At 47.1% G+C, this 57,671-nt stretch carries 45 protein-coding genes, 1 tRNA gene and 1 pseudogene (1 of these 47 running past the window's edge); 13 read left to right on the plus strand and 34 right to left on the minus strand.

The window, feature by feature from the left end:
- Positions 1–258 precede the first annotated feature (258 nt).
- Together ACXAH1_RS16365 and ACXAH1_RS16370 are read right to left on the minus strand one after the other, a co-directional pair.
- The gene (locus ACXAH1_RS16365; protein WP_475198113.1) at positions 259–720 is read right to left on the minus strand and encodes a hypothetical protein; all 462 of its coding nucleotides are present in this window, start codon (positions 718–720) and stop codon (positions 259–261) included.
- Positions 721–1,216: 496 nt separating this feature from the next.
- Complete coding sequence (locus tag ACXAH1_RS16370) at positions 1,217–1,753, minus strand: hypothetical protein (protein ID WP_475198114.1); 537 nt, start codon at positions 1,751–1,753, stop codon at positions 1,217–1,219.
- A gap of 159 nt (positions 1,754–1,912) precedes the next feature.
- On the opposite strand from ACXAH1_RS16370, the pseudogene ACXAH1_RS16375 reads away from it, so the two are divergent.
- A pseudogene (locus tag ACXAH1_RS16375) lies at positions 1,913–2,085 on the plus strand (IS4 family transposase); the annotation flags it as partial.
- Between the two features lie 118 nt (positions 2,086–2,203).
- Here ACXAH1_RS16375 and ACXAH1_RS16380 read toward each other — a convergent pair.
- From ACXAH1_RS16380 to ACXAH1_RS16425, 10 genes are all read right to left on the minus strand, one after another.
- On the minus strand, positions 2,204–2,581 hold the full coding sequence (locus ACXAH1_RS16380) for a hypothetical protein (RefSeq protein ID WP_138551003.1): 378 nt from the start codon (positions 2,579–2,581) through the stop codon (positions 2,204–2,206).
- 504 nt (positions 2,582–3,085) lie between these two features.
- Positions 3,086–3,817, minus strand: a complete 732-nt coding sequence (locus ACXAH1_RS16385) for a carbon-nitrogen hydrolase family protein (RefSeq protein WP_475198117.1) — start codon at positions 3,815–3,817, stop codon at positions 3,086–3,088.
- Between the two features lie 865 nt (positions 3,818–4,682).
- The gene (locus ACXAH1_RS16390) at positions 4,683–5,042 is read right to left on the minus strand and encodes a hypothetical protein (protein WP_475198119.1); all 360 of its coding nucleotides are present in this window, start codon (positions 5,040–5,042) and stop codon (positions 4,683–4,685) included.
- A 310-nt stretch (positions 5,043–5,352) separates the two neighbouring features.
- Complete coding sequence (locus ACXAH1_RS16395; protein ID WP_475198120.1) at positions 5,353–5,895, minus strand: NMCC_0638 family (lipo)protein; 543 nt, start codon at positions 5,893–5,895, stop codon at positions 5,353–5,355.
- Positions 5,896–6,652: 757 nt separating this feature from the next.
- On the minus strand, positions 6,653–7,924 hold the full coding sequence (locus ACXAH1_RS16400; RefSeq protein WP_475198121.1) for a sensor histidine kinase: 1,272 nt from the start codon (positions 7,922–7,924) through the stop codon (positions 6,653–6,655).
- Positions 7,925–7,930: 6 nt separating this feature from the next.
- Positions 7,931–8,626, minus strand: coding sequence for a response regulator transcription factor (locus ACXAH1_RS16405; RefSeq protein ID WP_475198123.1), 696 nt, complete (start codon positions 8,624–8,626; stop codon positions 7,931–7,933).
- A gap of 73 nt (positions 8,627–8,699) precedes the next feature.
- On the minus strand, positions 8,700–9,119 hold the full coding sequence (locus ACXAH1_RS16410; RefSeq protein ID WP_475198125.1) for a hypothetical protein: 420 nt from the start codon (positions 9,117–9,119) through the stop codon (positions 8,700–8,702).
- A gap of 38 nt (positions 9,120–9,157) precedes the next feature.
- A complete protein-coding gene (locus ACXAH1_RS16415) occupies positions 9,158–9,628 on the minus strand; it encodes a GNAT family N-acetyltransferase (RefSeq protein WP_475198127.1) in 471 nt (156 codons plus the stop codon).
- A 322-nt stretch (positions 9,629–9,950) separates the two neighbouring features.
- A complete protein-coding gene (locus ACXAH1_RS16420; protein ID WP_054013635.1) occupies positions 9,951–10,361 on the minus strand; it encodes a winged helix-turn-helix domain-containing protein in 411 nt (136 codons plus the stop codon).
- A 369-nt stretch (positions 10,362–10,730) separates the two neighbouring features.
- Positions 10,731–11,852 (minus strand): DJ-1/PfpI family protein, encoded by a 1,122-nt coding sequence (locus tag ACXAH1_RS16425; RefSeq protein WP_475198129.1) that lies wholly within the window; start codon positions 11,850–11,852, stop codon positions 10,731–10,733.
- 76 nt (positions 11,853–11,928) lie between these two features.
- On the opposite strand from ACXAH1_RS16425, the gene ACXAH1_RS16430 reads away from it, so the two are divergent.
- Positions 11,929–12,387 (plus strand): DUF3293 domain-containing protein, encoded by a 459-nt coding sequence (locus tag ACXAH1_RS16430; protein WP_475198133.1) that lies wholly within the window; start codon positions 11,929–11,931, stop codon positions 12,385–12,387.
- Positions 12,388–12,389: 2 nt separating this feature from the next.
- Here the strand turns inward: ACXAH1_RS16430 and ACXAH1_RS16435 are convergent, their stop codons facing one another.
- Together ACXAH1_RS16435 and ACXAH1_RS16440 are read right to left on the minus strand one after the other, a co-directional pair.
- Positions 12,390–15,203 (minus strand): EAL domain-containing protein, encoded by a 2,814-nt coding sequence (locus ACXAH1_RS16435; protein ID WP_475198135.1) that lies wholly within the window; start codon positions 15,201–15,203, stop codon positions 12,390–12,392.
- On the minus strand, positions 15,200–16,132 hold the full coding sequence (locus ACXAH1_RS16440) for a cytochrome-c peroxidase (RefSeq protein ID WP_475198285.1): 933 nt from the start codon (positions 16,130–16,132) through the stop codon (positions 15,200–15,202). Before ACXAH1_RS16440 ends, ACXAH1_RS16435 begins: the two co-directional genes overlap by 4 nt.
- A gap of 238 nt (positions 16,133–16,370) precedes the next feature.
- Here ACXAH1_RS16440 and ACXAH1_RS16445 point away from each other — a divergent pair, with 238 nt between their 5' ends.
- Positions 16,371–18,764 (plus strand): ATP-binding protein, encoded by a 2,394-nt coding sequence (locus tag ACXAH1_RS16445; RefSeq protein ID WP_475198137.1) that lies wholly within the window; start codon positions 16,371–16,373, stop codon positions 18,762–18,764.
- Here the strand turns inward: ACXAH1_RS16445 and ACXAH1_RS16450 are convergent.
- The 3 genes from ACXAH1_RS16450 to ACXAH1_RS16460 form a co-directional block, all read right to left on the minus strand.
- Positions 18,744–19,058: a cupin domain-containing protein gene (locus tag ACXAH1_RS16450; RefSeq protein WP_475198138.1), complete on the minus strand. Its 315-nt coding sequence runs from the start codon at positions 19,056–19,058 to the stop codon at positions 18,744–18,746. The two genes, ACXAH1_RS16445 and ACXAH1_RS16450, sit on opposite strands and share 21 nt — an antisense overlap.
- 118 nt (positions 19,059–19,176) lie before the next feature.
- A tRNA-Ala gene (locus ACXAH1_RS16455) sits at positions 19,177–19,252 on the minus strand.
- Between the two features lie 156 nt (positions 19,253–19,408).
- Positions 19,409–19,933: an NADPH-dependent FMN reductase gene (locus ACXAH1_RS16460; protein ID WP_475198140.1), complete on the minus strand. Its 525-nt coding sequence runs from the start codon at positions 19,931–19,933 to the stop codon at positions 19,409–19,411.
- Between the two features lie 114 nt (positions 19,934–20,047).
- On the opposite strand from ACXAH1_RS16460, the gene ACXAH1_RS16465 reads away from it, so the two are divergent.
- The 5 genes from ACXAH1_RS16465 (at position 20,048) to ACXAH1_RS16485 (ending at position 25,390) form a co-directional block, all read left to right on the plus strand.
- Entirely contained in the window at positions 20,048–20,953 is a 906-nt protein-coding gene (locus ACXAH1_RS16465) for a LysR family transcriptional regulator (protein ID WP_475198143.1), read from the plus strand.
- A 212-nt stretch (positions 20,954–21,165) separates the two neighbouring features.
- Positions 21,166–22,686 carry a YHYH protein gene (locus ACXAH1_RS16470; protein ID WP_475198145.1) on the plus strand — a complete coding sequence of 507 codons (1,521 nt, stop codon included), beginning with the start codon at positions 21,166–21,168 and terminating at the stop codon, positions 22,684–22,686.
- A gap of 15 nt (positions 22,687–22,701) precedes the next feature.
- Entirely contained in the window at positions 22,702–23,205 is a 504-nt protein-coding gene (locus ACXAH1_RS16475) for a hypothetical protein (protein ID WP_475198146.1), read from the plus strand.
- Between the two features lie 62 nt (positions 23,206–23,267).
- Complete coding sequence (locus ACXAH1_RS16480; protein WP_475198148.1) at positions 23,268–24,710, plus strand: ATP-binding protein; 1,443 nt, start codon at positions 23,268–23,270, stop codon at positions 24,708–24,710.
- Positions 24,707–25,390: a response regulator gene (locus ACXAH1_RS16485; protein WP_475198149.1), complete on the plus strand. Its 684-nt coding sequence runs from the start codon at positions 24,707–24,709 to the stop codon at positions 25,388–25,390. Before ACXAH1_RS16480 ends, ACXAH1_RS16485 begins: the two co-directional genes overlap by 4 nt.
- Here ACXAH1_RS16485 and ACXAH1_RS16490 read toward each other — a convergent pair.
- From ACXAH1_RS16490 to ACXAH1_RS16505, 4 genes are all read right to left on the minus strand, one after another.
- Complete coding sequence (locus ACXAH1_RS16490) at positions 25,387–26,409, minus strand: tetratricopeptide repeat protein (protein ID WP_475198150.1); 1,023 nt, start codon at positions 26,407–26,409, stop codon at positions 25,387–25,389. The two genes, ACXAH1_RS16485 and ACXAH1_RS16490, sit on opposite strands and share 4 nt — an antisense overlap.
- A gap of 65 nt (positions 26,410–26,474) precedes the next feature.
- Entirely contained in the window at positions 26,475–27,689 is a 1,215-nt protein-coding gene (locus tag ACXAH1_RS16495; RefSeq protein ID WP_475198152.1) for a hypothetical protein, read from the minus strand.
- A gap of 59 nt (positions 27,690–27,748) precedes the next feature.
- Positions 27,749–29,380 (minus strand): trypsin-like serine protease, encoded by a 1,632-nt coding sequence (locus ACXAH1_RS16500; RefSeq protein ID WP_475198153.1) that lies wholly within the window; start codon positions 29,378–29,380, stop codon positions 27,749–27,751.
- Positions 29,381–29,725: 345 nt separating this feature from the next.
- A complete protein-coding gene (locus ACXAH1_RS16505) occupies positions 29,726–30,487 on the minus strand; it encodes a substrate-binding periplasmic protein (protein ID WP_475198154.1) in 762 nt (253 codons plus the stop codon).
- A gap of 545 nt (positions 30,488–31,032) precedes the next feature.
- Between ACXAH1_RS16505 and ACXAH1_RS16510 the strand changes: the two genes are divergently transcribed.
- Together ACXAH1_RS16510 and ACXAH1_RS16515 are read left to right on the plus strand one after the other, a co-directional pair.
- Complete coding sequence (locus ACXAH1_RS16510; protein ID WP_253110204.1) at positions 31,033–31,428, plus strand: hypothetical protein; 396 nt, start codon at positions 31,033–31,035, stop codon at positions 31,426–31,428.
- A gap of 356 nt (positions 31,429–31,784) precedes the next feature.
- Positions 31,785–34,358 (plus strand): reprolysin-like metallopeptidase, encoded by a 2,574-nt coding sequence (locus tag ACXAH1_RS16515; RefSeq protein ID WP_475198156.1) that lies wholly within the window; start codon positions 31,785–31,787, stop codon positions 34,356–34,358.
- A gap of 61 nt (positions 34,359–34,419) precedes the next feature.
- Here ACXAH1_RS16515 and ACXAH1_RS16520 read toward each other — a convergent pair whose 3' ends face one another.
- The 4 genes from ACXAH1_RS16520 to ACXAH1_RS16535 all read right to left on the minus strand — a co-directional run bounded on the left by ACXAH1_RS16520 (position 34,420) and on the right by ACXAH1_RS16535 (position 37,940).
- The gene (locus tag ACXAH1_RS16520; RefSeq protein WP_253110198.1) at positions 34,420–35,442 is read right to left on the minus strand and encodes a glycosyltransferase; all 1,023 of its coding nucleotides are present in this window, start codon (positions 35,440–35,442) and stop codon (positions 34,420–34,422) included.
- Positions 35,443–35,446: 4 nt separating this feature from the next.
- On the minus strand, positions 35,447–36,565 hold the full coding sequence (gene glf / locus ACXAH1_RS16525) for a UDP-galactopyranose mutase (RefSeq protein ID WP_475198157.1): 1,119 nt from the start codon (positions 36,563–36,565) through the stop codon (positions 35,447–35,449).
- A gap of 276 nt (positions 36,566–36,841) precedes the next feature.
- A complete protein-coding gene (locus ACXAH1_RS16530; RefSeq protein ID WP_475198159.1) occupies positions 36,842–37,264 on the minus strand; it encodes a ribosomal maturation YjgA family protein in 423 nt (140 codons plus the stop codon).
- 34 nt (positions 37,265–37,298) lie between these two features.
- Positions 37,299–37,940, minus strand: a complete 642-nt coding sequence (locus ACXAH1_RS16535) for a glutathione S-transferase family protein (RefSeq protein WP_475198162.1) — start codon at positions 37,938–37,940, stop codon at positions 37,299–37,301.
- Positions 37,941–38,266: 326 nt separating this feature from the next.
- On the opposite strand from ACXAH1_RS16535, the gene ACXAH1_RS16540 reads away from it, so the two are divergent.
- Positions 38,267–39,451, plus strand: a complete 1,185-nt coding sequence (locus ACXAH1_RS16540) for a cellulase family glycosylhydrolase (RefSeq protein WP_475198164.1) — start codon at positions 38,267–38,269, stop codon at positions 39,449–39,451.
- Positions 39,452–39,503: 52 nt separating this feature from the next.
- On the opposite strand, the gene ACXAH1_RS16545 is transcribed toward ACXAH1_RS16540, so the two are convergent.
- The 5 genes from ACXAH1_RS16545 to ACXAH1_RS16565 form a co-directional block, all read right to left on the minus strand.
- Positions 39,504–39,875, minus strand: a complete 372-nt coding sequence (locus tag ACXAH1_RS16545; RefSeq protein ID WP_475198166.1) for a nuclear transport factor 2 family protein — start codon at positions 39,873–39,875, stop codon at positions 39,504–39,506.
- A 47-nt stretch (positions 39,876–39,922) separates the two neighbouring features.
- Positions 39,923–40,294, minus strand: coding sequence for a hypothetical protein (locus tag ACXAH1_RS16550; RefSeq protein ID WP_475198168.1), 372 nt, complete (start codon positions 40,292–40,294; stop codon positions 39,923–39,925).
- Positions 40,295–40,478: 184 nt separating this feature from the next.
- Entirely contained in the window at positions 40,479–42,743 is a 2,265-nt protein-coding gene (locus ACXAH1_RS16555; protein ID WP_475198169.1) for a S9 family peptidase, read from the minus strand.
- 166 nt (positions 42,744–42,909) lie between these two features.
- The gene (locus tag ACXAH1_RS16560) at positions 42,910–45,537 is read right to left on the minus strand and encodes a TonB-dependent receptor plug domain-containing protein (protein ID WP_475198171.1); all 2,628 of its coding nucleotides are present in this window, start codon (positions 45,535–45,537) and stop codon (positions 42,910–42,912) included.
- A 313-nt stretch (positions 45,538–45,850) separates the two neighbouring features.
- Positions 45,851–47,020, minus strand: coding sequence for an outer membrane protein assembly factor BamB family protein (locus ACXAH1_RS16565; protein WP_475198173.1), 1,170 nt, complete (start codon positions 47,018–47,020; stop codon positions 45,851–45,853).
- A 374-nt stretch (positions 47,021–47,394) separates the two neighbouring features.
- On the opposite strand from ACXAH1_RS16565, the gene ACXAH1_RS16570 reads away from it, so the two are divergent.
- Complete coding sequence (locus ACXAH1_RS16570; protein WP_475198175.1) at positions 47,395–51,819, plus strand: AMP-binding protein; 4,425 nt, start codon at positions 47,395–47,397, stop codon at positions 51,817–51,819.
- 138 nt (positions 51,820–51,957) lie between these two features.
- On the opposite strand, the gene ACXAH1_RS16575 is transcribed toward ACXAH1_RS16570, so the two are convergent.
- The 4 genes from ACXAH1_RS16575 to ACXAH1_RS16590 all read right to left on the minus strand — a co-directional run bounded on the left by ACXAH1_RS16575 (position 51,958) and on the right by ACXAH1_RS16590 (position 56,981).
- Positions 51,958–53,187, minus strand: coding sequence for an MDR family MFS transporter (locus ACXAH1_RS16575; protein ID WP_475198177.1), 1,230 nt, complete (start codon positions 53,185–53,187; stop codon positions 51,958–51,960).
- 217 nt (positions 53,188–53,404) lie between these two features.
- On the minus strand, positions 53,405–54,844 hold the full coding sequence (locus ACXAH1_RS16580; protein ID WP_475198179.1) for a S41 family peptidase: 1,440 nt from the start codon (positions 54,842–54,844) through the stop codon (positions 53,405–53,407).
- A gap of 262 nt (positions 54,845–55,106) precedes the next feature.
- Positions 55,107–56,483, minus strand: coding sequence for a winged helix-turn-helix domain-containing protein (locus tag ACXAH1_RS16585; RefSeq protein WP_475198181.1), 1,377 nt, complete (start codon positions 56,481–56,483; stop codon positions 55,107–55,109).
- 81 nt (positions 56,484–56,564) lie between these two features.
- Positions 56,565–56,981, minus strand: a complete 417-nt coding sequence (locus tag ACXAH1_RS16590) for a VOC family protein (protein WP_475198182.1) — start codon at positions 56,979–56,981, stop codon at positions 56,565–56,567.
- 414 nt (positions 56,982–57,395) lie between these two features.
- Here ACXAH1_RS16590 and ACXAH1_RS16595 point away from each other — a divergent pair, with 414 nt between their 5' ends.
- A protein-coding gene (locus tag ACXAH1_RS16595) for a metallopeptidase domain-containing protein (protein WP_475198184.1) crosses the window boundary here: on the plus strand, positions 57,396–57,671 show its 5' portion. It continues 1,188 nt past the right edge of the window; the window shows 276 of its 1,464 coding nt (coding positions 1–276); its start codon is at positions 57,396–57,398; its stop codon lies off the right edge, out of view.

Consider the following 57,671-nt stretch of genomic DNA (forward strand, 5'->3'; position numbering starts at 1 on the left):
GTGAACTTGCTTTTTCTCATCGTAAAACTTCCTTCTTCTGTTAATGGGAATTCTACTCAAGAACTGTTGCAGTTTATGGGGGAGTTACAGCAGGGCTACCACTATAAGACAGTAATTTAGAGAAGTAACTGACGCCTTCTTTGTTACAATGAGGGCAATTAAAATTCATAACACCTCTGAATTGATGAAGATCGAGCAACATACGAGCTTAGCTCAACAACCCTACTGCTCATTATAAAACAAGAAAAGCCTTGCGATTCATGGCAAACTCCTTTGTTCAGCTCTCTTTTCAAGAAGTTTATTAATACGCTTCGACGTCTGCTTGCAGCCACTGCCTTTTTCGCCACTACTGTATCGCTTGTCGTGCGTAATAAGCGAAATTCGACATGTTACCTCTCTGGAATTTCTATAATTCCTATATCTAAATTGACTTTTTTCTACATCATTTATGTCCAAATATACCTCATTAGAAGGGTAAAATAGAATAACGATGTTGTTTCTCACCACAGCCTTATAAAATTTTTGTTGTGAATTCGCGACAAGATAGAAAAAAGTAAAAAGGCAGAAAGAATAAAAAATGGTTAACTTCAGCGTTCGCTCTTTATATACAAAGTGCTGAATCAATACATAACCTGCAGTAATAACCCCGGTCAGTAAAAAATATCTATATACACCTAAGGCTCCCGAAACAGGAGCTTCAAAAATAGTAAGTGTTTCCATAACGACTATACTTCCAAGATGCGCTAGCCTTCCTTCGTTTCACTGGCGTGGTACACCGAGCCAAGATCAGAGGCAAATGAGCATAAGCCTGTTGTTTTGTTTCCCTTTTGGTTAAAGTGTACATTGTATGCAATTAACCATCGATATCACTTAAATCTTTGCATTGTAATCATTTAGCTCTTTATACGTTGCCTTATTAAAAAGCCTTTTTAAGCACAAAACTGCAAAGAACAAAGCCAAAAAGAAGTACAAGATACCCGCTAACTCAAAAGAATCAAAATCTATGCAAACACCATTAGAATAGCACCCATTTCGCGGTAAGCTTTCATATACCAGAAAGGTAAAAAATAGTGATAAAACAAAATAGATTAAGTTCAAAATCACAGACGCCTCCATTGCATATAACGCCTCGCTTAACCGGCGAAAAATAGCAGGAAAAAATTAGCAACGAAGGAGCGTAAGCCTGCTGTTTTGCGTCTTTTGGTTTAGGCACTGGTTATCTAGCTAGTTTAATTGACTCGAATGCCTTAACAACTTGATTCAAAAAACGACCATTAAACTTGATTAGATCTTGAGTATGCAAGCTAATAATCTTTGAATTGAACACATAACAATACATTACACCATGAGCTTGCTTTGAATCAATTTCACCACTCCACTTAATTTTGGCAACGGGAACTCCGGATATTTCTATGTACTCAATTTCACTTTTTTCAAAGTTGTTTCGCTTGCGAGCTACACCTGACAGGAATTGCTCGAGATATTGAGCTGAACCTTTTTTAAGCTCATCATCAGTCATTTTCGGAAATGGTTTGCCTGGATTCCAAGTCGTGATTTGCAATAGAGTCGCGTTATTACCGCCTTCATGTAAGTTTCGAAATGCAATTGTTTTTGCACCTTGTCCCATACTTCGCTCAATAGGCCCCTCAAACCCTTCTGGAATATTGATAGACGCATCAGCAAAGGAAAACTCATTTGCATGCGTTGCAAACGATAAGAAAATTATAATGATATAAATAAGAATACGATTCACACGACACTCCTTGCTAGATAACGCCCTAATCTGAAGAATCCCCAGATAATTGTATTTTGAGTCAATATGATGGACACGCACGGTATTGATTGATCTAATTTGTTTCGCCAAAACCAAATAGATAACAGCACTATAGGTGATTCCTTCATCCTACACGATATGCTCAGAAAAAACTGCCCCCAAATTCATGCCCGGCGTCTTGTTCATTGGTTCTGGCAGCTGAAGCTTTACTCGATAGCAACTACTTTTCTCTTACCGAGCAGGGCCGAAATATGAAAGGCCCTGCCGCTGCAAAGCACAATATCAAACGTATGGACCGACTGCTTGGCAACATCTTCTTTTAGCAGTTTTAGGTGGCTGTCTTTGTAACTTATATTTGTAACTTACTCTTGGATTTGGCGGCATAAGGTAATAGAGGGGTGAGGGCCTTTGCAAGGCCCAAAAGTCAGATTAAAATGGCGTGCCCGGCTCATTTTCATATGAAGCAGTGGCGGTATTCGTTTTTTCCCAGGTGCCATCTTTATACAATATGAGCGCTGAAGCAGAGGCTGAAGAGAATGCGCGTACCCGTGTATTACAAGCTATACCGCCGGTACAGCTAATACCGCTCCAGCGAATTTCTTTGATGGATTTAGATACATTGCCAATAGAAAATAAGGCCCTGGCTGAGTTATTATTAGTAAAATCGACACCAGAACAGCTGCTCGTACCGTTTCCACTGGTAAAACCGCCATTAGCAACATAAACAGAGCAAGTTAAGTTGGCTGCAAATGCTGAGCCTGTGAAAAGAGTGCCAGCGACAATGGCAAGTGCTTTTAATTTTTTCATGTAAACATTCCTTTTTAACTTTAGATTTTCATGCGCTCACTTTGAGCAACTAAAAATTAACCCTTAGTCGTGTAACAAGTCAAGTTTTCTTGTTTAAACTTCTGATTTGTGTAGTTTTATTCTCAAGCTAACACAACCGAGAGTTTGTTTAGAACTTATAACAAATAAGCCAGAGTGCGTGGATGCGATAAGAAGTGCAATCGGGTGAAGAAAAGGACGAGTGATTATTGAGACACATGGTACGGTGTCTTATTACTTGGCATATAATAACAAGTTTTTATCGACACCCACCATAGGTTCACAGCCTAATTGTGGGCAGCTTCAAGTTGGAAATGCAAGACTGCTGACCTGCCTCTTCCTTGCAGTCGGCATAGCCCATTGTTCTCAATCCTTTGAGCATCACCTAAAGGTAGACGGCATACACCCTGTACGCCAGTTTGGTGCGGGCGTCACCTAAACTCTCACCTAAACTCACCGTGGGAAGGCATCGGGTTGAAGGTTTTGTTATATTTCGTGCACCTCACCAAGCCAAACTCCACTACTATTATCGACTAAGACAAGGGCATCTCCACTCTCTCCAGCCTGAGCCAACAAATTATCTTTGTACCAGATTGCACTTTTGCCTGACGATGCCAAACCACCACTCGGCTGACTGTAATTTGCTATAGCGACTACCATTCCATACTCCGATGCATATGTTGCCCACTTATTAGAGTCTTTGCCATAACCTTCAGGGGTGATCAAAACGCCCGCAATATAAATAGTTGCGCCAGCTTCATAACAGAACTCTACGTGTTCTGGATGTATTGTATCTGCACAAATCGCATTTGCGACGGTATCTTGACCTAAGCTAAACATGTGATGTTTCTGACCACTGCCAAAAAACACCTCTTCGCCTTCGTGAAGGTGTATTTTTTCATACCTGTCTACTGCACCAGTATGGTGAACTAAGATCAAACCGATCTTAGGTTGCCCTTCCGATTGCAAAGGTGCACCAACACCGACAGATATTTGGTATTTTTTAGCAGCTTCAACTAGTGGCTTTAGACGTGGATCGTCGTCTGTAAAAGCGAGCTCTTTTGCTAAGTCTGGCTCGTAACCAGATAGGGATAGTTCTGGAAAAACTAAATAATTAACATCAAGACGACTAGCTTGCTGGATAAATCTGAGGTGATTTTCCATATTCAGGCTAACGTTACCTCTTATTGAACTACTTTGCGCTACGGCTATTCTCATCTTTCACTCCGTATGGCCTGAAAATAACGCTGTTGTCTGAGGAATCACCAGATATTCAAATTTAAAATTAAAATGATGGCACCCTCGGCATTGTTTTATCTCACTTATTTATCCGAAAACGAACCAGATAACAACACCATACGTTGTCAACTATCCTACACGATATGCTCAGAAAAAACTGCCCCAATTTATGTGTCCTACTAAATACCTTCTTTTAGCAGTTTTAGGTGGTTGTCCTTGTAACTTCACTCAACAAGGTTCTTAACAAATAAGTTTTTTTCAGCATTGCAGATTCCATGCTTTGGATAGTTGGAATCTAATGTTTCAAGTTGAGTTTGATATCGAGTATCTAAGTCGGTAATCAATTTAACAACAAACATGCAAGGTTTTCCCAAAGCAGACCCGAGCCAGTGATGCTGGTATTCATGCTTAACTTCGAGTTTGAACACTATGAAGGCCTCTTTCAGATGAGCCAGATTCAGCTTGTGTTCGTTGAGCATCTTCTCAAGCAAATCTAGATAGCGCTCGTTTAGCTCCCAAAACCTGTGTGTTTGCGGATGTATTTCTTGTCGAAGTTAATCAAAAACAACCTCTTTCACATTATGATCTAACGCGAAGAGGTAAAGCTGCCCAACAGCCCAGTAACCAGATTAATCATTATTTCGACTGAAAGAAAACTGAGCAAAGTCATGTGCTATTCCCCTAAGTTTTTACGGCTTCCCATAATCCCCGTGAGCTTCTCACGCCTCTTAAAGCGGCTAGTAAAACTAGCAATATTTGTTCGGGACACACAAAAAGTGACAAGTTTGACAGCCAGTTGCTGCGCCTTGTTATATACCTGCTCATTTTTGCACGCTAGTTTAAATTAAGTTTTAATTCTTAGCTCGTGAATAGCACTTAAGAATAGCTTAACTTGTGCCTGTAAAGGCTTTTTGTCAAAGTATATAGATATATCACCAAAATACGGAGACGGTTCAGGCTCACCATCTAGCGTAGCGATTACACAGTCCGTTCCATCATATTGTCCTTCATATTTGAAAAAGGAAAGAATCAGAGTAAACCCTCTATTCTCTCTTGTAGAATGAATTGTCCACTTATGGACTAAAGCCCAACCTGAATCCCCATCATCTATGCGAACAACCTCCCAGTTTTCTTCGCGGAGACCATAAAGAAGGAGTTTCACATTAGCCGGTAGGTGTCTCTCAATATCCTCTAATTTCTTCACGCAATTTCCAATTTTTTATGAAGTAAAACGCCCAGTCTGAAAATGGTAATACTTAGCTCTGAGGAATTCTCATATATTCATATTTAATAATGATACCTCACTGCTTTGTTTAATCTAACTTATTCCACCTAAAACCATCAAAAAAAACACCTTGCGTAATACCTCTACCCTACACGACACGCCAAAAAACTGCACCCAAATTCATGCTCAGCGCCTTAATAAAGCGGAGAAAAATAGCAGGCTAAGATTAGCGAAGAATGAGCGCTGCCCGCTGTTTTGTGTCCACTGTTTAATTCATTTGTTAGGCATACTAGGCACCTTGGTATGACATTATCGCAACCAAGTTACTAGGCTTAGCTCTATTTACTGTGATTACCCAATGCTCTAGAAAACTGTTACCTTGATATAGAGTATATGAAGTTGTAGTTAGGCTACCTGATTGAGAAACTAACCCTTTTTTATACGTAAATCCACTGCTTTTAGGTGGTAACCAAGCTTCCATGCTAGCTTGAATTGTATTTGGCTCACCTTGGTGTATGAATACAGAACAAAGTTTATTTTTTAGTAATGCAAGCCCGAAATTACCCTCATCATTATTCAAATACCATGCTTTGCCTGCGTTGCCTTTTAGATAATTTTGAGCAATTTCTTCAGGTGCGATTACGAAACCTTCTCTTTTAGCCGATTGCTCTAGAGCCTCTGGGCTATTTCGACTGATCACACATGTTCCCATGAATAGTTGAATTGGCGTTGATTTTCGTAGAGCAAGACCTTTATCTTTTTCTGGTGTTGATTTACACCCGACGGTTGATAGCAGGAGGGTTGCAACAATGTAAGATTTAACTCGATTCATATTCCTTATGCCTAACAATTTATTCTATCCCAACATGTCGGAACATAAACCGACAAAACGGGCTGTATTGCATTACCTCATGGTCCCACGGAATAAACTTAAAGTAAACAACCAGTTGCAACTGCCAAAGCCACAAGCGCGTGAAATTTGAACAGGTTGGGGCGTAATAATGTTATTGGACAACAGCCCAAATGCTGTCTATGCACCCAGCATTACTTTTGTTAAATGGAATACTCATGAAATTACCTTTGCTACTTATGCTGGGCGTTGTTTCCTAAAGCATTGAACTAATCTAGCCTCGGAGTTTTTGTAGACACTCAATCATAAATTCACAAATCTATAGTGGCCAGCATCTATCTTCTGAATGGTTTGGCGACAGACCACCGTTATTATCTCTTATCAATGTGTCCGGATCTATTAAACCACTACATGTGACAGATAGCGCTGGGTAAACACCTCATGACTTCGCTTCCCGGATGACGAAGTGGTCTGTGGGGCTCTTCTGCAATACGACACTGCAGCATAGTGTTTAGGTAGTTCCCGGCTCGCAAGCGTCCGGGATGACGGGGTTGTTTGTGAGGTCAGTCTTAAAAAGGGCTGTGCTGTGTGGTGTTTAGCAGATCCCGGCTCGCAAGCGTCCGGGATGACGGGGTTGCTTGGAAGTAACGTGGCTGCTTGCAAGTGATTGGGTTGTTTGGAAGTGACTGAGTGGTTTGCTAGATACCCAATGTCATCATGTGAGAAAATAATGACTCAGCTATTGGTTGCTCTGGTTATCTCCATCAGGAAACTTCAGACAAAATGCACTGCCTGAATCTGAGCTGGAAACACTCAGCTCAATGTCGAGTTTTTCGCACAGGCGCTTAACCATGGAGAGCCCCATACCCATCCCCTCACTTTCGGGACCTTTTACGCCGGGTTCAAATAGCGTTCTCAACAGGTCAGGGGCAATACCCTCTCCAGTATCCGATACCATAATTGACTGTGCGTGTCCTTCTATAGTGACTACGCCGCTACGGATATGGGTAAATGCATTACCAATCAGGTTATTCAGCAACAGCCGCAATGCACTAGGGGCAATGGGTAACTCCAGCTTTGCTGCGATGTCAACTTCGACCTCTATCTCTTTACCAGCAATTTTTTCTGCCTGGCTTAAGATAACCTGTTCGACCAAAGGTAACACGCGGGTATTCGCATCAGCTAAGGTTTCTTCCCGGGCCAATGCCAGTAAGACTTCCAGGCTTTGGGTAATCTGATGCTGAGCATCAGCAATCCGACCTACCAGCTCTGCTTGCTTGTCGGTTAGTGGTGTTTGTCTGAGTAAAGTCAGCGAGCTTTGAGTAATTGCCACTGGTGTTCTTAACTCATGGGACACATCCCGAGTGAATGCCTGCTCGCGGCTGATAAAGCGCCGAATACGAGACAAGGCATGCTCCAGAGTTCTGGCGAATGCACCAATTTCATCATTGACAAACTGCCCGGAGAAATTCTGCGGCAAGCGCTCTACTGGCGCGTCTTCTACAATTTTAACCAAAGTATCCAGCGGTTTGATCAGGCGCTTTGCCATCATCAGGGAAGTAAAAGCCAATATCAACGCCAGCACAAGAACACCGCCAAACAGCACCAGAATAAACTTCAGCATGCCACCTTTGATCTTACGCACCACCAGCTGCTCACTGACTTCAGCCAGTAAATAGCCTGCGGGTATCTGCTTAAGATGGTAATGGCTGTCGTTTTCACCGCTAAACTCGATCCGATTAGGCTCTTCATCAAGCACTTCCCGGATAATTGCCGGTAAATCATGCTTTTCAGGGTAGTAGCGAATAAAGTCGAGCCTGGGCCTGGCTTCAAGGCCCGCTTCAAGTTGCGCAGCAACGGTCTGCGCCTCATCATCCAGCAAATAAATAAAAAACCTGTCTTCTATACTGTACGCAAACAAAAAGCTTGCCGCCCCAAACAGAGCACTAATGAATAACGCAATACCGACAAAAAAGGCGACAATCCGATTTCGTAACTGAGTGGCTTTCATACAGAATTATCCTTCTATATCCAGAGCAAACCCTATGCCGTGTATTGTTTTGATGATCGGACTGCTAAATGGCTTGTCTATCGCTTTGCGAAGCTGATAAATATGCGAGCGTAATGCATCTGAATCCGTCGGTTCATCTCCCCAGATCCTGTCACACAGCTCACTGCGACTCAGCGCGCGAGGATGATGCTCCATCAGTAAACGCAAAATTTTAAATGGAATAGGCTGAAGCGTTATCTCACACCCGGCACGCTCAATGTGTTGAGTCTGACTATTAAGTGATATCGCTTTTTCATCACGCCCCAAAGAAAGTGTGTGCTCACTATTTAGTAAGTGTCTTTTTGCCAAAGCATTGCAACGCACCCATAGCTCTTCAAGGGCAAAAGGCTTGGTCAGATAGTCGTCTACCCCCAAAGAAAAACCGTTGAGTTTGTCATCAAGTGTATCGCGGGCAGTGAGCATAATGATGGGAATATGGCGATTGGCTTCTGCTCTGAGTTGCTGACAGACAGCCAATCCATCCATTTTGGGTAGCATCACATCTAGGACCACACAATCGTAAAATTGTTCCAATGCAAGTTGCACACCCAGCTCACCGGTGTAAGCAAAGTCGATGACCGCGCCCTGCGACTCAAAATATTCACCTATGTTCAGGCTAAGATCCTGATTGTCTTCAATCAGCAGTACTTTTACTTGTGCCATGCAGGCCACCACTTTCTTCGGAATATAACTAAAAAGCTAACGCGAAATTCGTGAAAGCAATGTGAAAACCAGGTCAGTTTGTGTGCAACCAGCGACGTACATATTGCAAAGACAGATACTCTTGTTTCAGCTTCAGCCAGGAATCACGTGATTGTTGCCAATGCCATTGTTCATCGGCAATTTTTCGCAGCATATTCGCATCCTGTGCCCGACTATAAAAAAGCAGATCCTGCGCCGTCGTCAGCTTGGGGAGCGGGTCGGTTTGCGATGTAAAAGCATGCTCAATATGCGTACGCAGATTAAGGATAAGGGCGAACAGATTTATATTACTGGTCTGCTGGGTCAATAACTCAACCAGACGCTGTTCTTTTAAAGGTGTCGGGCAGTCATTTAATTCCGTAAAGACCCCGCTTAATGTGTCAGTCAGCACTTGTCTGTGGCCCTGCGGTAAAGCACAAAACCAGTGAGTCAGTTGTTGAAGTGGCGGTGCCATAACGTTACCTGAATAGTCCTTTGATTTGATGCAGTTTATCACACCCTGGTTTTATCGTAAAAAGTGTGACAGTGCAGTGTAAAAGACACATCGCCCAGGTCATCTTCAGCGCCCCGTGACCAACCCAGTGCCTGATAAAAGCCATCTGCACGCGTATTGATCTCAGTATACAAACGGATCTCCTCATGTGTGCGACTAAACAACCAGTCACAAGCAAGTGATAACAATGCTTTACCAATACCAAGCCCTTCAAACTGAGGCAAAATAAACAACGCCCAGATAGACCCGTCCTCACTGGCCGCTGATGAAAACCCAACTATCTGGCCATTCAGTTCACACACCCAGCTCTTACCTTGTCCCGTTATGTGTTCCAGGTACATTTGCGGTGTGATTTTACCGGGGTCGGTCAGCTTATTCTCCGTAACCCGTAAACGGATTTCACTCATCCTGGCAATATCTTGTTGCCTGGCTTCGCGGCAGGAATATGATGTACCTGATATCTTAAACACTGGATTGGTTCCTTTCGCATTAACGGCCCTTTTCTAAACCATCGAATAGCTAATGACAAGCTTGTCACCGAAGAATCTAGCCAGATAAATAGTAAACGCCAGAAGAGGAATACCTGTTGCGTACTCAGATGAATAAGAAAGAGAGGAAAAGTAATAACATACTAAGCAGCTTAATGTGGGCAGGAAAATCGATAAAATTAACCCGCCACCAGCACGCATAGTTGATTTCACATTGGTTTAGTTATGAGGCTACTAGCCCAATGCATCTAGTTATTAAGCACGACCAGCGTGAGCGACGCTAGCCCACAAGACGTTTGACTGATCACTGTTCTTTGCATGGCACAGCCTGATGAAACCACTTAGCTATCCAACGGAACGGGTTTGGTCTGGGATCCAGCTCAACCATCAGGTTGAAGCTATAACCCTTGCGATAATGCGTTCTGATCACGTCAACTCCAAGCTTGTGCTTGGAAACACATCGCCGTAACTCGGAAACAGCCCGGTTAATGGCATTGTTGTCGACATACTCTTGTTGCCAGATCTCCCGGCACAATTCATCCCGGCCAATCACTCTATCTCTATGACAGATAAAATATTCTAATAAGTCATAGATAAGAGGCTCCAACCGCACGCTTTCACCACAATATGTTAACAACCTTTTCCTTTTGTGAAGCTCATAGGGCCCAAATACTGCACGGCTAAAGTCAGCATCATAATTATCATTTAACTTCATGATGATAGACACACTTCCTTTGACGTTTTGAGTTATCAAGCAAGGTTAGTGTAGCGCCTGACCAGGCTTTTTAAAATCCAATTTGCGATGAAAGTACATGACTTTTGTTAATAGAAAAAATGATAGGTTATCGTAAGCACACTGCAAGGATTTGTTCACATAGATCAACTAAAACACAAATATAAAACAAAAAAGATACAAATTAAGGTATAAGACTGCGCTGGGCATTTTATTTCCCAGCCTTTATACCGTTATTAGTGACAATGAGCATAAAGTAACCAGACATTCAGCTATTAGTAAATTTCATAGTTGTAGACGTGAGGGCAAACACTGGCGCGTTTACCCTGTTTTTGTAGTCGTTTTATTGGATTATAGTGTTGCGAGCATGGCTTTAATTTTGTCATTGTCCGGATAGGCTTTCTGTGCTTTTAACAAGCTTGACTTTGCCTGAGCAAAATCATTTTGCCGGACATAGGACTGCGCAATCGTAAGTTCAATCATGGGATGATTAAACTGAGACTGGGCAAACGTCATCAATTCAATGGCGTTGTGCAGTTGCAACTGCGTTTTAGCATACTTCGCCTGATAGACCCCTATCATGGCAAGCATTTGCACATCATAGCTCTGTGGCGATTGCTTAAACTCCGCTTCCGCCGCGGCTTTATCTGTGAACATGAGCTCAGCCAGTTTAACACTCTGATCATCTTTATAAGCGGGTTCTTTGATGTCATCGACACCCATTGCTCTGGCCATAGCAGCGGCAGTATCTGCTGTTGAAAACGGGTTTTGACCGGTGATCAAACGGCCATCTATGGTCACCTGATTCAGCATCAGGCCATCCTGTTCAAACTGACCACCCCGCTCTTTTAATTTGTCTTCCAGTAAAAATTCAAACTGAGGTCGCCACTTTTTGCCAAAGGCGTCTTCTTCCAGATTGGTAAAACCGTTGACTCTTTTACCATCTACCAGATATTCACCATTGCTTAACGTGACATCCACCAGTGCAGCGGGTCCGTGGCAAACCGCACCCACCACGCCTTGCTGCTCATAAATTTCCCGTATCAGGCGCTGCAACTCGGCGTCTTTATGTAAATCAAACATTGGGCCTTTGCCACCGACGATAAACACCCCATCGAATGACTGACCTTGCAGGCTCGCCAATTTAACCGTGTCGGTCAGGGCACTCATCGCCTGATGATCGTTTAAGAATGCCTGGTTATACGACTTTTCTTTATTATATTCATCTGCAAGGGGTTGACCTCCTCCAGGCGAGGCCAGTGTGATCTTAATCCCGTTGTCGTTAAAAACCTGATACGCTTTGCTTAATTCATCAAATTCAAAGCCGGGCTGAGTGGTTTTACCATCAACCTGCTTTCCGTAACTACTCAGTACCATTAGCACATGTGGCTGCTCTGCGGCATAAGCCGTACTCAGCAAAGTAGTGCTCATCAGTGACCATATGGATGCAACTATCAGCTTTCTCTTCATCATTAAGTCTCCTTTGTTTGGACAGACTCACCGTAGCGCTGATACTGTGAAGCCATTGTGAAAAAATCAGGACATAGCTGTGCAAAATCTGATTGACGAAAACCTTTGGCAACTATATTTGGACGTCTGGTTTCGCCCATGCGGCACACTACCTCTTTCACCTGATGGAGCAATCATCAGTTTATGGAACCCAAATGGCATGAAGCAGAGCTATAAAAATAACATTCAGTGCCAGCGACTTATATATTCGGCACTTAGGCGCAAAGGCTACGACATGCACCTCATGTGGGGCTGCAGCCCCGATCTCGGCTATCGCGAGTTAAGTGTACTGGTCAACTGCTCACAGAATAAAGCAGCCCGGCTGGCAAAGGTGTGCCGACAAAAAGCCTATTACTTTGTAAAAGAGGGGCAGATCTGGCTATACAACACGCAAAATTCGCAGCAATGCACGCCGCTACCCGCCAATTTCAAGGCACGACTCACCTACCGCAGGCCACCAACTTACAATCAAGCCATTTTGGATCCCCTGTATCTTTAATGCTAGGCGAGATTTTTAGTCTGATCCTGGCAAAACTCTCCGCACCACAGCTGCAACTCCATCAGTGACATCGGTTTTGCATATACATAACCCTGTACCAGATCGCAATCCATCTCTTTGAGGCCCTCCAGTTGTGCAACGTGCTCCACTCCTTCTGCAATCACAGATAACCCCAGACTGGCGGCCATCGACAAGATTGCACGCACCAAATTTTGCGAATCCGGCGCGTGTGCAAACTCATGGATAAAGCTCTTATCGATCTTGATAGTGTTGATCGGAAAGCGGCGTAAATAACTCAGCGAGGAGTAGCCCGTACCAAAGTCATCGATAGACAGCTGTGCGCCAGTAGCCCTGAGCCCCTCTAGCCAGGCCAGAATAGCTTCATCGTCATCCAGCAAAATACTTTCTGTGATCTCAAGCGCGAGATTGCCGGGTGCAAACCCGGTCTGGCGCAAAATATGGCGTAATGTAGTCGCGTTAAAACCCAGCCGGTACTGCTGGCTGGATATGTTTGCCGACAAACAGCAATTGAGATTGAGTGAACGATTCAACCTCTCAATGTCTGAGGTAGCCTGGGTCAGCATCCACTCACCCAGCTCAGAGATCAAGCCGCTTTCTTCAGCAACCGGAATAAACTCATCAGGGGTTATGTACTGCCCCTCATGGCGCCAACGCGTCAGTGCCTCGAATCCATAGAGCTGACCCGACTTAAGCTCGATAATTGGCTGGTAAAATACCGCCAGCTCATTATTAGCAATGGCCTTGCGAAGCAGCTGCTCAAGCTCTACACGACGGTTAACCTGTTGCTGCATAGAAGGTGCGAAATAGTGATACTGATTACGACCACTTTCTTTGGCTTTGTACATCGCCAAATCTGCGCGGCGCAGTATCTCCTGCTGCTCGCGCGCATCATCTGGCATAATGGCAATGCCGATACTGGCGCCACTGATCACCTCAAACCCGTTAATAGTAAATGGCTGTGCTAATGATGTGAGAATTTTCTCGGCCACTTTTGCTGCGTCCTCAACATCGCTGATCTGACTGAGCAACAGCACAAACTCATCGCCACCAAAGCGTGCCAGTGTGTCCGTACGACGTACCAGATGATTAAGCCGGTTGGCAACTTCGAGCAGCAAATTATCACCCGCGTCATGCCCCATTGCATCGTTAATGCGTTTAAAGCGGTCCAGGTCAATAAACAGTAACGCACTCAGATGTGGCTGTCGTTCAATTTGTTTCAGGTCCTGAGAGATCCTGTCCAGTAATAAGCGTCGATTTGGCAGCCCAGTCAATGCATCATACATGGCCTGATAGGCAATTTTAGCTTCCTGCTCTTTGCGTTCTGTCATGTCAGACAACACAGCAATATACTGCTGCACCTGACCCTGTTCGTCCTGAACAGCACTGATCGCAAGCCATTCCGGGTAAATGGTACCGTCTTTTCGGCGATTCCAAATCTCAGCGGCCCACTCTCCTTTGGTTTCGAGCGTCTGCCACATATGCTCGTAAAACCGTGTATCGTGACGACCTGAACTGAGCAAGTTTGGCTTTTTCCCAAGTACTTCGTGCTCCTGATACCCCGTGATGCGGGTAAAAGCCGGGTTCACCGCTGTGATTTCAAGGTCGGCATTGGTTGTCATGATCCCTTCCTGCGTTGCCTGATACACAGCTGCGGCGGTTTTCAGTTCTGCCTCTACTTCTTTAAACTCGGTGACATCAACGCTTATGTATACATACCCACCTTCTGCCGTTCGGGCATGACGGATTTGCAGCCAGCGCCCCTGTGCGGTTTTTTGCAAGCGCTGCGGCGTCTCGCTCTGCTCATGAACAAAGTCGGATTTTCGCAAATGCCAGTCATCCAGAGTTTGCGGAAACTGCGCTTTTGATAACACGCCATAATGTCGCAACCAGCATTGATTGGTCAGAGTCAGTGTGCCTTCGCTGTCGTACAGCGCAAACCCTTCTTGCAATCGTTCAATGGCATCGTGAAGTAACTGGCTTGCTTGCAGCGCGTGATTTTTTGCTTTATTGAGCCGCTGTAAAATAAACAACAGCATCAATAAAAGCACCACCGCCAGGCCAAACAATTGCTCACTCAATGTGCCTGTTTGCTGCAACTGCATAGCGTGCAGATCCATTTGGGCCCGATACAGGCTGGCAAACGCAGCTTTACTGTCGATAGCAAGATACTGTTGGCGAGTTTTGTGCACCTGACGGTAATAGTGCACGGCAACCTGGATATGATTGACGAATCGGCGGCTCAGTAACGCAAAACTCTCATTGTTGTCAGTTGCCTGGGCCAGCATCCGGATCCGGGTATCCAGTAATACCTCGTCAAGTGGCTGACCAGAAGTAACCAGGCTGGCCAATATGGTACTGGCAAGTAACGCCTGAGGATGCTGTATCGTAATCATTTCATCTAATACCAGAGGCAGGTAGGTCAACCCGTTTCGCATACCGACTGCTTGTGTTTTTAGCTGCTCCATCAGGGCCATTTTATGGCTCAACAACTTCAGATACGCCTGATATTCGACGCCAACCTGGCCACTTTGCTGCCTGTCGGTCAGTTGACGCAAGGTTTTGTCCAGTTGCTGCAACTCATCAAACTGACGCAAACTGCCGACACTTAGTGCCAGCGCGAACTTATCCAGTTTGGCATCAATAGATTTGGCATCAAACAGCAGTGATACCTGCTCATGTTGCCGCTCACCAGTGGTAACGTGGGCGCGGAAAAAATACACCATCAAGGCCGTGAGCACGCACATCAGTAAGCATTGGCCAATAACGGGGAGGTTGAATTTTACTTTCTGCTTCATTGATCCATTTCCTGGTGATGTCCGACCAAACTTTCCAGAAATGCGGCTATTGCTGCCAACTCGGCTTCGCTGAGCGAACGCCCGAGTTGATAACGTGCCATGGTATTAATCGCCCCGGTCAGGCTTTGCTCACTGCCATCATGGAAAAAATACGTTTGTCTGGCGGCCATTCTGAGACCAGGCACTTTAAAGGTAAACTTGTCCTCTTCGCGACCCGTGACGTTGTATCGACCATAATCAGCGGGCTCAATGGCCGTCCCACGATCGCCAAAGTAATCACCAAAAGTGCCCATTTTCGCGAACATATTGCCCCCGACATTTTTCCCCTGATGACAATTGATACAGCCATAATATTTGAACAGACGATATCCCTCTTGTGCTTGTTCAGACAAAGTGGCTTTACCTTGCAGCCATAAATCAAACGGGGCATTTAAAGTGATGAGGCTGCGCTCGTAATGGGCGATGGCGTCACTGATTGAATCGCTCGACAGCCCTGCCCGATATACCTGAGTAAATGCAGCTCTGAACGCTTGATCCTGATTGAGTGTTGCGATTAACTCAGGCCAGGTGGTTGCAAACTCTTTGGGATTTTCTACTGGCAGTGTGACCTGCGCTTTTAAATCAATGGCTTTGCCATCCCATGCCTGACGAATATTGAACACCGAGTTGTATACTGTAGGCGCACGAACCTCTCCCAGTCGCCCGAATGCCCCCTTAGAACGGGCTGAGTTGTCAGCCCCGTGGCTCGATAGCTGATGACAAGAAGCACAGCTGATATCGTTCGTACGTGACAGACGGGTATCAAAAAACAACTGTCTGCCAAGTGCAACTTTGCGCGCATCGGTGGCGACACTTTGCAAAGGTAATATCGGCTCAGCGACCACACAGGCCGAGCCAATAGCAAGTACCCAAATCAAAGACCTCAACATCACGCTTTAGTACCACTCTTAGTAACTAAACACCTTGCTAAGGTAGCACTTATTAACGATACCTGACTTGATATGGAATAAAGAAACCGTGATCTCAGTCGCAGCTAATACAGGCTTGTATGCACCCGTAAAAAGTCCACCGAGACCAAACAGGCACAACAATAAAATTCCGACAACGGGAGGTGCAACGCCAAATTTTGTCTAAACTTGTGAGATAAGAAGCTTTTTAATCAACCCTATGCAATTAAAAACGCGCCTGACAGTCATACTGGGTTTAACCGCACTGGCTCCTATGCTGGTGATCTTTTCGCTGGCTATGTTACACAGTACCGAGCAGGCAAAGCGTCTGAGCATTTCCGCTGCCCAGGCTAAAGTCTACAACGCAGCCGCGATTTTCGACCGCTATTTTGCTAAACGCAAGAGCGAGGTTTCTGCGCTGGCGCGCCAGCCCACCTTAAAAACCATGGACTTCACTCAGATAGCCCCCATTTTGGCAGGCGAAAAAACATTCCACCAGCAAACCTATGAAAAGTTCATTCTCGGGCGCCCCGACGGGAGCTTTCACAATACCGAGGGCGGCAACCCTTTTCAGAATATGCTCAGAACATTTGATGACACTTCACCGCAAGCCCGCAAGAGAACCATTACCCGTCGCGACTACTGGCAGGAAACCATTGGCCGCAACGTCAATCAAAGCGCTGAAATCTATGTTTCTGAACCCATGATCTCTTACACCACGGGAGTCAAGCAGATAGTGGTCGCCGCAACGATACTCGCAAACGACGGCAAAGTAGCGGGCCTGCTTGGTGGCAGCATTCCCTGGCGAGAAATAGATCGCCTGGTTCAGGAGGTATCACAGCAGGTTGTCCATCAGTTTTATGACAATGCACGTTTTATGCTGGTGTCTAAGGAAGGCATTTATATGTATCACTGGCTACCAGACAAAATAATCCAGCTAAAGCGTGAACAGGGAAAATTTGTCGTGAATGACATCGGCGAAAAGATTGCTATTCGTTTAAAGGTCACCGAAGAGGCTAACCCACAACTACGCGAGATTGGCCTGAAAATGATCGCAGGTTTTAATGGCTATGCCCAGTTAGATAAAACCGCCACTCAACCTAGGTCTTATATTTTTTATGCGCCGGTAAAGTCTGCAGGTTACAGTATCGCCCTGACCTTACCCGAGCATGTTGTGTTTGCACCTGTATATGCATTACGTCAGCAGCTGCTGATTATCCTTGGATTTGCGGTGGTCATTTCGTTGCTGGTTGTGTGGCGTTTTTCACACGGTATTTATCAGCCTATCGCTAAACTGACCAAAGCCGCACAAGCATTGACGCAGGGTAATTTTAGCGTGTCTTTGTCAACCCGTGGCAAAGATGAGATGGCTAAACTCAGCCTTGCATTCGCACAGATGCGCGACAAAGTGTATCAGCGAGAGTCGGAGCTGGAACATAGAGTCGAAGAGCGCACTCAGGCGCTGGAACTGGCCAAAATTGCCGCAGAAGAAGCCGCCAGCGCAAAAAGTCGTTTTCTGGCCAACATGAGTCACGAGATACGTACACCCATGAATGGTATTCTGGGCACCCTGCAGCTACTCAATCAACAAAACGACTTCAGTGAAGAGCAACAAACCCTCATCCGGGTTGCCAACGAATCAGGACTGAATCTGCTTACCCTGCTCAATGATATTCTCGATATTTCTAAACTCGATCAGGGTGAGGTATCACTGTACTTTGAACCGTTTGACTTGTATGCCGTTTTACATCACCTGGAACAATTGTTTAGCGAAAAAGTCATTGAAAAACGGCTGCGTTTTCAACTGGTTATTGGCGATACTGTGCCAAAAGAGGTCGTCAGCGACAAACATCGCCTACAACAAGTACTACTTAACTTACTGAACAATGCCATTAAGTTTACTCATGAAGGCTTTATTCGACTTGAAGTTCAGAATATCGGCAACATGGAACAAGTGATGCTCAGGTTTGCCGTCTCGGACAGTGGCATTGGGATTGCTGAGGATAAACTTCCCCATATATTTAATCCTTTTTATCAGGAAGACGAAAGTACAACCCGGCGCTATGGTGGCTCGGGTCTGGGCTTGTGTATCTGTCAACAGATCATTGAATTATGCGGGGGTCATCTCAATTGCCAGTCAGTACAGGGGGAAGGCAGCGAGTTTGACTTTAACTGGCCTGTAGCGCCCTGCTGCCTGATCTACTCTGAGGACAGCGACCAGGTGACATTTGGAGAGCTACATGGCCATATCCTGTTAGCTGAGGACAATGCGGTAAACCAGATTGTGACCAAGGCTATTTTGGAAAAGCTGGGGTTAAGTGTCACCATAGTCACCGATGGTGAGCAGGCTTTGCAACAGCTGGAAAAAGAGCACTATGATCTGGTTCTGATGGACATGCACATGCCCAATATGGACGGCATAGAAGCAACCAAAGCCATTCGCGGTATGCCTCAGCACATGCAGCTGACGATTATCGCGTTGACCGCCAATGTCCTTATCAAAGACATCGAAGCCTGTTTCGCTGCAGGGATGGACGATTACATCAGTAAACCCATTGCGCTGGAGCAACTCAAATCTGTGCTGGACAAATGGTTAGCGGTAAAAAATGGCTAACCAGACCGTTTCCTGCTCGGGATCGGTCCAGCTGACTTTATGCTTACAATGTGCGGGAATATTCAGATAGTCTCCGGCTGACAGGCGTGCCACCCGACCGTCCTCAAACGTCAGTTCACCTGTCCCTTGTAAAACCAGCACCCATTCGTGTTCATCCTGATCGTACCAGCCTTGCGGTGGCGAAGTATGCCCTTGAGAGACAATGCGCTCAATCCTGAGCTGGTCATGGGACAGTAACGTCTGAAATACTTCTTCGCTGAGATCAGCGGGAAGGTTAGATAGTAAGTTGTTCATTATTCACCCATTAATTGAATATCACACGAAAAGTTTCACGTATTGAGGATAAATACTAAAGCAGAGAATCAAAGTGTAAGCAAAAAATGAATGTGAGAAGAATAGTAGATAAGAGATTTGGTGGAGCTAGGCGGGATCGAACCGCCGACCTCTTGCATGCCATGCAAGCGCTCTCCCAGCTGAGCTATAGCCCCAAATCGACGACAAAGATACTAGAAGATTTTTCTACCTTTGAAAACCCCCAAAAGTCACTTTTTTATAGAAATGAATCCGTTAGGATAAAAATCGAACAGGCACATGTGCACCAATACACGTGCCTGCTGAAAATACCCGGTGTTACTGAGCGCCTTTTAGTGGAGCAATTTAAGTGCCGCTTCCAGCGCTTGTTTGATATCAGGGTTAGTCAGCTCAGCCGCTTCGAGGTCAAAGTTATCGAAGAAGCTTGGCACTGACAGGCTCGCTTTAACATCCGCAGCAAAATAAGGCGCAGAAGCCACCGCTGCTCCCAGCACACTTTGAGCACCACCAGGGCCCGGTGACGTTGCCATCATCAGCATTGGTGTATTCTGATATACCTTCATATCGATGCGAGAGGTCCAGTCAAACAGGTTCTTATAAGCGGCTGAATAGCTGCCATTGTGTTCAGCAAATGACACAATAATCGCATCCGCGGCTCCAATTTTTGCGTAAAAACGCTGCGCTTCGTCTGGAATGCCACCCTCAGTTTCACGCTCAATACTGTAAATCGGCATTTCATACTCATTCAGGTCAAGTACTTCTACCTCAGCATTGGGGATCAACGAAGCTGCATAGCTGGCTAATTGCTGGTTAATTGACTGACGGCTGTTACTGGCTGCAAATACTAAAACTTTCATGGTATTACCCTCTCAAAATATATCAAAAATGGTGTTTACTCAGGGTGATGACAACCAGTGTATATTAGGTTTTAATAATAATTAATAAGGTAAAAGTAAAGTCACCATTTCCAAATGAATAACAATCTATTTGAAGGCATTGAGATCTTTGCCGAGGTCGTCGAAAACAAAAGCTTTATTGCTACAGCCCAGAAGCTGGGGCACTCTCCGTCACATGTCAGCAAAGTGATTGCCAAGCTGGAAGAACGTCTGGGTGTGAGGTTGTTGAACAGAACCACACGAACACTGGCACTTACGCCGGAAGGGGAGTCGTATTACCAAAACTGTACCCAGCTGATCCAGGATGCTCAGGCAGCACAACAACGCCTGAATGTGACCGACGATATCCCAAGGGGCACCCTAAAGATCACCTGTCCGGTGGCTTTTAGTGCCGATTATTTACAACCGGTATTAGCTGAGTACCTGAACCGCTACCCAAATGTGTCACTGGAGTGGGACTTGGAAGACAAAGCCGTTGACGTCATTGCTGACGGCTACGACCTGGCTGTTCGGGCAACCCCGCAACTGGAAGAGTCCAGTCTGATCTGCAAACGCGTTTATCATTGCAAAACATACGTCGTTGCCAGCCCGCAATACCTCAATCGTTTCGGGGAGCCACATCATCCAAAGGAGCTGCAAAAGCATCATAGTATTTGCTACAGCAATCTCAAAACGCCGGACCGCTGGGAGTTTAAAGATAAGCAGGGCGGTATTTTTCATGTTGAAGTGCGACAGCGGATCTTGTGTAACAATGGTCATATGCAAACCGCGATGGCGCGCGACGGGATCGGTATTGCGCGTCTGCCCGCCTTTTATGTCGACACCTTACTGGCACAGCAGCAGCTGGTGCCCCTGTTCCCTGACTTCCCACAGCCAGACGTCAACGTCTATGTCGTTTATCCAAGCCGCCGTCACCTCTCTCCCAAAGTGCGACATTTTATCGACCTGTTATCGGCACATTTTGACAAAATACGCGCCTGATCTTGACGTTGTGCACAACAGATATTCGATGCTGTGCACACTGAAACCCTTTTAGTAAACCACACAGTTTCCACACAGTTGCACCAGACACAGGCGAAAAACTCTCTAAGTCACTAATTAATATAAGTTAATAGATTTAGACCTTGGCTATTTTATCCCCACAATTGCTGTCTAGACTGAATACTAAGACAACAGCGGCTTTCGAGGTCTACATGAAACAACTACTTTTAATTACGCTTTGTACAGTACTGTGTGCCTGTGGCTCAGGATCCGACTCTGCCACCACAGATCAGAGCAATGTCACATCGGATACAGGCAATACTGCTCAGGACGCTGCAAATGATGGCTCAGGGAACACCAGTGACAACTCTGACAATAGCAATCAGGATTCATCTCAATCATCCACATTTGTCCTGAGTAGCTCAGCATTTATTCACCAGGCAGCCTTACCTGTCAACTATACTTGTGATGGCGACAATTTATCTCCCCCACTGAGCTGGCAAGGCGCGCCAGCGGCAACTCAGGAATTTGCCCTCAGTATGGAAACCAGTACGCAAACGCTACACTGGTTGGTTTATCATATAGATAACGATGTGCAGGCGTTTACCACGGGAGACTCGTCCGGTGTACTTGGCAACAACAGTGTCAATGGTGAGCAAACCTATGCGCCCCCCTGCCCTGACAACCCAGGCACACACTACTACACATTTACGCTCTACGCGTTGTCTGAGCGCCCCTCGCTTGATCAGAGTGCAGTCGTGGACAGAGCCGCTTTTATGGCTGCAATCAACACACTTACTCTCGACAGTACTAGGTTAACTGTCAGTGTAAACCGCTTTCCAGATGTCGCGCTCAGTGCCTGTGAGCAAGTGCAGCAGTCTGTGAGCAATGCAGGGTTCAGTGATGTCGCCGTTACTTGCGATAGTGACTATGCATACGTCACATCCGACACATATCCAGACCACGACCTGATGAATGGAATAACAGGAACCAATGAACAAATCCCGGTACCGGCCCCCGGTTACGCTGCCCCGATCCGGCTCGACCGACAACTCAGTAACGCCCCGACAACCATAGACGCTGCACTGGGTGTCGCCGTCAATGGTGTGCCTATCTATGATTATTCTGCCCAGGGAGAGTTAGATCTTTACCAGTATGATCCCGCAGTTGATACCAAGGCCCTGGGTCAGCTTGATAATTGCGGAGGCCATGCCGGTCGCGGAGATGATTATCACTACCATGCAGCACCAACCTGTATGATAGCTGCCATGACCAACCAGGGAGATGACGCAATCCTTGGCTGGGGCTATGATGGCTACCCCTTGTACGGCAATAATAACCCAGACGGCAGCGTCATTGCCTCTGGCACATTGGATCTATGTAACGGCCAGTCCGATAGTGAATATGGCTATCGATATCACACTTCAGAACAGGCTCCCTATGTCTTTCAGTGTTTAATGGGAGAAGTAAATACACAAATCCTGCCACGCGTGGCCCCTCTGACAGGCGACAATCCACAGATGCGTGCCAACCTGACTCCGCCTCAGGGCGGTGTAAGCAACCTGACACATACCATTTTGTCAGATGGCACACGCAGTATGACGTATACCCATCAGGGCACGCAATATTATGTCAACTACACGCCAATAACAGGTCAGGATAACTGCTATCAATTTGAGCAGAAAACAGTCAGCAATGGTGGCCTTGTTGAAACCGGTACTTTCTGCAGATAAGCAAGGAGGAATGATATGAAATATCTGATAAGTATCTTGTTGATCAGTGTCTTACTCAACTTAAGCGAGGCTAAAGCGCATGTATTAGAGAATAATAAAGCCAGGCTGACCCTGCGTGACGGTCAGGCCGAGCTACGTTTACAGGTCAATATGCAGCACTGGCAGCACACGCTGCAAAACCCGCAAGCCTGGTTGTTAGGAGACACCACCGCCGTCATGCTTCCCAACCAGAGCTCTCAGGAGGTACAAAGCTTTATTACTCATCTGCTTGAAACCATGACAAAACTGCACCTCAATAACACCATGGTTGCCTTGCAATTGAAAAGCTTGCACACTTCGAAGCATCATCCTGAACAGGCGGAGTTGATCCTGCTCGGAGAACACACTCACGCAGGGCAAACGATTGAACAGGTCAGTCTGACATTACCGCCGTCACTGGGGCCCGTACACCTCAGTGTGACGCGGCCACAATATCGCATGCTGAACGCAGGAAAAACGGCTCATATTTCTTTCAAATAGAGAAGTATGGGTGTTGGACGGGTACACTCTCTTTTTCATGACAACGGGCACAGGAGCCACTTTTGAATCTATTTGCCAAACTGTTTCTGGCCATTGTGCTCACCAATATGGCAATCATTGCGATCCAGCTTGGGCTTACTGCAGGCAGCCTGACCAGTGACTTTGCAACCTTAGTGCAGCACAGTGAGCAAAGTCATGTAGAACAAACCCGCTCGCGCTTGCTGGCATTTTATCAAAGGGAGGGCAGCTGGCAAAAGTTACGACATAACCGGCGCTTGTGGCAGCAATTGATGCAACCACAACCTGGCCAACACGGCCGTCCTGTCGGCCGGGATAGCGCGTTTAACTCACAGCAGCACAGCGAGCGTCGCTACTTTGATACTGGCAAACGGATCAGCCTGTACGACAGCAACAAGCAACGTATAGAGGGTAAACCCAGATTACAAAGCAATCGTTATCAACAAGCTCTGGAACTTGACGGTGAACTCATTGGCTGGCTTGGCTGGGATCCCGCGCGAGTGCGCGACCCTGGCGAAACAAGACAAACCAGCAATGACGCCTTTATCAGCCAGCAACTGACCAATTACCTGTGGATCGCACTGTCAGCCTTGTTGTTAGCATTACTGATGGCCTGGGTGATATCCAAACTGCTGAGCAAACCCATTGGCAGACTAATGCAGTGCACGGACAAACTCATGCAAGGGGATTACAGCAGCCGTGTTGGCCACAGTGGGCGTGATGAACTTGGTGTTCTGGCCGGGCGCGTTGACCAACTGGCACAAATCCTGGAAGACAACGCAAAAAATCGCCGACAATGGATGTCGGACACCTCCCATGAACTGCGCACCCCCCTGACCGTACTCAAGACCCAGCTTACTGCCATTGAAGATGGCGTATTTACCATGGATGCCAGTAAAACAGCCTTACTGCTCAGCGAAGTCGACAACCTCAGCCGACTGGTGGACGACCTGTATCAGTTGACCAGTGCAGATGTAGGCAACTATCGCTACACCATGACAGAAGTTGACCCGTTGCCACTTCTTATGCAACTTATTCAGGGGTTTGAAAGTAAATTTGCCGAACGTTCAATCACTTTGGATTTAACCGCACTGACTCATGCTCTGACCCTGACACCACAATGTATTGTTGCCGATAAAGCGCGCCTGCATCAGCTGTTCAGTAATCTGATTGAGAACGCCAGGCGTTACACTGATGAAGGTGGTCAGCTCAGGGTCGTCATTGCACACGAGAGCAGGCGGGTGATCATTCGCATCGAAGATTCAGCGCCAGGTGTCACGGACGACGAAAAAGTCCGGTTATTTGAACGCTTTTACAGAGTCGAGCCTTCACGAAGCCGCAGTTATGGCGGCAGCGGACTTGGACTTTCCCTGTGCAAAACCATAGTCGAGGCCCATCAGGGCACCATCACCTTGACAGATTCCTCACTCGGTGGATTGTGTGTCACTGTCTGTCTCCCATATCGCCAACAAGAGAACGCAAAATGACCAAACAACAACTACTTATTGTCGAGGATGAGGCCAATATTGCAGAAGTACTCATTGCTTATGCCCGGGCAGCGGGATATAGCACCACACATATGGTGCGTGGCGATGAGGTAGTTGATTATCTGCAAAGCAACCGGGTCGATTTAATCCTCTTAGACCTCATGCTACCGGGTGAAGATGGGCTCAGTATCTGTCGACGGATCCGCCAGTTCAGCGATGTACCCATGATCATGATCACGGCCAAAAAAGATGAAATAGACCGCCTGCTTGGACTCGAACTCGGTGCCGACGACTACATTTGCAAGCCTTTTAGTCCTCGCGAGGTGATGGCCAGAGTTAAAACCGTTCTGCGTCGCTTTACGCCCAGTCATAGCGACGAGCTGAAAGTCGGTGGTTTTATTGTCAGCCAGGCCCAGTTTACCGCCAGCTACCAGACACAACCGCTGGACCTCACGCCCAGTGAATTTAAATTGCTGACCATACTGCTTAGTCATCCACAGCAAGTCTTTTCCCGCGCTCAGCTCATTGAGCAGATTTACCCCGATGGGGATGACATTATCGATCGCAATATCGATACCCATGTAAAAAACATACGAAAGAAGCTCAGCCTTGTCGCACCTGATAAAAATCTCATTGAGTCGGTTTACGGCGTGGGTTACAAATACGCTCCTGAGCACTAACTGGCTTTTGGCCAGTCACAGGCTTTGACTACGTTGTACCAGCTGCGTTCGAACTGTCTGACTACCACAGGTTTTGGTAGCAGAACATCAACGCCCAGCGGTTTTGCAAGGTGCTGAAATACCAGCCTTCGAATATTATCATCCTGCAGCTGCGTATATGCCAGTTTGAGACTGGCTTTGGTCTGCTCACTGACGGGATAACCTTCCAGTTGCATAAACCGAGCATTGACCCATAGTAACATTGCTTGTTTGGTCTCATTGGGGAAAGACTCGGTCAGCCTGGACGTAGGTCCGTACAGGCGCTGATAGTTCAATAATTGTTCCTGAATAATAAAGGCGAACAGTAAATTGACCCCCGCTGAGATCTGCCCGGAGCGCTTATCTATCTCCTGATAACTGGCCAGTGCTTTTCGAAACTGGCGCTCTGCCTCTGCCACGTTGCCGAGTTCCAGCGCGATAATCCCCAAATTATTGGCGATGATGCCATTTTTAGTGGTGATACCCGCCTTATCGGCAATACTGTTTGCTCTTCCATACAAACGCCGAGCTTTGTCATAATCACCCAGTTGACGCGACACCAGGGCCAGACTGTTTGTCAGGATCAGCCTTTGTTGCTCTGACTGCGCATGTTTGTAGGCACACTCCAGACTGAGCCTGGCATCATTCAGATAATCATGACGACGCAACCAGATCCCCAGCGCACTCATGGCGGTAGGTAGTTTTTCGATAAAGTAAGGGTGGGTGTGATGCGTAAAAATGGCCTCCAACGAATATTCCATCATTTTCATTTGATGGGTGGGTACGGCAGCCCGTAAGCGGATCAGGTGCCAGCGTAAAAACAAAGACGTGGGCAGGCCTTCAACTTGGTCAACCTGCGCCAATAATGAAAGAGTCGTGGCGGGGTCAACAGTCAGGTAGTCTTCTGCTTCTTGCAGTTTGTCTATGATCTGTGACGGTGTCGCAGCCCATATAGTCAGCGGTATCAGCATTATCCACAGCCCTATAATTGCTTTCAACATCCTCAGATCCGCGATTACCTACCTCCTGAAACTATAGATTGCGCGGCAACATTGTTCAAAGTCACTCATTGGTGTTCGAAGTAAATACGATACGTGGTCGACCAAATAGGGTAATCCACCTCCATCAAGTAGCAGCTATAGTTGGCAGGGTCCAGCTCAGCGTATCGGAACAAATAATCGAGCTTTTGCTGCTGCGCACTGTCTCCATGCAAAGCCTGAACACCAGCTGCTAAATCAATTAAACGCAGCTCCGGAAATTCAGGTAATCGCTCTGTCCACATATCTTCGACACTGAGCTTTCCTTCCTCTACTTTTTGATTACCGTGATAACACCCTACATTGACACAGCTGTGACGGTCTAACTGCTTCTCGATCAAAACCAGTAACCGCAATTTTTTGGCCGGGTTTTTAATTGAAATACTGGTGGAACTGCATTTACTGGCGTGACTCAAAGGGTCAACCAGCTCATCGGGATTATTGAAAATAAACGTTGCATCAAAGTGTTCATAACCTGGAATAGGATCAAACACCAACCCGCTATTTCCGGGGGAATAGCTGGCAAATGCGTTCAGTAAGCCCGGGGTCGATAACTCTTGTGCTATACCAATGCTAAATTGCTTGGATTCGACCCGACTACGCTTATCAATGTTCAGTGGCGCGATGAAGTCATCACTGTGAGGGTGAGTGTAAAACTGTACAAAAGGCGCTGCGCCGGTTTCTCGCGTCACTTGCGACTTGCTGATCATAGCCACTTCTTGCAAGAACCCTTCCCGGCCTCGCCCACGGGTTAACACATAAGCGCAAAAGATTTCATCCATACTCATACCCAGCAAAGACTTGGCTGCATAGTAGAGTTGGGCACGCTTATCCTGACCTGACACATTGCCATTCGGTGTTTTCACTTTGTTCTCTTCATCATCTGCCAGTAAGCGTTTTAACTCGGCATGACTTCTGGCGTACTGAGGCATGGTTGCGGCAAAACGTTGGCTGACCTGACACCACTGGGCTGCCAGGTTATCCGGAATATGGCCTTGCAGCTGACTACCCAGTGCGTTTAAAGCCTGTAGACCGGGTAAATGGTAAAGAACTTGTTCACCAGATTTGGCTTTGTTGGCATTAAATAATCGCTGGCTGGTTGAACGGTGACACCCTATGTGGCGGGCAAAACCACCAATGGTCTGTGCTTGTGGGGGTAATGCCCGCATGATAGCGGTGAGCACTTTTTTAACGCGCTCACCCAATCTGCGTAGTTCACTGTGTGCCTGGTTATTCAGTCCCATGGTCTTCTAACTTTACGTCTCATTGTTGATAGATTACCTAGGACTGAGCAAAAAAGCGACTAGTTACAGTTGCCTACAGACTTCCATGGGCCCCAGGGACCAGACTGAGCCGGATCTTCACCCTGCACCCACCACTGCGCTTCGTACACTACACCACTTTTGGCAACCCGGTCACCCGTGTTGTAAATCGTGCTCGCATTCCAGGCAGGCAGACCCTGACAGTTATCATCCCCACCAACAACCACTTCTTTAGCCAGGGTGCTGCTTTGGCCCTGATCATCGGTTACAGTCAAACGAATGGTATAGCGCCCTGCTGCGCCATAAGTATGAGTCACAGAAGGCTGAGAGGCACTCTGACCATCTCCAAATTGCCACTGGCTTGACACTATCTGGCCGTTGTCAGTGCTGGTATTGGTCAGGGTAACTGTCAGACCTGACTGAGCCACAGTAAAGCCAGCCACAGGAGCAGGATCGCCTGACCCGTTGCAGTTATCTAACTTCTTCCAGACATTAGGATACAAATCTGGCTGTGCACCCGCAGACCACCAGATAGCCTCGTAGATGCTACCCTGATAAGATACCTTGTCGCCTAATGCGTATGACACTGAACGGTTCCATGCTTCAACATCACATACCGGTGGCTCACCAACAGAGACGACTTTCGATACGCTGGACGTTTGCTGTGCAGTATCAGTCACTGTTAGAGTCACATTGTAATCACCATCGGCCGCATAGGTATGGCTTGGGTTAGCAGCGCTGGAACGGTTACCGTCGCCGAAGTTCCAGTCATACGCCGTGATCCCCTTGTCATCGGTTGCGCGGTTGGCAAAGCTAACCGTCATACCTGATACCGATGAGCTGAAATCAGCAACCGGTTTGGCATCTGTCGGGTTATCCGGTGTAAGACCAGTTTTTTGCTCGATCCAGTTGAGATAGCTGGTTGTTCTGGTGAATGCGGTTGCACCTGAACAGGCTATGCCCCAGCTGACAGTACCGATACTGTAGAAATCGTTCCCGACACGCACGGCATAAGGGCCACCACTGTCGCCATTACACGCTGAACGACCGCCCTCACCCCCACCACAAATGACTGAGCCCGGGATATTAAAGTTCAGCTGGCTGCTACAACTGGCATTGGAGATCACTGGTAGCTGTGCTTCACGAAGTACATCGCTCGGACGGCCGCGGTTAGAGGTCAGCCCCCAACCAGAAACCGTTGGATAATCACCAATACCAGCATACTGATCGGCAATGGACTGGGTGGGAAGCTTAGCTGGGGTATACTTGCTTGCCGCCGGAGTGGCCAGGCGTAATACAGCAATATCATAGCCTGAGCGTATCCCGTTCGCACCGCGCCAATTCTCATGCATGATAATCTGAGATACTCTCAGTGTATCGCCATCTCCACGACTGATTGAATGGGCACCAACACGTACTGTCAGGCTAGCCGTAGAAGCATTATCTAAACAGTGTGCAGCAGTAAGTACCCAGTTTTCACTCAGCAAGGTACCACCACAGCCCTGACGTCCATTCATTAACAAAGCAACCTGATATGGTCTTGAATAAGCAGGAGTTTCAATTCCACCAACGACAGATGGGGTAATATCAGGCAGGCCTGACTGTTGCGTATTTGCAGAGACATAGCCAGCTGACAGTGACATGACTGCAGCGGCCAAAATTGTAATTTTCATGTTGTATCCTTGTAAGGTTGTTGCTCAAAAAGCAATCTAGAAATAATCTGAGATACACATAAAAATCAATAATCATGGTGAAAAAAACAACTGGCAAGACCAGTGAGAAATTTAGTTTCTCGCTGATCATTAGTTTGTATTTTAAACACTTAAATGTAACAAAAATTTTACAGTGTTGCGTAGAATTGATTGCACTATAATTTCATCAAAATGACGACCAACACTTTTGGAACGTTTTAATTTACAATGACTTAAGTGCATGTTCTCTGAGACAAGAATCGCTTAGAAGCAGCGTGAAAATGCCAGCCAGACAAGGGGGCTTAGTGCTAGATGGGTAGGCGCAAATCAAAGCGGGAGCATGGTGATGCCATATTTGTGGTAAATCTGAGTTATCTCACCTTGTTCCAGCATGTGTCTTAATGCCTGGTCTATTTCTCGTTTTAATTCTGCTCTTTTTGGTTGAATGCGCATAGACACAGGTAACTTACTTATTTCATAGACTTCCTTAAAACCTCTGTACGCAGGATAGTTTGCAATGTAGTAAGCCGCAGTGACATCACCGATCATGATATAATCAAGGCGGGTATGTGCCAGCTGAACTAACAATTCTCTTTCCGAAATATTGTCGTACACTGCAATTTTCCCGGGGCCAAAATGTCGCTCAAATGGTCCGTAGCGATAACCTCTCACACGTCCCATGACCTTGCCATAAAATGACTCGGGTTGCTGTGCAGAATTCGCCTCCTTACGCCCCAACACAACCTCGCGGGAGAAGGCGTAGTCGATACTGTAAATACCGGGCACTCTAGAGCTTTGACGCCAGCTAGGATTCACACCTGGCTCAATATCAATTTCACCAGACTCAAAAGATTTATGTCCCCGGGCAACGGATAGCAGAACAAACTCAAACTCGTGGCCGGTTAACTCGCCAATTCGATCAAAAATATCCTTGAAGATCCCGGCCTGCTCTCCCTTTTCAAGATAATTATAAGGTGGGTTGGCACCATGATAGACCAGAACAGAGAAACGCTCGGCCTGAACACTTGCCGACAATAAGGCCAACATCAGTAGCCAATAGTGCACCGCGTTTTGGGTTACTGCACGCATTGGAACGTGCTCAAGCGAAGCAAACCCGAAGGTTTCGAAATATAAGCATGACAATAGGCACTTAATTTTGCACAAGACAGATCTTAAGCTTAGTTAAGCAACGCGCTTAGGCAAAATTTTATAAACAAAATGTAATACAAACATTGGGTATTCAAGTTATCTGCATAAGAGCAAGCCAGGTTAAATATGAAAATATTCATTAGGCGACCTCGCACCATAAGTGAGCACACACATACAAACTATAAAAGTCAACAATGAAAGTTAAATTGAATGATTTTTGCACTAAAATAAAATTATATAAATAAAACTTTCTTTATTTCGTCTATTTATCGAAACATAAGTTTCATGATAATGTACCAACATTGGTCCTAAGAAAGACACAGGGGCAAATACCCCATTGGTTTTCTTCAGCTGTGGTAGGGCAAGGCAAACACAGATGTCTGCCTGACTACAGTGACTTGTATCAAGCTGTTTCAACGTGCGTATGATTCGAATGACGCACAGGAAACGGGTTGATTAACATCTATCAAAAAGGAAATTTAACCATGAAAAACGCGTTACTTGTTACATTACTCTCACTTGCAAGCACCACAGCAATTGCAGCAGTCGCACCAGGCGAGCATGCGCCTGTCAGAGCTGGATATGCCAGTATTGATGAAGTGATTGAATATGGCAGACAGTATCAGGAGATTAAAGCTCAGCTACTGGAGTCAGGATATCGCCTGCAAGGATGTAATCAGCATGTAATTAACTACTTTGTGCAGCCCGCTTCGCCCGTTTACTTGTATGCACAAACTGAATGCACATACTCTCGCTCCGTTGGCGGAGATTACTCACTGGAAACAGATTATGCCATGGTCAAGATTGACGTGGACTACCATCAGTTCAACCAGCTGTTCCACGAAGGGGCAGTCAACGTGAACTATGTAACGGTTTACTAAGCTAAACCTATACCAATTTGGAGTAAATTAACTTCGCCGAAAATTCGGCATCGCGCTTTGCTCTGAAGACTCAACGGGCTGCTTTTCACACGAGAAGCGGCCTTCGCATACAGCCCTGGATGTGTCCATTAAATTCGTTTAATTAACGTCCCTGCCGCGCCAAACGTTAAGAAATCCCGGCATCTGCGCCAAGCGGTTTCTCAGGGGGAGAGCATGCTCTGATACGCCCTTTAAGAGTAAACGAATAGCGCAGCTCAATATGTATCAGCACTGCTACAAAAGCCAGACAATCTGATACCCCGCAACCCCATCTAACCAGTTACAGTTCTATTGAAGCATATCAATGGGATACAATTATGAAAAAACACCTTATTGCACTGGCCTTGTCACAATTTATGTGTACTTCGGCACTGGCCTCGCCCTCTATGTGGCATACTCTGGAGCAACAGCGGACTGCGGCACAAAGTGCCCAGCGTCACTATCTGTTGGATCATCATGCGCTTTCATCGCAGCTTGAAAAGCTGACTCAAGCGCAGACTATTGAGCTGATGCTCCCCTTACCTAACGGTGAACTGGTTGAGTTTATTGTGAGACCAAGTCAGGTTATGGCACCGGAGCTGGCTGGTAAGTATCCGGGGATTAAAACTTTCCGTGGACATGAGAAAGGCAATCCAGCTCATTCTGGCCGTTTCGATTTGGGACCACACGGTTTCTATGGTGTATTTAACCATCAGGGGCAGCAGGTTTATCTGGACCCGCAACCCCAATCGGGCGAACACCATTACCGCAGCTATCATGACAACAGCCAGGCTCTGAGCAAAAAAGCGTTCAAACAGCACGCCCCCAGAAAACACAAGAGTGACTTGCATCAGCGCCATCTGCTCGAACAAGCTGCCCAAAACAACACACTACAAGCCATACCAAACACACAGATCACTTACCGCATAGCCGTTGCTACCACTGGCGAATACGCTCGCTTTCATGGCGGCACTAAAGAAAAAACACTGGCCGCCGTGGTCACTATGCTCAATCGAATCAATGATGTTTATGAACGTGACCTTGCCATTAAGTTTGAGCTGGTTGCCGACAATGACAAGTTACTTTTTCTTGACCCCGATACAGACCCATTCGCTAACACTGATGAAGACATCGACAAGATCAGTGAACAAATTAATACCCGAATTGGTGCCGACAACTATGACATAGGCCATCTGGTGGGGACTGGTGGTGGCGGCCTCGCCGGGTTCGAAGTGGTCTGTACTGAACTGAAGGCCGAGGGGATAACGGGTAGCGAAACGCCAACCAACGATGCCTTTCATATCGATTATGTTGCCCACGAGATAGGCCATCAGCTGGGGGCAGATCATACCTTTAATGGCGAAGCCGGCGCGTGCGGCGGTAACCGGGCTGAAAACAGTGCCTATGAACCGGGCAGTGGCTCTACCATCATGGGCTATACCGGCATTTGTGACGAGCAGGATCTCCAGCCCAATTCAGACCCTTATTTTCATATTCATTCTTTGGATCAGATGAATCGTTACGCCAGAATGTCATCAGGCAAAAACTGTGGTGTGCATACGGAGCGCGGCAATTCACGCCCCGAAGTGAACGCGGGTGCCGACTACACCATTCCGGCCCGTACACCCTTTACCCTCACCGGCAGCGCAACAGGCAAAGCACAGGACACACTCAGCTACAGCTGGCAACAGTTTAACCTGGGCGGAGCGTCAGCTAGTAAAGCTGACGACAGTGTTGATGATGGTAAACGTCCTCTGTTCAGAGCCTTTAATCCGCATAACGCACCACAACGTACATTGCCAAAAATGGCAGACATACTGTCTGGCCAGCCGAGCTTCGGCGAAGCCTATGCAACCACAACCCGCAAACTCGACTTTCGGCTGGTTGTCAGAGATGGTCAGGGAGGTGTCAGTGATGATGCAATGCAAGTTTCTGTGGTTGGCAATGAACAAGGTTTTGCCGTCACCTTACCTGACAGCTCAAGTCAATGGCGCGGTAATACGCAACTGGTAAAGTGGCACACTGCAGGTACTGAGCGTGCGCCCGTTTCCTGTGAAAATGTCGATATATTGCTTTCCAAAGACGGCGGTAAGACATTTGACATTGAACTGGCCAAACGTATTCCCAACTCAGGCCAGTCTGAGGTACAGCTTAGCAACATCAGCACTGAGCAGGCGCGAATTCAGGTAAAATGCCACGACAATATCTTTTTTGCGGTCAATAAGGGCAACTTTAGCGTCAATGCTGACTCAACTGGTGAAGTTGCACCTGTGATCACAGGACAGAAGCCCCTAAGCCTCACAGAAGACAGCAGCATACAAATAAAACCCGACGACCTGATATTAGCCCGGGCTGTGACATTAGATACCCTCACTTTATCCGGCGGGCAAAACTATCAGGTAACGGGTACCACTATTACGCCGACGAGCAATTTTCATGGCGAACTGAACGTGCCGGTAACAGTCTCCAGTGGTTCGTTGGTCAGCGCGTCATTTGCACTCAAGGTCACGGTAACACCTGTCAACGATGCACCTGAAGCGCAAAACGATACCTATACCCTTGACTTTGATTCTAAGAATAATTCGCTGGCAGTACTGGACAACGACCAGGATGTGGATGGCGATGCGCTGAAGATCAGCAAAGTCGACTATCGGGGTAAAGGTCAGGTGACTATCAGTGGCAATGCCTTGGTATATACCCCGGCAGCAGGGTTTTCAGGCGCCGAGACTTTCCGATACGATATTGAGGATGGACAAGGTGGCAGCGATTTTGCGACCGTTACGGTGACAGTAAAAGACAATCCCAATCAGGATAACGGCGGGGGTGACAAAGACGATGACGATTCAGGCTCATTCGGCCCCTGGGCGATGCTAAGTGCCCTGTTATTATTCGGCAGAAGACGCCGTCGTTAATCGCAGAAATGGCCAGCAGCATAAAAATGCTCTGGCCATGATTCATATAAGACAGTCTTGCTTAGGACAGTCTTTCCAGTGCACGTGTTAGATATTGCCCGGACTGTACATCCGCTTTAACTCGCTGCACATTTTGCTTCATCTGGTCAATTTGCTCCGGTGTCAGCTCTGCAAGACGGGTTTTAATGTCACGCAGTGAGCTTACTTTGAAGCCTATCCCTTGCTCTTCAACAAAATCGGCCATAGCCGCTTTATCCCAGATGATAATCGGCATTTCACACAGCAAATACAGCGACAGTTTATGCGGGTTATTGTACTTAAGGTACTGACCCGTCACACCATCACAGGTATCCAGTGTGTTACCATACCAAACCAGACCAAAGTCTCCATCAATGTGATCGATTACTTTATCTGATGGAAAACACCCCTTGTAGTCCAGCATGGTATTGTTGATGTTTTTAACTTTCTTCTCATCATAACCAACACCATACAGATCGAACTTAAAGTTACCACGCTCCAGGGCATCCAGCTCATAAACAAACGGCCCCATATTTCCGGCAAAGACCACACGGATTTTGTCATAGTCCGTTGGGGTGCGCTGAGCATTCGGATTATCCGTATGCAGATAATCAAATGCTTCAATATTGGTGATCTCACTTTGAATATTCTGCTCTTCAAACCAGGCGCGCATCTTGTCGTTGTGTACGATCAGCTGATCCGATTTATTGAGCATATTGATCTCTTTTTCTGAGTGACCATACTTGCCTTTGAGGCTGCGCACATCGTGTACCAGCGTCAGCACTTTGCTGTTTTTAAGTTTGGCGCCCCACAAACAATAGCCATAGAACTTGTTAAACGGGTACTGAAGACACACGGTACTACCCGATTTCAGTCTCAACAAGGCCCAGCTGACACCCAGCGCACTGATCAAGGTACCCAGCACCGAATTTGCGATCCAGGTTTGTTTAAAACCAATGTTTTTCCAGCCATTGTTCTCCAGAATGGTTTCGCAATCCATCTTGGCTTTACCCGCCGCATCAAACTTGGAACGGTAGTTTCTTGCGATATAAACTTTACGACTCATGATGTTATGCCAATTCCTTACTGGTTAGTGCGAGTGCCGCCTCAATGGTGTCATCCATATCATAATATTTGTAGTCCGCCAGACGGCCACCGAAAATAAACTTGTCTGCATACGGCGCAGTCTTTGCCAGTTCCTGATAACGAGCTAACAGGGAATTATTGGTTTCGTCGTTGATTGGGTAGTAAGGCTCATTGTCTTTACTGAACTCATGCGGATATTCTTTGGTGACCACAGTTTTTTCCTGCGTACCAAATTCAAAGTGCTTGTGCTCCAGGATACGTGTGTAAGGTACGTCACGCTCAGTGTAGTTGACTACGGCATTGCCCTGGTAGTTTTCTTCATCCAGCACTTCGGTTTCGAAATGCAAACTACGATATTCCAGCTTGCCAAACTGACACTCAAAGAACTCATCAATTTTACCCGTGTACAGTACTTTATCTGCCATTTGGTTGTATTTCTCGGCATTTTCAAAGTAATTGACACCCGTTTTAACTTCTACCCCGTCAAGCAGCGCATCAGTCAGAGCATTGTAGCCCCCAATCGGGATCCCCTGATAGCGGTCGTTGAAATAGTTGTTGTCGAAAGTGAATCTAAAAGGAAGTCGCTTAATAATAAAAGCAGGTATCTCAGTGGCCGGGCGGCCCCATTGCTTTTCGGTATAGCCTTTAATCAGCTTTTCATAAAGGTCGCGACCACCTAAAAATAACGCCTGCTCTTCCAGATTTTTAGGCGACAAATCGGCATAAGGTGCACGCTCCTGAGCAATTTTGTCTTTCGCCTGCTGTGGTGTAGTCACTCCCCACAACTGGTAAAACGTATTCATATTAAAAGGCAGGTTATAGAGCTTGTCTTCATGCCTTGCGACAGGCGAGTTGACGTAATGGTTAAACGACACAAAACGATTGACATAATCCCATACCTGCTGATTACTGGTATGAAAAATATGCGCACCGTACTTATGCACATTGATCCCTTCTACCTGTTCACAGTAGATATTTCCGCCAGTGTGATTACGCTTATCAATCACCAGCACTTTCTTGCCCTGATCGGTTGCTTCTCGCGCAAATACAGCGCCAAACAGGCCGGCGCCAACAATCAGGTAGTCGTATTGAGCTTCATTCATTTAAATTTGCCTTTTTGAATCGGTCTTGGGCTCTATCGTAAGCGCAAAACTATATCAGAAAAAGTGAAGAAATGATTAAGCGAGACAGAGGAAATTCGAAAATACGTGCCGATATAAGCACTAATGTGGCAAATTTTAATCTGCCTTCACTTTCATCAGAATAAACCAATCACCCTTTGTAACCACCAGTAACTGTGGCGGTACATAAAACCCGGGGCACTCTGGCCAGTATCAGACCGTTAATTAGCAAACCTTATGCAGGAAAAGCGGCTTTTTTTAGGCCGATTGTACTTGCCTGCGAAAGCACCACCAATCCAAACCCGCAGCACTAAAAATACCCACCGAGTAACACACCAGATCACTGAGTTTAAAACCAAAACCCAGTACCAGAGCACCAAGTCGGGTATGGCGGATATCATTGATCCACTGCGCCTGATATAGCTGAGAGAATTCAATGGAAAAAGAAAATACCAAAGCCAGACAGATAATGACTCGGGTGCGCGCCGCGGGCTGAATACAGCAGAACAACCAGAACACCATCATAGCCCACAGTGTGTCTCCTGCATAAAGCGCGAGCAGCTTAGGCAACTCAACAAATGAAGCACGAGAGAGGAGCCCCAGGAGAATCGTCATCAAGAAAAGGCTAAGATATAGCGCAACATTGCGCTTGATAATGACCCGGTTCATTGTCTGCTTCATTCGATATAGGTATATCCGTACCAACCCATTGTATTTAATAGTCTTCCCGGGCCTTTAGCTCGGTAAAATCACTCATGACCCACTTCTGATAACCAGCACGCTGTTGAAGGGCTTTATACCACTTACTCACTCGCTGAGGCAGCTCAATGTGGAGTCCTTGCGACGTCAGTCTGTAAAGTACAGCGCCTGCGGTGACATCGGCCAGGCTCAGCGTGTCACCTGTCAAATAGTTGCTGTCTGTCAGCTGCGATTCAAGGATATTCAAACATTCGCGACAAGTATTCAGCGCCTGCTCCACGGCAATCATATCGCGCCTTTCTGGAGACTTTCTGTAGTATCCCCAGAAGGTCGCCATAAAAGCGGGTTGCAATACACATTGCGACCAATCCATCCAGCGCTCGTACAGAGAACGTTGATATGCGCACGCTGGATACCAGGTCTCTGCACCATAACTGGCTGCCAGATAGCGCAATATGGTATGCGACTCCCAGACAGTCTTGTCTTTATCAATGAGTACCGGCACTTTTTTCATAGGATTGTGCTGAATAAAAGCAGGCTCATCCAAGCCGCCGAAGCGACCGCCAAGTTCAATATGTGTATATTCCAACCCTAACTCATCAAGAAGCCAGAGCACTTTTTGAACATTAAATGAGGTAGTACGACCATATAACTTCACGACATTCCCTTTTTGTTTTAATTCTCTAAGCTAAGGGGATACAAGATTATAGCTATACCCTTTAGAGGTCCATCAATTAATATCAAAACATCGCCTTGCTGATTCTGACACAAACACTCAGATTGCCCTTAGAGCAGCATATTGGTGGCCGGATAACACACATCTATCTAATTGCAATACTTAACGATCAAACCTAGACCAAAGTCTAATCTCAGTGCGCTCAATCTCAGTTATGTTGGATAAGGTCCGCTGGCGATTTAATACCTGCATCTATTCTGATACGCAGCAGATCCCGGCAGACCCAACACATGTAAAGGAGCATTATTATGAGTTATCAACATTTGATCGCAATTTCACTCACAGCCGGGCTGGCATTCAGCCAGGCGCATGCAGCAAGCTGCCAGGGCGTTAACACCTATCCAGACTGGACACAAACAGACTGGCAAGGCAACCCCAGCCATGCCAATACCAATGACAAAATGCAACATCAGAACAAACTCTATCGTGCAAACTGGTGGACCCGCTCGGAGCCGGGCACCAGCTCAGCCTGGCAATACCTGGGTCGCTGCGATTCGGGTAATCGCATTACGCCCGTTGAACGATATGGCAAGCTGAGTGTCTGCGGGACCGGCCTGTGTAGTGAACAGCAAGAAAAGATCCAGTTGCGTGGCATGAGCAGCCATGGCCTGCAATGGTATGGGCTTAATAAGTGCCTGACCGATGCCTCGCTGGATGTACTGGCACAAGACTGGCAGGCAGATATCGTGCGTCTCAGCTTGTACGTGCAAGAAGGTGGCTATGAGACCGACCCGGTTGGATTCACGCAGCAAATGAATACCCTGATTGACATGGCAAGCCAGCGCGGCTTGTATGTACTGGTAGACTGGCACCAACTCAACCCGGGCGATCCGAACTATAATCTGGCGCTGGCCAAACAGTTCTTCACGGACATCGTCAGTGCTAACAAAAACCGGAACAATGTGATTTACGATATCGCCAATGAGCCAAACGACGTCAGCTGGCCAGAAGTTCGCCATTATAGTGAGCAAATTATTCCGGTGATCCGCACTATCCAACCTGATGCACTGATCCTGATAGGGACACATGGTTGGTCAACCTTTGGCGCCTCAACGGGGGGAAGCATACAGGACGTCATTAATGATCCAGTGCCATTCGACAACATCATGTACACTTTCCACTTTTACGCAGCATCGCATAAAGACTACCACCGCTCAGTGTTAGATCAGGCATCCGATGTGTTGCCGGTTTTTGTCAGTGAATGGGGCACTCAAAACTACGATGGTGACGGCCCGAACGACTTAATCAGTTCACAAAAGTACATTGACCTGATGAAACGCAAAAAGATTAGCTGGACCAACTGGAACTACTCCGACGATTTTCGCAGCGGCGCAGTTTGGCAAAAAGGAACCTGTAACACTCAGAACTTTGTCGACAGCCAGCTCAAAGAAGCAGGCACCTGGGTCAAGGGCTGGATAGAAGAAGGAAGATAGAAATATGACGCTGTCTGTGATTTAGCAGACAGCGCTCTTTTGGAAGGTTCAGCTACACCAACTCAAAGGGCGAGCAGGCTGTGCCCTGATGATATTTCAGCTGCCATTTATCACCCTCTAACACCCAGACTGAGCAACGCTGCGCAAAATCAGACGCCTTCCCCGCTTTATCGACCAGCGCAGATTGGTAACGTAATAAATGTACGCCCGGAGCCAATTCATTGCAGTGATAATTTTGCGAATGCACGCTCAACTTTGACGGCATTTCATTGCCCATCATGGCAACAATAGAATCAAAGTTGTAACAGGTGCCCGACATACCCACCTCAGAAAAATCGACATGTAACAGACGCTCTATGGCTGCGCGGTTTTGCCTTGTTTCATACTGGTGTAACGCTATTTCCTGTGCAATTAACTTTTCCATATTACTGCCTTGTGTACTCATCTCACCTGTTTACTTATTAACATAGTTTAAGCACTGCGGGTAAAATTTTGGCTTACATCAGAGAAAAAGCACAGGCACAGGATCATGCCAGTCAACATGGCTTCAACCGCAAACAGTGCGTTCTGAGCACTGGATGACACAAAAAAGTCTGTACCAAAGAACCCGAGTAAGTAGACTGCGGGCATACTCACAGCGTAAACCCAACGTCCAATGTTAGAAAAGATAAGTAAAGACACACTAGCGACCAATCCTGCGACAGCAAGTACACTGGCAATCCAGTCAAGTGCCGTCAATGCCGTTTTCTGAGTGTGCGCCTCATATTCGGCTAGCAATGGAGGTAAATCTGGCGGACTGAAGACTGCATGAAGGAGGGTAATAACCAGGGTCAACCAACTCATTAGTACTATTGTCCTGAAAACACTCACACTCATATTGCATCCTCTGCGTATTCTGTTTTCTACAATTAAGTGGATTATAAAGAAAACCCAAAACAGGTCCAGCGTTGATTTAATCAACAATTTGATTCGCCGGGCACGCAGAGAAACAAGTATTGAACGCGACCCGGCTGCAACCTGATCTCAGTTACTTCAGATGGCGCAGGAAATAATCCCACCTGAGCCGCACAAAATGAGGGTGTTCGTCGAGCACATGGCCCATATTGGGATAGATCATCAAGTCAAAGTGCTTATCTGCCTTGATCAATGCAGACACCAGCTGCATGGTTGCGGCAGGATGAACATTGGTATCCAGCTCGCCGTGTGCCAGCAATAATTTGCCTTTGAGGTGTTTAGCCCAATGCAGATTAGACTGTTTGTCCCACTCAGGTGTTACCGGGTATCCCATCCAGATTTCGTTCCAGCCCGCCTTGTCAACTCGAAAATCATGGTTGCCCGAAGCCGCGACTCCGACCTTGAAGAAGTCCGGATATTTAAACAAAGCATGAGCCGTATCATAGCCACCAGCGCTAAAGCCAAAGATCCCAACCCGATCCATATCTATAAAGGTATATCGCTTTGCAAGCTGACGGATAGCAGCAACATGATCATCAGCACCACCGCCGAGGTTTTTAAATGAATACTCATGGAATGTCCGACCCCGCTTGTTGGTGCCTCGTCCATCCATTTTTATCACCACAAAACCCAGTTCAGCCAGTGCATTCGCCTGGCGCGAGTAAGTGTTAAAAGACTTAGGTGTAAAAAAGTTATGTGGTCCGGTATATATGTCGTCAATTACGGGATAGCGTTTGCTGGGATCAAAGTCTGATGGTAAATACATCAAACCATAAACAGTCGTCTTACCATCTGCTGCAAGTGCTTCAAAAGGTTTTGGTGGACGCCAGCCAGTTGCCATCAGCGCACTGATATCAGCACGCTGAATCTCTTGCAAAATGTCACCCGTGTGACTATTGCGTAACACAGTGACTGGTGCCTGGGTCGCAGTTGAATAGGTATCAATGACAAATTTAAAGTCAGGAGATAAGCGCGTATCATGCTCTGCTGCTTCAGGAGTGAGCAAAGTCAATCCACTGCCGTCGAGATTAACTCGGTATAAATGCCGAAAATAAGGATCTCTGTTTGGTTCTCGCCCTGACGCTTCAAAATAGATCTGCCTGCGTTTGATGTCCACCCCACGGATCACCCGAACCGTCATCTTTCCCTGTGTAATGGGGTTGAGCAATTTACCACTACTGGCCTGATATAAATACAAATGCTGAAAGCCGTTACGCTGAGAGCTCCAGATAAAAGCGTCCAGCTCAGGCAGCGCCCGATAAGTCTGGACCCAGGGATCGACATATTTATCATCACGCTCCTCAACCAAAGTACGCACCTGAGCTGTTTGCGGGTCAATTTCCCGCATAAAATACTGACGATTCCCTCGTCGACGATCATGGTAAACATAGCGACCGTTTTCCTGCCACCAGCCCCACAGCGCACTACCATAATAGGTCTGCATTACCGGCGGCGCATCCAGCTTTGTCGCTCGCTTCTTCGCAATATCCACCAGCACCAGGCTGGCTTGTGGTAATGTCTCCTGCCCTGCCGATGGGTAATAATAATGTACCGCTTTTGGCCTCAGGCTCGTCTCATGATCAGACTGAACCAGGGTATATAAGTCTGTGCCACGGCGATCCAGCTGATAGGTGATTAGATAGCGGCTGTCTTTGGACCACGCCAGTGAAACGCCTTCACGCTGATAGTCTGTGCCCGCCTTAAAGCTGCGAGCCGGATTCGGATGAGTTGCAGCATAGGGGTTCTCCTCAGTGCCATCCCGGGTAAGTACAGTCCGCTCTTTCGAGTGCCGATTGACTAATATCAGATTGTGGTTTTCAACGACCACCTGCCAAAGTCCATTCGCAGAGACGCCTTGTTCTGGTTCTTCGGTCTGCGTTAGCGCCAGGTTGTCACATTTGTATTCAGGCAAGATACAAGACCATTGAGTCTGTTCAATATTAAATTCCAACCGAGACTCGCTGAGCGTAATTTGCTTGAATGGTAATCGCGCTGCTGACACCTCTGTCAGGCCCTCTGCGCGCAACACATCGGCAATTTTCTGATGATCAAACGCCGCAGACTGTGTGTTCTTACTCGGGTCAACCAGCACAAAGCGGTGACCTTGGCCGTGCTGCTGAACAAACCAAAAACGACTCCCCTCATCCAGCCAGTTTGCAGTCAATTTATCGTTTTTGACTAAAGGGGCGAGATTTTGCGGCAAAAATTGTTCAGCCCGTAAATAGAGCTTCTGACTATCTCTTTGTTGCTCTGCCTTTGATTTCCCGACGGGAAGGCTCTGACAAGCTGTCAGTATCAGGCTTGAGCTGACTAATAGTGCCAGTGTACGCTGTAACATAAGACGGTCTCCTAAACCAAAAAAGCCCACCGTACTAAAGTGATTCGGGTAGGCGGGAGAAATACCAGGTTTTCAGCCCAGTAGGGCTGAGCTTGGGCTGCTCAAGTGAAAATACCGGCTGCCATCCACGGGCATACACTGATGTACATGCCCGTCAGAGTTTCAATTAAAATGAATAGGTATACTTAAGCTGAATGGTTCTACCTATGATGTTGTGAACACGTGTAGTGTACCCTCGAGTGTATTCGTCATTGACTGGCGGCAGCTTGTCAAAGGCATTAGTCACAATGACCTTTAGCAGACCGTATTCATCAAAGTTATACCCAGCGCCCAGATTGACGGTGGTCATTGAAGGAAAGTCCTGCCATTCTTTGCCAATTTCAATGTCTTCTGGCGATTCACCATCGAACGAACCTATGTATCGGACGGTTGCGAAACCTTCGAAATCACCATAGCGATAATTGGTTTTGAAACTAGCCCGATACTCGGGTCTGTTAATAAAACCAACATGCTCATAAACAGGATCCGAATTGGTCTTCTGGAATTCATACTTAAGTACTTTGCTCAGTTCTAAGTTGAATTTCAAAGTCCCCATGTCTTCAAGATCAACTCTGGCGGCGAATGACGCATCTATACCCGATGTATCCAGGCCCAGATAGTTGGTCACAGTAGAGCCAATCTCAACCATTTCATCTTCACGAGGCAATGATGTGTCACGCTTTACATACAGCCCACTGTAATTGCCCAAGTTACCTAAGTATTCTTCATCAAGTACCGTGCGCCCGCTAATGTCTTTGATCTCATTGGTGATCTCAATATTCCAATAATCTAATGTCATATCAAAATCTTCTGTTAGATTATAGGCAAAGCCAAAAGACACCTGCTCTGATTCTTCTGGCTCCAGATCAGGGTTTGAAAACGAGCGGACTGGCACGCTTTGATTGTCACATAAGTCTGACGTAGCGCGTTGCGCTTTGGGAACTGGGTTGCAATACTTGGGATCCCATAACCCATAGTAGCCAATACTTTCCTCACCGATGGCTTCATTCAGATCTGCCACACGAAAGCCCTGACTGAAGGAGCCTCGAACAACCAAATCTTCTGTCGCTTCATATCTGGCAGACAGGCTACTCGATAACTGCCCCTGATCAGGCAAGCTATATGAGTCATACCGAGTTGCAGCAGAGACGGTCAATGTATCAAGTATCGGCGCTTCAACCTCTAAATAAGCCGCCCGATAATTTCGGCTACCCACAACATCGCCACCATAGGCGCCTTTGACGTTTCCTGAGTTTGACTGTGCATCTTGCTCATCAAACAATTCCAGTGAACGGTATTCGGCCCCGATAGCATAGCCAATTGCCCCTCCATCGAGCTCAAATGGGAGTGTGCTTGACCAGTCAATCGTTACGGCCTTGGTCGTACTTTTACCCAGTCTGTGTTGGCTATGACGAAAGCTGTCCAGCACCTCTTCTGTCGCTTTATCACCACCACCATACGCAAGGGGGTTGTAGAGGCCCTCTTCAACCGCTTCATCAAACTTATCTACGAAATAGTAGTAGTTTGACTCCTGCACAAAGCTATCTTTACTATGTGCCAAATTAACTGACAAACGACCTTCATCAAGGTCCCAGTTAATACCGGTGTTGATATCCAGTAACTCTGTTCTAAATGTAAACTCTCTGGGTAATGCGCCTTCCATGTAGTGATAATATGTAATATCACGTGCGTCGGCAGTGCCGGCTGTCGGGTTATTTACGTGATCTGCTGCGAGCGTACCACTCGCCCACATAGGAGTAGCCGATGTGAAGTTCTTATCGCGTGTGTGCAAAATGGAGTTATAGAACTCAACATCATCATTAATTTCATAGGTAAAATTGGTGAAAATTGATGTTTTTTCAACCTTTGGCAAGTAGTACTTCCCATCGAAGACATCGTACCCACATTGCTTACCCATATTACCGTCACGGTCGCGAATGTTTTCTGTAGGGCAGTCCGGGCCCGGGCTATAAATCCGCTCCCCATCTTCATTTTCATAGCTGTATGACCCCCACGGAGAATAGCGAGAACTCCAGCGCTTTTCATTATGCTCTGCATCTAAATGAGGGCGGTCACCGCCGCGCAGGCTTTCGTTCGTCTGGTGCTCCAACACAACAAGTATCGAGCTTTTATCATTGCTGGTGCCATAGGTCAGTGCGCCACCTTGCTGCCCTGCTCCACCACGAGTTGCATGTGATGCATTCACGGAAAGCTGCATACCGTCATAGTCTTTCTTGGTAATAATATTGATAACCCCACCCATTGCATCAGATCCGTATATTGATGATGCGCCATCCCGCAGGATCTCAATTCTTTCTACTACTTCAATGGGTATCAGATTGACGTTTGTGCTTGAGCCATAGTTTGAAGCAGACGTCGCAACACGACGGCCATTCACTAGCGTGAGGGTACGGTTGGAGCCTAACCCTCTGAGATTAGATGCGGAAAAATTACCCGCAGAGTTGTTTGAGTGGGCAATAGAAGTACCTGCTGAGTTAAAAATACTTTCAGCCAAAACACTGGCTATGTCGTTCAGCCCCGTTGCCACTATGTCTGATTTCGAAATAACAGAGACGGGTTTCGCTGTTTCCATATCTGTTCTTTGGATCCGCGAGCCTGTCACCTCTATCCGCTCAGGCTCATTCGCTCCACTTTCATCATTTGCTGCGGCAAACGAATGACCACTGGCAGACGCGACCGCTAAAGCAACCATATTCATGACAAAAGCCCGACTTACATTCCCATTGTGACGCATTACTGTACTCCTACGTGTATCAATTATTATTTTTCCTGATGGAGCAATTACCAAATTCAATAATTTGTCCCCAGTACCATACTTACGCTACCCTCAATGTATATTGTATGCAATATATTAAATATCAATCCGGCAAAAATATGACAAAAGTATGGTTCTAAGCACAATTAAATAAAGTAGGAAAAAGACTTTAGTAGTAAAGAAATATGACAGCACCAGATAAGTGCTGCCTGAGAGAGAAATGTTCAGCTATTTTTAGATTTACCAAATCTAAAAACAATCCGATTTTTATCAACTAAGAAGAGCGACGCCATTACTCTTCAAAAACATGCACATAACCATCCAGGTCCGGCACTATCACTTTGCCATAACCCACAGCCGGCGCACCATAGACGCCACCGTGCACAAACCCGTCAATAGCTTTGGGTTGATAGTGCCACTGCTGCTGACCTATCTGACCATCCACAGCAAAGAAGCCGCGCTTGGTCTCATACCAGCCGGGTTCATCATGGCCTGTCGCACCGATATACACAGTGCCATTGCTCACAACCGGTTGTCCCCAGCTCCAGCCACCGGTTTCGAATTGCCAGATCAGGTTACCACTTCGGGCATGAAACTTATTGAGTAAGTTGGAATCTGAGCTGCCGATATAAAAGTGCTCACCATCTGCGGCGGCTGTTGCCGATGACTCAACCCAGGATCCGCCCGGATACGCTTGTTGCCATAGCAGCGCACCACTGTTTGGGTCCAGTCCATACAGATGGGTGTCCCGAGAGCCTATCACCAGCACATCGTCCACCACCAGTGGGCTGGAAGTCAGTGCTCCTTTGGTTTCATATTGCCAAACCCGTTCACCACTTTGTGCGTTCAGGGCATACACCGAGCCATCCCAGCTGCTGACAAACACTAAGCCGTTATAATGTGCTGGTGTGGTGCGAATTTTACCCTGGGTTTTAAAGTGCCAAAGGACCTCACCAGAAAATCGCGAAAGCGCATAAAGCTGACCATCGCCACTACCGATAAAAACTTTATCGCCGTGGACCAGCGCACTGGATTTGGTATAGTCAAACTCCCATGGCGCATGATTAGCCGGTAAAATGCGCTCTACATCCGCATCATTCAGACTGGTGCGCCACAATAACTTCCCCTGCCAGCGATTGAGCGCATAAAGGTAACCATCATCGCTGCTTACAAAGATCTGATGATTTTTTATAGTCGGCTTTGAACGCACCAGGCCACCCGTTTTAAACGACCAGGCGAGTTTGGGTCGGTCAATATTCAGGGCATAAAGGTGGCCATCATCACTGCCAAAATATGCGGTATGGTCGCGCAGCGTAATGCCTCCCCAGTTTTCTCCTTTCACCTGATAACTAAACAGATAATCGCCACTGGCAGCAAGTGCAGTCTGAGCGACATCATGGCTGAGCCCGGCAAGTAGTAAACTGGCCAATCCAAATTGTTGAAGTGTTTTTACTGAGTTCATGGTGTTCTCCTTATGTGGTTTGCAGTCACACTGGAGAAACACGGCTTAAATGTCCTGAAAGTGTGCTGAAACATTCTTAAGGATCCTTAACCCTAACTATTTAGTTTTCAAACCGACTAACGAAATACTGTTAGATGACTGTTTTTAAAGCTTTTAATTTCCATTCTCCAGCGCTAAACCTCTTATCAATGACAAAAATATGAAATTATTTATACAACTTCACATTCTTTGCGCATTTCCTTTCTAGCTTTAAATACAGCGAAGCAGTCGGCTGCTTTGAGTACATTTTGGCACCGTTTCACGACACATCAGACCTGTGGGCAGAGTTCTGGGATCAGTACTAAAACGGGCAACGCCACAGAAGGAATATTGAAATGAACGATTTAACAACCAAACAACATACACTGAATGCGTTTAAATCACGTGTTATCTCACAACTGGGCTGCCACGAGCTGGTCCATGAACAATTGCAAATTGCGAACGACAGTGTACTGAATCCCGACACCCTGAAATACCACATTGGGGGCTTGTTTCATCTGCAAGGAGATCTTTGCGCACAGGACCTGGTCAAACAGGTTACTTTAGTATTTAACCACCTGTGCGGCGAAAGCGAGCTGGATCTGGATATGACACAGACACTTGCCGATCAGGCACAGGCCCGGGCATTTTCTGAGCAATTTAAACAACGCCCGTTTGAACTGGCACACGGTGCACTGGTGCGTATTGCATTAAGACCCGCGGCACAGGGGGGCTATTTTTTGGTGTTAGTTGCCCACCATATTTTACTCGACGGGCTCAGCCTTTACCGGCTGTTTTGCAAGGCGCTGGCGATGCTATCGATGTCGGTTGAGAAGATCACCACCGAACTGGCTCAGATGCGTTATCACAATACGCACAAGTACTCGGCCCACCATCTGGCATTCTGGCAGACATACCTGCAAGACTTACCCGATTTTATGTTTGACTATATTCCGCCAACACAGGCAGGCACACAGACACTAAGCGCACACTTTTCGGTGCCCAATACTCAGATACATGCGCTGCAAAGTCTCTGTCAGCAACACAATGTGGGTTTTCATGTTTACATTGCCCATCTGCTGGGTGAATTCTATCAGCATCATTTTAAGCAGTCCGTGGTGGTTGGGTATGCGCTCAATAATCAGCGCAGAGACCAGCACAGCTATGGCATGTCATCTAAAGTGCTACCACAGATAGTGTCGCCAGCCGGGCAAACCTTTATCGATTCTGTCAAGTCGCTACAATCCGACTTTAATCAGCTGTTTCGAAAAAGCCAGGTACCGATTGGTGAAATCAATCAATGTGCTGCGGTGTCGGCCAGTGCCCGCAATTTGGTGTTTGATGTCATGATAAACTACCTCAACCCCGGCGCTTTGCTGGATGATATAGACGGGGTCGAGCTTACCAGTGAAATGCTGGTGCAATCCGATCACTCTCATCCGGTGTCTGTTAACTTAGTATATAACGAGCACAGTGGCATGGAGGTCATGCTCAGTGCCAATCCGGCTTACGTGACACCAGCACATCTGCAGCAACTGAGCGCACTACTGGAAAAAGCGCTGCGTCAGGGCGCACAACAGACACTGCAGTTTAGTCAGCCCCATGAAATCCCAGCGCTGAATGAATGGCAATTTACACGTGGCAAACGTCACCCGTTGAGCGCTTCTGACCTGCCAGGTCGGGTGATCCGCTGTACTGCAAACAATACTCCCGAGGCCGTGGCGATCCGCGACCATCATGGCAAACAGTATAGTTATCAATGGCTCCATTCACGCCAACAAAAGATTGCCCATTGGTTGCTTGCCAATACCTTGGCGCAGCAAAACATCGCGGTGGTTATGGAGCATACTGCCGATATGGTTGCAACCATGCTGGCCTGCCTGAACACGGGCCGGGTGATAGTGCCGGTTAACGCCGATGCTGAGGTCAGCTATGTCGAAGACATACTTACCCGTGCCAAAGCAGCGTGTGCAATTGTGGACAACCCTCACTGGGCCAGCGCACTTAGCCAGTTTAACGTTGCCACCATAGAGTCTGTCTGTGAGCCGCAAAACAGCGCAGGTGCTCAGTTACATAACCACGCTGTGTGTCTGGATTCACTTGCTTATCTGGTCTTTAGCTCCGGTACCACCGGTGTGCCCAAAGGTATTATGCTGGCACAGCGCACACTGGCAAATCTGTGCCTGCATCACCGCCTTGATCCCAACTTGTCTGCTCCGGCACACGTGCTGAACACCACAGCTCTCGGTTTTGATGTCGCCATCCAGACCATACTCACTACACTGTGCTGTGGAGGCACTTTACATCTCACCACCTCAAATGTGCGCAAAGAAGCGGCCAATATTCTCGATAATGTCGTCAATAATCAGATCTCCAGACTGATAGTCACCCCCAGTTTGCTGCATATACTGGCCGCTCAGGCAAGCTTTATTGAGAACCCATTTGAGACGCTGAACCAAATCGTTGTGTCTGGCGAACAAATGGTGATGAGCGAGCAGGTACGTACCTTCTTACAGAACTCAGGCGCCACTTTAATCAATCAATACGGGCCCGCCGAAACCCATGTGGTTACTCAGCACAGCCTCCATGATTTGGCCTCGCTGGCCAACGGCGATGCGGTACCCATAGGTCGGCCTATATGCAATGTCAGGCTGGCGATGCGTCAAAGTAGTCACCTGAAAAGCGACAACCAGGGAGTGTTATATATTGGCGGCCCCAGCGTAGCGCTTGAATATATTCAGGCTCCTCAGCTCAGCGCCGAGCGATTTGTCCACTTGCCCGCACCTGCACACGCATCGCTGTTTTTTAATAGCCGGGACCGTGTTATCAGATTGCCAGAAGACAGATTATTGTTCAGCGGCAGGGAGGATGACTCGGTTAAGGTGCGTGGCCGTTTTGTAAACCTTAAAACGGTGGAAAAACGACTCATGGCCATCGCTGGTGTCGCCGATGCCTGCGCGACCACATACCGTAGCCATGGTGTGATGAGGCTGATTGCCTTTGTGACCTCCACCGCTAAGGAGCACGACCTGTCATCTTTGAATATTCGCCAAAAACTCCTTGATAGCGCACCAAACTGGCTGGTGCCAGACACCTTAGTGCCCACTGGCACTTTCCCAAGAACCGCTAATGGCAAGGTCGATACCAGGCGTTTGCTGGCCGAGTTTGAAAACAAACAACACGCTCTGACTTCGACTGACACTGAGCAGTCCAGCCAGAAAAGCCTCATTGAGCAACAAGTGCTGGCCGTACTGGCACAAAAATGCAGTGTTCATCCACCCACCCTTGAGGAAGACTTACGCACCTGTGGCATGGATTCACTCAGTATCATCATCTATCTGACCCATTTGTCGGAGACCTTTGGGCTGCAACTTAATACCGATGACTTTATCGCGAATCCAAGTGTGGCAACTATCTCTGCCTATATTCAAACGGCTCAGACCACCTCGCCAATCTCTGTTGCACCAGGTCAAAAGGTGAAAAAGTTAGGCAAAGATCATGCCCCGGCGACCTTCACTCAGACGAACATTTTTCGTCAGTGGCAGCAGGGCAACCTGTACAATATGTTTCAGTGTTTTGCGGTTCAGGGCGCAGTATGCCCAGCGCGAATGCACCTGGCCTTTGCGCAGCTGGTTAACAGCACCCAACTGTTTAATAGCCGCTTTGAAATGCGTGGCGATACCCTGTGGTGTTGCAACAATGGCGCTGACGTATTAAATCCTTTCGAGCACATCGACCTGAGTCACCTCAGCTCACAAGCGGCTCAGGATGCACTCGAGCTGCACTGTAGTGAACAAAAAAGCCATCGCTTTGCACTGGAGCAGGGCGAATTGATCCATGTGAAACTACTTACTTTGCCACACAATCAGCAATATCTGTTGCTGAATATTCATCACATCATTACCGATGCGGTCTCAAACATTAATATTATCAGTGCACTAAAGCGATACTATGATCAACAATCAGAGCAGACACCACACACGCAATCGGTAGACTTCTTTGACTATGCCTGGGAAGAGCAACGTTTCTTCGGTGCCGCTGAAGGTAAGCAGATTGTCAGCGACTACCAAAAAGCGCTGACCCAGTATTCACCCTACCCTAAATTCAGGCATTTGAATGGTGCACTCTGGACACCGTCGCTGTATCGGACTCAGTCTTGTACCCTGGTGGATTTCTTCAGCCAGTCTGCTGCACATACGGGCGTAAGTCAGATCCAATCCCTGGTAGGCGCAATATGTCAGGTCTTTTCAGGCTACCTGATGACACCCGAGATCCTCATGGCGGTCACCTTTACCGGACGGACTTCAAGAGAAACACGCGATATGATAGGCCCGCTTTACAAAGTGGCCCCGTTGTTGGTCAAACCCGATGAGACACACGACTTTAAAGCGTCCGTCGCCTTGGGAGTGGCCAAAATCTATAATGAATGTGTGCCTGAGTTCACTCAGGTTATTGCACAGCCGTCGCTGCGCGAATATCTGCCCTACTTTAAGCTCAATTACATTACCAACAGTAATCAGCTCCTGGCGCTCGACTTTGATGGCTTTACACTACAACCCGAAGATCATGGCGATCAGGAAGATGTGATCAAAAACATGGGCGTTTCACGGCGGGTGCCGCTTAATATTGTCGCGGTGCAGTCAGGTGATGATCTTGTTATGAACTGGCACTACGTGGAAGGCGCTTTGTCCAACACTATGATATCAAGCATGATAACCGGCTTTTCAGAGTTACTAATTATCACTGAGCAGAAGGCGCCACTGAAATGCTATGGGGAATAGCCAAGATAGCCTGACCCACTCCGCAACCCAGCCTCTATAACTCCCATCATTAATCAGCCCGGCTTTCACGCCGGGCGCACTGCTCATCAAAATTAAACTGTTGCAGGCGTGGTCATTCAAGCTGACCACGCCTGCAACTTAAACCTCATGTACCACTCTGGTTGTTTCTTTCAACTGAACCTCGGCAATCTTATAAAAGGCCAGAGCCGCAAACGACGTCAGTGTGGTCAGCACAAACAGCATCACGCCGCTCGACAAATCCAGCACCAATCCACCTAAAATGGGCGCAAATGCATAGCCCAGAGAACACAGGCCTGCCGCACCAAAATAGCTGGCTTTTAGGTTATCGGGTGCCAATCTGTCTATATACACATTGATATTGCTGAACATAATCGCTTCACTCAGGCTAAGCACTATCATTGCAGCTATCCACCCCCAGGTATTGTGGACATCATTAAAGGCCATCATAACTTGTGACACCACCAAGATGGCGCCCCCCAGATATAGGCGATGCTCTAGGCACCAGTTTCTCATGATATGCAACAGCGGAAACTGGCAAACAATAATGACGCACGAATTGGTAATGATCACAGCAGAGATCAACCAGGCAAGTTCAGGGACTGCTGCTCGGGTAAGATACTGCACCAGGCTGGTATCACATTGCGCATACACAAAGTACACTAAGGTTGTAGCCACCAGCACCACCAGAAAAGCCCTATCTTTATTGAGTATTTTCAGCCAGTTTGAAAAGTTAGGTACTGATTGGGGTGTCACCGAAGAGACTGGCTTTGAGGGCCTGAAATACAGCAGTGCCACCAACAAGCCCAGATATGATATCGCGGTATAAATAAAGCTAAACTGCTCTCCATTGAGGCCTGCCCATAAGCCATAAAGCGGTCCCAACGCCGCGCCTACATTGACCAGAAAATACAGTAAATGTAGCGCCAGCTCCCGATCTTTAGGATTTGCCAGCTCTTCGGTTAACAAAGCTTTGCTGGGGGCTTCCCACAAGGTGCGAGGCAGACAAGCCAGAAACACCGCCACAGAGAATAACCACAATGAATTGGCCAGCGCCAGCATTGCAAAGGAAATCACCCCAACAACCACAGCAATATAAAGCATCTTGGTACGGCCAAAGCGATCAGCCAGATTGCCCGTGTAAAACCCTAAGAAGACCGCCAAAGTCGCTGAGCCAGTCAGCAACAACCCAACTTCAGTGGCACTCAATCCATAGCTTTCGTACAACATCACTGCCAGAAACGGCCACACCATATAATAACTGGCCCGCACAAAGAAATTGCCGATCAGCATCACCCAGACCAGTGGCGTGAATCGTGATAGCTGAGTTGGTAAACTACTTATATCCATACTTTTCCCTATTATCGTTCTTTTTGTGGTGGCCAGACTAATTCCTCAAGTTAAGTTCAGGTCAAGCTTAACCTTGTCTTTTTTACACCTGACTTCATCATATCATCGCGCAACATTGTGCAAATAATAATAAATTTACACAGCAACACAGCCATACACAAAAAATGCGGCCATCAAAGCCGCACTGGTTGGGAGTCGTTCTGTATAAGCATTCGCTTTACAGGGAGTAAGCTGCACTCAGTGCTTTGGCAATAAACTCTGCTTTGCCCACACCTTCCCGGCTGATGACAATGTCTGGCTGTACCGGCGTCATTTGTTGCTTGCCAGACGGACGGTCCAGAATAAAGCGAGGTGTAACGGCGCGGATACCTGTGTGTTTGAGCGTCAGAAATTGGATCCCCCCACTTTGCGAGCTGCGACCGCCAGTCGGGGTGCCCACCAGTGTTGCAAACCCATAGTCCTGCATGGTGTTGGCAAACAACACTGAAGATGAGTAAGTCAGGGGACCAGTCAGCACACTGACTTTACCTTTAAACAGCAAACCGGGATCTGTGTCGGGCTCAGTCATTTTTGTCAGCTCTCCCGATAACACTGAGCCAATTACCTCGCCCGGGTCGCGGTATTTTTCCAATATCCGAACCTGGTAAGTCGAGCCATGGCGATAAGGTGTCGTGGCAATATACTTCAGAATCCCCTGTTTCCAGTAAACATCATCTCCGCCAGTATTGTCAGAAATATCAATCATCAGGTGCTTAGTCTGCGCTTTGTTCAGTCGTTCGAATGTTTCTGCCATAAACTGAAAATATGCATCTGGTTCATTCCAGCCAAACTGCTTAATGGTCAACAGAGCCTGCTGATTGTCGAGTAGTTTGAGGTTAAAATTATCGTCAAAGGTGCGTTGTTTAATGCTTACTGGTGCCTTATTTAGCGCTGCAACATGCACCAATTCAGCAGGTTCACCCGAGTGAAACTTTAGCGAAAATGTGCTTTTTGCGCCGTACATTAAGCGATATGTCATGGCAAAGCGACGAGCCAGTAATGCGCTGCGAAAAGCAACATTGTCGCCCTCAATGCGCTGCAGCAAAGTCGCAACCACCTCAGTTACAGGTGCACCATTGATCTCTTTAATGTATTTGCCATCATGAGCAGACGGCGCCCCACCCAATTCACTCACCACTTTGAGTCCCTGAACACTCAGGGCAACTTCAAAAGGAAACAATTTAGCGCCCTGTGCTACCCATTGTCGCCACTGCGTATTGGTACCGTCACCAATACTCAGGTGCCCGTCCGCCATAATGCTGTTGAGGCTGGCAAACTCACGCCATACCTGCTCACCAGTCATAGATTTATCCAACCTGTCACGCAATGTATCGATTCGCTCATAAAATTCGTCAATATCTTTGATACTGTGTGTCAGATCCGGGTGCGTGGTATGTACCCAGTGAACCCACTGATTGATGTCGGCCTGAATTGCCTCTGCACTGTACACAGCAGAGAAATGACCGAGTGTTTCATCAGCCTTTGCAGCCTGTGTTCCACAAAGCACCATGAGGGCACCGGCCAGTGACGTTCCAAGCAAGCGTTTCAGCGAGCTGCTCAATGTTTCGCTCTTAGGTTTAACTACCTGAGTCGAGAAGTAAGAAGTATTAAAGTTCATGTCTGTATCCTTTGCGCTATGGTTTTTGTTTCGCGGTCACTCATATTCACTTTCATATACAGAGCAGTTTGCATGCCAAAAATAAACGCATAAAAATCAATTGCATAGAAAAAACCGCGTTCAAGCGGTCGGACAACGGACAGTCCGCGGACAGTTTAGACATGGACTCGCTTATGGTTTCTTTTTTGACAGGTAATACATTATTTACGGAGAACACCTGAGGGGCTAAACCATATCGAGCAGACATTCTTACGCTTATTCTTTACTCAAGCCTAAGAATGCCTAAGCGGTTAACAAACGCTTGATAAGCTGGATACTGATGTAAAGGGGTAAAAACCGGATCTACCGCTGCCCACAATACAGCCTGCTGACGTGTTTCAAACGCCTGGTTCAGATAAGCAACAGCCACCTGAGGCTCGCCTGCCATAACCGCGTAACGCGCCAGCGACATAGGTGGTGTATAATGGCCAATATCTGCGCGTAATGGATCTTCATGTAACAGCCAGCGATAAACACCGGATAAGCCATCGCGGGCAAATGTCGACTCAACTTGCGCCATCAGAGATGGGCTGTAACCCGCATCCTGCATCACCCACTGCATCTGGGCAAATGCTTTCTCGTATTCGCCCAGCTGCTCATAAACCGTGCGCAAACAGGTGTGATAAAAACGACTGGTGTCGCTGTACGGCTGTAATTTAAGCAAAGCTTCCAGCGCAGCTTCATGGCGCTGACTCATGGTATAGACCCAGGCGACACTCTCACTGGAATAACCATCCGGATCCAGCAATCTGTATTGCTCAATATGTTCAAGCGCGCCCTGAAAATCCCCAGTCGCCATTAAAAACTGACCAAACCAGAGGTGTCCGTCCGCATGCCCCAAGGATGCTTTGAAATAGCGTCGAGCGGTGTGCGCATCAAAATCTATCAACAAGTAGAGTCGCGCCATCAACAAGTTGGCTTTTGGGTGCTGTGATATTTTGGCCAATACGGACTGTAACAGTGTATGGGCGCGGTTGCGATGATGTGCATTGCTTTGCGGATCTTGAAGCAACTGACGTAAATACGCATCAGCCAGCCAGACCTGAGGTTCAATCAAATCCGAGCGGGCAAGTGTTAATTGCTGCAATAAAGCAATACTCTGCTCAATCGCATCGGGCTGATTATTCAGTAAGTAGCGAGCCTTTTGAAAGTTTTCAGATTGCTCAGGTGACATAGGAACGGGATCAGAGAGCACGTTAAACTGACTGCCAAGCAAAGCGGCCCCCAGTAATAATATTGCGCTACACAGCATCAGAGAACTTGAAAAAACGGACTTATCTGCGCCTATTTGTGGACCAACCCAGCGATAGCCAACACCTGTAATGGTTTTAATATAGCTGGGCTGTTTAACATTATCGCCCAATAGTTTACGCAGGCCAGTGACAGTGACATAGATGGCATCTTCACTGACCACTCTGCCCGGCCATAAAGTAGTAAAGATCTGTTCTTTAGTCACATCCATATTGGCATTGTCCATCAGTAACATCAGCAGTGCATACTGTTTATCGTCCAGAGAGACGACCCGCTGACCACTGTACAACTGCTGATGCTGATGATTTAGAACCCAATCTGGTTTAGCAATAATGTTGACTGTCGCCATCCCGGCAGCCTCTGATAGAACCCTCTCTGGAAACAGATAATAAAGTAAACTTTTTGTGAAGTCTCGTACCGATTGCCTCTTCTATGCATCGCTATTTCGTTCGGTGGGCAAATCACTCAGATATTCAACAAATTCCACCTCAAACCCGGCAGGGTCAATAAAATAAACATTCTTACGATGGGGGTGTTGCGCACCGTCTTTATCAACGGGGTACCCGGCCTGATTCAATCGAGTAATAACCGCGTCAATGGATTGTACCACATAAGCAAAATGCGCCAGCCCCACTGAATGACCCGTTAGTTCCCGGTTGACACCCTCACCGTGGTCGCTAAAAGCAATGTAATGGTAATCGTCGCCAAAATGCAGCCAGTTTCTGGGTTTACCATGCCAGCTTCCCTGCCCTTCACTGCGCACACGCCAATGGGGAAAAGCCGCCTGATAAAAGTGCAGGGCCTGTTCGATGTCATCGACAACTAAATTTACATGTTCAAGATACATAAAACGTCTCCTTATTTAACACTCATAGTGGCATTGAAAATACGTAATAACTTCGCCGTAAATGGCGTGGGGGTGAATGTGGATACTGGCATAACCTGGCTCCTTCTTATGATGTGCAGCCAAGATAAAACCTCAAGTTAAGTTGTGGTAAAGCACTTTTTGAATTTCTTTGTTACAGACTACGCCGGGGATAATTCACCAGCTCAACTTGAATATTGTATAAAATATATTAAATTAAAGTTGCCTCTGATTATTTTTCATACAGAGGTGCTCTGCTCGATACACAGGATGCAGTATACAGAGTATTTATCCTTCTGTTTTATAGAGATAAATGTGCATTACATCCCACCGTCGACGGACAAAGACACCACCGCTCACATGAGCGCTAATACAACATATGTAAAGGAAACAACTATGAATCTGATTAAGCACAGTTGGTGCATACCACTGCTTGCCTTACTTACTGGCCCGGCCCTCGCGGCTCAGCTTGAAGACAAATGTGCCTCATCGGCCCCTTTTACAGGCAGAACCTTGCAAAATGGAGAGACAGTCTGTGTGCCAGCAGGCTCACGCAGTTACCTGAGCGTAGCAAATGTCAATCGTTATGATAGCGTTGCCATCAGCACGGGTTATGGCACTGGTGATTTGAACTTGTACGCCAGAAGTGGCGGCTGGCCAAGACTGGATGGC

The organism is Pseudoalteromonas sp. AWH4_217 (assembly GCF_056161105.1).

What these genes read in the sequence shown, in the direction of transcription:
- ACXAH1_RS16365 (WP_475198113.1), bottom strand. Translation starts at nt 720, where the DNA reads ATGGAAACACTTACTATTTTTGAAGCTCCTGTTTCGGGAGCCTTAGGT.
- ACXAH1_RS16380 (WP_138551003.1), bottom strand. Translation starts at nt 2,581, where the DNA reads ATGAAAAAATTAAAAGCACTTGCCATTGTCGCTGGCACTCTTTTCACA.
- ACXAH1_RS16385 (WP_475198117.1), bottom strand. Translation starts at nt 3,817, where the DNA reads ATGAGAATAGCCGTAGCGCAAAGTAGTTCAATAAGAGGTAACGTTAGC.
- ACXAH1_RS16395 (WP_475198120.1), bottom strand. Translation starts at nt 5,895, where the DNA reads ATGAATCGAGTTAAATCTTACATTGTTGCAACCCTCCTGCTATCAACC.
- ACXAH1_RS16400 (WP_475198121.1), bottom strand. Translation starts at nt 7,924, where the DNA reads ATGAAAGCCACTCAGTTACGAAATCGGATTGTCGCCTTTTTTGTCGGT.
- ACXAH1_RS16405 (WP_475198123.1), bottom strand. Translation starts at nt 8,626, where the DNA reads ATGGCACAAGTAAAAGTACTGCTGATTGAAGACAATCAGGATCTTAGC.
- ACXAH1_RS16410 (WP_475198125.1), bottom strand. Translation starts at nt 9,119, where the DNA reads ATGGCACCGCCACTTCAACAACTGACTCACTGGTTTTGTGCTTTACCG.
- ACXAH1_RS16420 (WP_054013635.1), bottom strand. Translation starts at nt 10,361, where the DNA reads ATGAAGTTAAATGATAATTATGATGCTGACTTTAGCCGTGCAGTATTT.
- ACXAH1_RS16425 (WP_475198129.1), bottom strand. Translation starts at nt 11,852, where the DNA reads ATGATGAAGAGAAAGCTGATAGTTGCATCCATATGGTCACTGATGAGC.
- ACXAH1_RS16435 (WP_475198135.1), bottom strand. Translation starts at nt 15,203, where the DNA reads ATGAAGCAGAAAGTAAAATTCAACCTCCCCGTTATTGGCCAATGCTTA.
- ACXAH1_RS16440 (WP_475198285.1), bottom strand. Translation starts at nt 16,132, where the DNA reads ATGTTGAGGTCTTTGATTTGGGTACTTGCTATTGGCTCGGCCTGTGTG.
- ACXAH1_RS16445 (WP_475198137.1), top strand. Translation starts at nt 16,371, where the DNA reads ATGCAATTAAAAACGCGCCTGACAGTCATACTGGGTTTAACCGCACTG.
- ACXAH1_RS16450 (WP_475198138.1), bottom strand. Translation starts at nt 19,058, where the DNA reads ATGAACAACTTACTATCTAACCTTCCCGCTGATCTCAGCGAAGAAGTA.
- ACXAH1_RS16460 (WP_475198140.1), bottom strand. Translation starts at nt 19,933, where the DNA reads ATGAAAGTTTTAGTATTTGCAGCCAGTAACAGCCGTCAGTCAATTAAC.
- ACXAH1_RS16465 (WP_475198143.1), top strand. Translation starts at nt 20,048, where the DNA reads ATGAATAACAATCTATTTGAAGGCATTGAGATCTTTGCCGAGGTCGTC.
- ACXAH1_RS16470 (WP_475198145.1), top strand. Translation starts at nt 21,166, where the DNA reads ATGAAACAACTACTTTTAATTACGCTTTGTACAGTACTGTGTGCCTGT.
- ACXAH1_RS16475 (WP_475198146.1), top strand. Translation starts at nt 22,702, where the DNA reads ATGAAATATCTGATAAGTATCTTGTTGATCAGTGTCTTACTCAACTTA.
- ACXAH1_RS16485 (WP_475198149.1), top strand. Translation starts at nt 24,707, where the DNA reads ATGACCAAACAACAACTACTTATTGTCGAGGATGAGGCCAATATTGCA.
- ACXAH1_RS16490 (WP_475198150.1), bottom strand. Translation starts at nt 26,409, where the DNA reads ATGTTGAAAGCAATTATAGGGCTGTGGATAATGCTGATACCGCTGACT.
- ACXAH1_RS16495 (WP_475198152.1), bottom strand. Translation starts at nt 27,689, where the DNA reads ATGGGACTGAATAACCAGGCACACAGTGAACTACGCAGATTGGGTGAG.
- ACXAH1_RS16500 (WP_475198153.1), bottom strand. Translation starts at nt 29,380, where the DNA reads ATGAAAATTACAATTTTGGCCGCTGCAGTCATGTCACTGTCAGCTGGC.
- ACXAH1_RS16505 (WP_475198154.1), bottom strand. Translation starts at nt 30,487, where the DNA reads ATGCGTGCAGTAACCCAAAACGCGGTGCACTATTGGCTACTGATGTTG.
- ACXAH1_RS16510 (WP_253110204.1), top strand. Translation starts at nt 31,033, where the DNA reads ATGAAAAACGCGTTACTTGTTACATTACTCTCACTTGCAAGCACCACA.
- ACXAH1_RS16515 (WP_475198156.1), top strand. Translation starts at nt 31,785, where the DNA reads ATGAAAAAACACCTTATTGCACTGGCCTTGTCACAATTTATGTGTACT.
- ACXAH1_RS16520 (WP_253110198.1), bottom strand. Translation starts at nt 35,442, where the DNA reads ATGAGTCGTAAAGTTTATATCGCAAGAAACTACCGTTCCAAGTTTGAT.
- glf (WP_475198157.1), bottom strand. Translation starts at nt 36,565, where the DNA reads ATGAATGAAGCTCAATACGACTACCTGATTGTTGGCGCCGGCCTGTTT.
- ACXAH1_RS16530 (WP_475198159.1), bottom strand. Translation starts at nt 37,264, where the DNA reads ATGAAGCAGACAATGAACCGGGTCATTATCAAGCGCAATGTTGCGCTA.
- ACXAH1_RS16540 (WP_475198164.1), top strand. Translation starts at nt 38,267, where the DNA reads ATGAGTTATCAACATTTGATCGCAATTTCACTCACAGCCGGGCTGGCA.
- ACXAH1_RS16545 (WP_475198166.1), bottom strand. Translation starts at nt 39,875, where the DNA reads ATGGAAAAGTTAATTGCACAGGAAATAGCGTTACACCAGTATGAAACA.
- ACXAH1_RS16550 (WP_475198168.1), bottom strand. Translation starts at nt 40,294, where the DNA reads ATGAGTTGGTTGACCCTGGTTATTACCCTCCTTCATGCAGTCTTCAGT.
- ACXAH1_RS16555 (WP_475198169.1), bottom strand. Translation starts at nt 42,743, where the DNA reads ATGTTACAGCGTACACTGGCACTATTAGTCAGCTCAAGCCTGATACTG.
- ACXAH1_RS16560 (WP_475198171.1), bottom strand. Translation starts at nt 45,537, where the DNA reads ATGCGTCACAATGGGAATGTAAGTCGGGCTTTTGTCATGAATATGGTT.
- ACXAH1_RS16565 (WP_475198173.1), bottom strand. Translation starts at nt 47,020, where the DNA reads ATGAACTCAGTAAAAACACTTCAACAATTTGGATTGGCCAGTTTACTA.
- ACXAH1_RS16570 (WP_475198175.1), top strand. Translation starts at nt 47,395, where the DNA reads ATGAACGATTTAACAACCAAACAACATACACTGAATGCGTTTAAATCA.
- ACXAH1_RS16575 (WP_475198177.1), bottom strand. Translation starts at nt 53,187, where the DNA reads ATGGATATAAGTAGTTTACCAACTCAGCTATCACGATTCACGCCACTG.
- ACXAH1_RS16580 (WP_475198179.1), bottom strand. Translation starts at nt 54,844, where the DNA reads ATGAACTTTAATACTTCTTACTTCTCGACTCAGGTAGTTAAACCTAAG.
- ACXAH1_RS16585 (WP_475198181.1), bottom strand. Translation starts at nt 56,483, where the DNA reads ATGGCGACAGTCAACATTATTGCTAAACCAGATTGGGTTCTAAATCAT.
- ACXAH1_RS16590 (WP_475198182.1), bottom strand. Translation starts at nt 56,981, where the DNA reads ATGTATCTTGAACATGTAAATTTAGTTGTCGATGACATCGAACAGGCC.